Below are 57,104 nucleotides of genomic sequence, written 5' to 3' on the forward strand. Positions count from 1 at the left end.
CAGTGGATATAACCTCTATGACGTATCCGCGGTATTTTTAGGTACATGCCCTCGTTGTCTTCGACACAATATAATCAGTAATGAAAAGGTAGAACAATCTTGATAGTGCCATTGATTCGGAATCTATCTTACATCATATTTACCCCGAATAAAAAGTAAGGGGCAAAACTATTGTTATAAATTTATTTTGTACTCAATGTATAGCATTTTTACATTGTAACAGGCAAAATCTCAATCCTAAACACAGCGAATATAATCTACATATACTATTTCTATTGATTATATCCATTTAATTGTTAATATCTAATTGTAGTTATGAATATAAATTGACACTTATTATTTTATTATTTGATATTTCTATCCAACTCTTGATGAAGATCTGATGATTTATCATTAATAACTTTAGGTTTATAATCTTCAAAAAGATTTTGAACTGAATCTATACTTTTTTGCATATCTTTTTCAGTTTCTTTTATATCCCTAATATCTTCACTAATCTTATTCATGTCGTTTTCAAGTCTTTCTTTATATTCCAATGCTTCTTTTTTAATTTCAGCAAGGTTAACTTCTCTGTCCAGTGTTTCCTTTGCATCACTCATTGTTTTTTTAATGGTGCGGACAAATTTAAGAACTTCTATAATTGCATTTGGTAATTTATCTGGTCCTAAAACAATAATGCCAACTATAAGAATTAAAATAACCTCTCCAATTCCAAAACCTAGCACTTCCCATCCTCGCCAAAACCATTATTCACTTATTGCATATTCTCTAAAATGCCTTGCACTTCATTAACAGCACTCTTTGTAGTAAAGAAAAACACTTCTACCCTATTATTAGACCTTCTGTTAACTTCAGTGTCATTTGGAACGATTGGACGATACTGTCCATAAGAAGTATATGAAAGCTTATTTGGATCAACACCCCTACCAATAAGATACTCCATCACATTGAATGAACGAGCTGCCGCCAATTCATAATTATTCCTATATCCTGCTGGGGTAGAATTATCAGTATACCCGCGAATATCTACATATACTTCTGGAGGCAGCTTGTTAATCGTTGTAGCAAGTAAATCTAACTCTGTGCGTCTATCTTCATTCAAAAGTTCGGCAGTACCTGGCTCAAAAAGAATGTCAGAGGGGAGTCTTAACGCAGTTCCTTGCTCAACTTGTTCTAATAATCCGCCATCTTGAATCAAATTCGAAAGTTGAGTGATAGTAACGGTAGTAGTAGGAGCATTAAGATTAGTGGAAGTGTTTTTATTTTCACTTTCAGTATCTTGTTTAACATCACCGGGATCTGGGGGAATTATTAAAACTGGCATTGTACGTTCTGGCATCGGAGTTGCATCAAAAATAGTAATAAAGGCTTGGGTAACAGCTTTAACCTTCGATGTGTTAGCGGCAGAAATCGCGTAAAGAGCAATAAATAATGCTAAAAGTAAGGATAGAAAATCAGCATAAGGAACAGCCCATTTCTCTCCTGCAGGACATTCACATTTGCACTTTTTTGCCATAACACTCTCCTAATCATTATGTAATATTGTACAACACACTAATAAATACAATAAAAAAGACTTAACAAAAACAAACTATTTATTCAAATTGTGAAATCTTAGGCTCACCAGGTGGAATAAACCCTAGCAATTTTGCCTCTAAATTTCTAGGGTTATCACCATTAGCAATACCGCATACTGCTTCAATAATTAGCATTTTCTCTAAAATAATATCATGTGATTTATTTTTTATTTTATTGCCAAATGGACCAAAAAGAGCGTATGCCCCCATAATTCCTGTAACGGTCGCAGTAAAAGCCCCGGCAATACCTGCTGCCATCGCCGCGGGATTATCAAGAAGCTGAAGGGCAAGCATAAGTCCCATAACCGCACCAACAAGACCAAAAGTAGGACAAGATTCCCCAAAAAGTAACCAATAATGCGCTGCGCCATGATAATAATGCTCTAACTGCTCAACCTGTATTTCCATATCTTCACGAACATCTTTTGCTTCGCGACCATCTATAATCATAGACATAGCTTCTCGAGTAAAATCATCCTCAAGTTGAGAGACTCTTGCCTCAAGTGTTAAAAGACCATTCTTCCGAGCTTCAGAACTAAATTCCACCATTTGCCTAATAGTATTATTCAAATTTACCTTCGGATTCACAAACACAATCTTTATTTCTTTAAAGGCAGCTTTAATAGCATGTGGATGGGATGCTGTCATGGCTGAAAATGCTGCAGTTGGCATAACAATTAAAATGGAACTTAAGTGAATAATATGTAAAGGGTTCCCACCTTCAAGTATATCACCAACTGAAATACTTACAATAGACAAAACAATGCCTAGAATACTTGATAAATCCATACTGATCCTCTCAATTCAAAATCTCATTCAATTTATTGAATCTGTAATTTATATTATGTAGATATTTGAGAACAAACCGAACATTCTGCATCTTTTTTAACATTCACTTTCCTGAAATTCATAGTCTTTATATCTATTGTTAAAAGCGTATCGGTAAGTAACTCCCCAAGCCCTAAGATGTATTTTATAACTTCGCTTGCTTGCAGACAACCAATGATACCTGGCACAACGCCAAATAACCCAGCTGTAAAAATAGAATCTAACTCTTTTGCAGGTGGATTTTCAAACACACATCTAAAACAAGCAGTTTTATGTGGAAGAACAGTCATAGTCTGACCTCTATATTTTAACACACCCGCATGGCTAAAGGGCTTATTGGCAGTCACACAAATATCATTAATAAGAAACTTGCTTGTGAAATTATCAGTAGCATCAACAACAAAATCATATTTTTGAACAATAGTAGAAGCATTATTCTTAGTAAATTTTTCAAAATAAGTATCTACGGTGATATTGGGATTAATACTTCTCATTTTTATGGAAGCAGAAGAAATTTTTGACTTGCCAATATCAGAAGTAAAATGAATAACTTGACGTTGTAAATTACTAATATCAACCACATCGCAATCTACTATACCAATATTTCCTATCCCAGCAGCACTAAGATAAAGACATACAGGTGAGCCAAGCCCACCTGCACCAATAACTAAAACTTTAGATTGCGCAAGCTTACTTTGCCCTTCTTGTCCAACATCTTCTAGCATAAGATGCCGTAAATAACGTTCTTGCAATAACTCCTGTGATTCCATAACTATATAATCCTCCATAATATTACAAAAAAATTAGCTTCGTAGTTCAGAATCAAGATAACGTATCCACGCAGGAATTCTTTGCTGCTCTGCCTTTACCATTGTATTTTTTCCATGACCAGGATATATTTCTAAGTCTCTATCTATCTTTAAGAATCGTCGTAAAGAATGCTTCATAGAATCAACGTCAGAATAAGGAAAATCACAGCGCCCAATGCTATTATGAAAAATAAAATCACCACTAAAAAAACAATTCTCGATTTCTATCATACTGCAACCTGGTGTATGTCCAGGAAAATGCCAATAATGCACATCTACACCCTTAATAGAAAGGGATATAGTAGACTCATTGTTTTCTATATATGTATCCGCTTTACAAGGAGTCAGACCAAGATGGAAACAATCAGATTCTAGCATAAACGCATCTTGCTTTGGGCAATATATCCTCGCATGAGTTTTTTGGTGTAACAAAGCAGTATCCCATATATGATCAAAATGACCGTGAGTAATAAGAATAGCTTGGAGATTAGATGAGTGAGAAAGAATCCATTCTGTAGAACCATAACCAGGATCAACAACAAATTCAAAATCACCGAATTTTAACAAATAAGCATTTGTAGCATATTCACCAAAAGGATGTTTGACAATCTCCATAAATTTCCTTAGTCTGAAACTTTTGAAAATGATGTTTATTTTACTATAATTTGACTTAAAACAATATAAAAATTTGTATAACAAACTATGTATTAATTTAATTGATTTTACTTTGCTTATTGGCTAATTTAGATAAATATGTGCAAGCGTTTGCATTCTTAAGATAACAAGCCTTTGTGTAATATTGAAGTGCATTTGCTATATCTTCATTTGAATCTTGAGTAACACCACGTTCATAGATAATTCCTAAATTCAAGCATGCTGCGGGATAATCACCGCCACATGCTTGATTAAAAAGGTGTATCGCTTCAGCATAATCACTAGCAACTGTTGCATAATTATAACGTAAAACACCCAAATTAAAACAGGCGACACTATCACCCATAGTGCAACTTTTACCATAATAATTTTGTGCACGTGTCAAGTCCATAGTATCTTCCCCATTCTTATCGTTTGTAACACCACTATATATTACACCAAGATTCTGACAAGCCTCCTTATTTCCAGCTTGACAAGCTTTTGTATATAGCTCTACACTTTTTGTCTCTGATTTTTGTTCTGTATCATTTTTTGTTTTAGACGTTGTAGCATACTCATAAAAAGCTAAATTATTGCATGCATCATAATTTCCACCATTGCAAGATTTTTGATAAAAAGCCATCATAGAAAGATAATATTGCTCTTTGAGTTTTTTACGTTGCGAGCGAGAATATCGCTTATTTTTATCTAAATCATCAAGCATTTTCCCCTGTATGATACCTGCAGATAAACAAGCAATAAAATTATTTTGTTCGCATAACTTTCCAAATAATGGTAGTGCGCCTTCTAAATCACCTTTTTTATAGAGGTTATATGCCATATCATAGTCAGCCTGTGGATTATTATTGTGATATGATTTGTTGTAATTACCATAATAATTATAAGTGTTATAGCTATTGGCAAACAATACCATTGGAGATAAAAAAACCACATTCAATAAAATATATCTTCTATGCAAAAATAATCCCATAAAATAGTATGCAGTAAGAATATGCTTAAGCAATATTCTCATACTAAACTCCTTAATTTCAAACTTCAAAATTGTTGATTTTTCTATTAAAATTATATTATTATAATGCTTTATATTAGGAAACATATTAACATAATCGAGAAATCTTTGAAAAATTTTATATTTTTTGGTTTTTTTGCTATATATTCCCTATGTTTAACCGCTTGTGCAACTTTAGAAAAACAAATACAAGCAGAATACGATTCTGATCAATATATTAGAACATACGAAAGCATACACAAAGCGATGAACACCACAACCAATAATATTTTATTGTGGAAAATGCAAGCTGGATTTCTTACTTTTAGTTATTTTGGACCAGTTTTTAGCCTCATAGAATTAGATAATGCAGAGACTATCTATAAAAAATACGAACAAGAAGGAATATTATCTAGTGCCTTTAACTCCGTAGCAGCAACTTTTAGCAATGATATGTCTATGTCATATAAAGGCAATATTTATGAGGGTAGTTTGCTTAATTTCTACAAAGCACTGGCTTATTCTAGCTTGGAAGATTCTATAAATGCGCGAATAGAGTTTAATCGAGCTAATGACAGGCAAAGACGAGCAAAAGAATACTATCAAAAAGAAATTGCAAAGGCACATGACAAAGCAATACAAAATGCCAATAAAAAACAGCAGAGTCCCGATTACGCAACCAATACATCTGACTCTAAGATTAATGCAATTCTTACTCAAAGATATTCGAATCTCAATAATTTTGCCGTTTATAAAGACTTACTAAATCCTATGATTCCTTATATATCCGGCATATTTTTTATGCTCGAAAAAGATTACACAAAAGCCATTGATTTACTTAAAGAATCCTATGGAATTACCCACTCAAACATCATTGCAAATGACATGATGCTACTAGAATCAAGACAACTCCAAGAAGATTCCAACAACTACACGTGGTTTATTATCGAAGATGGAAACATTAGTCGCAAACAAGACAACAGCTTCTCGACATCTCTCTTATTAGGAGGAAACGTAGCTTCCATTAATTTGGCTCTCCCCTCACTCTCTGAGGGCAAATCCAGATTCAAAACCTATAAAGTAAACACTTATAGGGCAGATTCTATTGCAAAAATCAGTGCCTTATTTGGTAGCGAATTTGAAAAACAACTTCCTATTATTCTTACTCGTGCCATTATTTCTGCCATTGTAAAACTTGTAACCGTAGAAATAGCAAACCATATCGGTGGAGATTATGGCGCACTAACAGGACTATTAACAAGCGTTATTTTCAATGCAGCAACATCTGCAGATACAAGAGGCAGTTTTATATTACCAGATTCTGTATGGGTGGCTAGAATCCCAAACGACAATAACAAAATAGCAATATACGGGGATGATACATTAATCATAAACCTTAATTTTACACCGAATTGCAATTCTCTTGCAAAAAGAATAGAATCTCATCAAGCATTTCTTAATCTAATTAAACAAAAACCAAAAGATTTTCATGCTAAAATAAATCTGTTTAAAAAATATAAGCCGCAGATGAATATTTGTGCAAAAACAGATAATATTATCTATATAAGAGTACATAATAATGTTGCCACTTATTTTACTATCAAAGGAAATTAATCATGCAAAGTTTATTAAAAGCACCATATATTTTAAGAAATATACACATAATGATAGTAGCAATTTTAAGCGTTTATTTTGCTGGATGCGCAAACGAAAAAGTCCAGTATGTAGATATTCGAGATTCCAACAAATACACAAGTGCCGGACTCGATTATCATGATATTGAAGCTGCTGCACATAAAAGTGTGCAAAGCCTCTTAAGAAGTCAATATATCCTTTCCCTCGACCCAACAAGAAAAAAAGTGCTAGCAATTTCAGATGTTATTAATGACACAATGCAGCAAGTCAATGTTCAATCTCTTACCATGAATATTACGCGAACTATGCGCAACAGCGGGAAATTTCAATTAACAGGTGCTATTGCAGGGAGTGGCGGCATGTCGGATAATATGATTAAACACGCAAGGAATCTCCGTGAAAATGAAGAATTTAACCAATACACAACAGCCGAGAAAGGGGCACTTATTGCCCCAGAACTTTCATTATCAGGCAAAATCGTCCAAAAAAACACTCGTGTAGGCAAACAACAGAGGATAGATTATTCATTTATTTTGCAACTTGTAGATATTAAAACTGGCATTGTACAATGGGATGAAGAAACAAACATCATTAAAGTGGCATCTAACAAAAAAGTAACATGGTAATTGCCAATATTGGCAATTCAGGCTCTTTTTAAGCTTATTGGCATTTTCTAAAAATACTCACTGCTTTTGTATTAGTACTTAATTTAGAATGCAGTGAATAATGTATCGATCCATTCTAAAAATTTATTAGAAATTAAGAGAAGAGAATGCTATATTGAATCATCTGATAGTTATTTCGTTGAAACATGCAATATCCTATTAAGCGACGTTCCTAAGCAAAATTTGTATAGATTTATTATCTGCCAAATTTAAAATTGTTTCACTTTATTATCCTTAATAAACACTCTAAGGCAACGATACGAAACATTGACTCAAGAAACAGAAACATCTATTCAATAGTCCAAATATTTTTAGATAGGAATGTCTTTTGCTTATCTATCATCAAATTTAATCATGGAGTCTCTTAATGACTGTTGACAATAATACTCCTGTTGTTGAAAAACTACCTGTTGTCAAAGATTCCTTAAAATTCGCTGGCACTCAAAAAACCTTTAGCATTATTGATACCGTACCAGATTCAATGCATAATAGCGAATCCCAAGGAGAACAACACTCTAATCAAGTTTCTGAGATGCTCTCTACAATAAAAGCATTGCAAATCGCCAAAAAGAGTTTAAGCGATGCGCAAAGTATTGTAAAAGACATAAAAAGTAATTATAAAGTAGAATCAAATGATGAATGGTCCATTCTTGATAACAAAATGTTGCAGCAAAGATATAATGCAATGCAAGAAATCAAGAAGATTTTTGATAACGCTCAATATAATCATAAAAACGTGTTTAAAATAAACTATACGGATAAGAATATTCATCTTGATTTAGATAAAAATAATTTAAAGAATCTAAATTTACGCGATGGACATTCCATTGATATTTTCTCTTATAATATCGATTCACTAAGCAAGCAAATCGACAAAGAAATTAAGAACTTACAAGACAAAATAGATTCTATTAATCAAGCACGTTGGATTTCAACGCAACAACTCAAGAACATTCCATTAGAACAAAAAGACATTAAAGCTAATACATCCAACAATACACCGAATCTTGCAAGCTTACTAACATTAGAAAATAACCCAGAATCCCCCACGACCAACACAGCCGATTTGCAAACACCGAAAACAGCAGAACTATTAATTACCAATAATGAAGCAAATACTCCGCTAGCAGATTCGGAAGAAAAAAATACAATTTCCAATAACGAAAATGAAACAAAAAACAATGAAGAGTCACCTGATTTACAGACAAATATACAACAAACTGCAGCCGATAATCCCAATGAAACAGAGCCGCCCAATTCACAAGCAACAAACACACAGCCTACTGATAATCCCGAAAATGATGCCTCTATAAACAATCAGAATATTAGTTAAAACAACCAATGTGCGGGTTTTACTCCATCGCAAAAGAATCTAAAAAAGTTTTTTCAACTCAATACTCTAATAGCAATGAAACACAAGCAATTAGAACAAATATAACTTTTTATCTTATTTACATATTTACAAATTACTTAATTATTTTGTATAATGAGGCTTGTTAACTTTGCCTCCAGGTTTTCTGTGAAATGGAGGGATAATTTTAGAATAAATCTAAGGTGCAGTAATGAAACGTAAAAAAATAAATATCTATCTTTTATCTGGGATTCTATCATCAGCATTGCTCGTTGGTGGTTTCGGTATCTCACAAAGCTATGATATTTCACAATCTTTAAACAATGCAATCGCTACACAAGATAAGCATGACAATAGCTCAAAACCTAAAAGAAAACTTAGTAGAGCGGAAAGGGATAAAGCGTTTCAAAGATTTCTGCATGCAGTAAATATTGTAGAGAACAGTTATGTCAATGACATTGATGCAAATGAAATTATTAACAAAGCCATTTCGGGATTGCTAAGTAACCTTGATGCTCATTCGGCTTACCTACAAAAAAAAGACTACGAAGATTTGCGAACAAAAACAAGTGGCAGCTTCAGCGGAATAGGTATTACGGTAGGAATGAAAGATGGCGCATTAACAGTCATTGCACCGCTTGATGACACTCCAGCAAAAAAAGCAGGCTTAAAAAGTGGAGATATTATTCTTAAAATCGACGACAAACCAACACTCGACATGAAGATAGACCAAGCAGTCTCACTTATGAAAGGCAAAAGAGGCACTAAAGTAACACTTACAATTATTCGCTCAGATGAAAGTAAACCACTGGTTTTTGAAATAAAACGCGATGAAGTAAAAATCCGTTCGACACTAGTTTCGCATATTGAAGAAACTAATTATGCCTATTTACGTGTTGCAAGCTTTGACCAAAACGTAACACAAGAGGCAAGAAAGGGCTTAAAGCAATTGGGTAAGATTGATGGTATTGTGCTTGATTTACGTAGTAACCCTGGAGGCTTACTTGATCAAGCCATAAACTTGGCAGGGCTATTTCTTGAAAATAAAATGATTGTCAGAGAAAAAGGTAAAACTGAAAATACTGAACTTAGATCAAATATAAACGCAGATTTTAAAGATATTCCCCTAGTCGTATTAGTCAATGGTGGTAGTGCTTCTGCAAGTGAAATTGTAGCTGGAGCATTGCAGGACTACAAACGAGCAATAGTTGTAGGGGAAACAACATTTGGCAAAGGAAGTGTACAAAAAATATTCCAATTTGACAATAAAGGAGAAGAGGCTTTAAAGCTTACTGTTGCAAAGTATTATCTCCCTACTGGTAGAAGCATACAAGCAGTAGGAATTACACCAGATATTGTTGTAGCAGAAGGTGAAGTTCCATTGGGTTCACAAAATCAACTAGAATTTAAAGAAGCAGATTTAAAAAGACATCTCAAAAATGAATTTCTTAATGAAACAAAAGAAATCAACAAAGAAGTCAAAAAAGATTCTGAAAAAAATATTACTCAATCTATGATTGTGAAAGATATTCAACTTAAAAGTGCCATTGACATCTTAAAAGCTTGGGCTATCATACACAAATAGGCACAACATCAACTATCTATTGTTTCACTTACATAATTTCCCAAAAGGACGAATATGATTGAATCTTCATTTGAATGCAATATTCCCACTTTAATAAATAACATAATACACAATGAAAACCTGTTATATGAAGGTAAAGGGAAAAAACTCTACAAAATTCAGCCCGATTTGCTCAAACAGATTCAACAAAATATATTAACAGAACATAACACAAAAGAAGAAATATTATTATGTGTCTTTAAAGACGACTTAACTGCATTCAACGCTCAAAAAACAAGCAGTGAAAAGGGTAAGGGGGAACTAAATTGTAAAATTTCAACTAAAATTTTCCACCTTTTAGAAGAAGAGCATATTTGCACGCACTACCTCTTTGTACGCCCCAATATTCTTGCCTATCTACCCAATAATATTATGTTCTGTAAAAAAATCAACATTATTCCACTTGAAGTTGTGACTCGCAACATCACAACAGGCAGTCTCGTTAAACGTTTGGGTATCCAAGAAAAAATAACAATTAAAGATACACCGCTAAAAGAACCGTTAGTAGAATTCTACTATAAAAACGATTCACTTAATGACCCAATAGTTACAGAATCCCACTGCCTATTAATGAACTTAGCTACCATACAAGAAATTGATAGCCTTAAAAACATGGCATTAAAAATAAATAGTCTTCTTTCAAAATATTTTGAAAGAGCGAATTTAATATTGGTAGATTTTAAGCTTGAATTTGGAAAGGACACAAACAACAAGATTCTTTTGGCAGATGAAATCAGTCCTGACAATTGTAGGTTATGGGATAAAGCAACAGGTAAAAAAATGGATAAAGATATATTTCGTGAAGATATAGGAAATTTACACTCTGCTTACCATGAAGTCCTACAACGTCTTCTTGACAATAACTAAAAGCGCATGCTAAGCATCAAGCTTAAGCACAAGCTACGCTTAATACAATAAGTTTATACACTGCGAAATAAATCCTACCCTACTCCGCATCAATTTCAATCAAAGAAAATAGATGTACTTCTTTCTCAATTTCCTTTCTATCCTTAGTTTCTGCAAATTCCATAAGATTAATAAGACAACATAACTCAAGACATCTTGCCTCTAATCTTTTAATTAGCTTAATAGCAGCTTTTGCCGTACCGGCAGTTGCAATTAAATCATCAACCAAAATAACATTAACTCCTTTTAATCCCGAAAAAGCATCCTCTTTGATTTCTAAGTGATCATTGCCATATTCCAAACTATATGATTCAGTAAAAACTTTCCCTGGTAATTTCGAACGTTTTCTAATAGGTACAAATCCCGCTCCTAATGCAAAAGCCAAAGCAGCACCAATAATAAATCCCCTTGCTTCGATACCTGCAATATATTCAACCTTATAAGCATGATAGCGATGCGCTAGCATGTCAATATACTCTTTAAAGAGTTTGCCATTATGAATAAATGTCGTAATATCCTGAAATATAATACCCTTTTTAGGAAAATCTTGAACCTGCGCAATAGAACATTGAATTTCTTCACGCAAAGTCGGCTTATGCTTAGCCATTTTCACCTCTCTATGATTGGAATCATCTATAATCAAATCCTCGTCATTAAAGGCATTAATAGGCTTGGGTATATCTTTTTTTTGTGTGGCTCTCATAAATTTCCTTTAAAAATAAACTTAATTAATGATGTGATTATAATCATAAGAAATAATTACAATAAAGCTTCAATCTTTTGTTCCAAGTCCTTGATTCGAGTCTTATAGTTATCCGTTTCAATTCTATATTGGGAATTACGTTGCTTAAGGGTTTTCACTTCACTTTTCAAAGAGTTAAGCTCTTTAGTAAGAATATCAATATTACCAAGTGCTCTTTGCAAAGAAAGCTGATGTTTCTGAATGAGAACCTCTGTTTCTACCAATGTGTAGCGCATGTGTGCCGATTGTTTTTTTTCCTTTTGCGCGATACTTTTATAATAGAAAGCAGCAACCACCATAAATAGAATGAATAGAATGAAGATAACTAAAGCAAACCATTGAACCAGTGCATTCATTATGTCTCTCCCCTTATATCCGTTGTATATTTCTATAAATATATCTATATATAATCGCTCAATTTAGCTACTCTTTGAGTATGTCTGCCACCCTCAAAATCAAAGCCTAAGAAACTTTCAACAATAGCGATCGCTATCTCATTGCCAAGCAATCTTTCTCCCAAACATAACACATTGGCATCATTGTGCATACGTGCTAACATAGCCATATAAGGATTGAGACATAAAGCTGCTCGGATATTCCTGTACCTATTAGCAGCAATACTCATACCAATTCCACTACCACAAATAAGAACACCTTTAGAATCCTGCGCTAAATCAATCTCTCTACAAAGCAAACCTGCTATATCTGGATAATCAACTTTTTGTGTTGTAGAAACACCCAAATCAGTATAAACTATATTATGTGTCTGACAATATTCCAACAAAATCCCTTTTAATTTAACACCTGCGTGATCATTCGCAATAAAAAGCATAAAAACCCTTATCGTTAGATTGTTAGAAACATCATCACTGTAATGCGTATTACATTGAATATTGCCTCTCTTGTTAAAGGAAAAAGCAATAATAAAATGAGGATAATCATACCATAATTTTCAAATTTATTATACAAAGACGCAAAAACACTGCTGTTAAACATCAGCCCTAAATAAGCAAGAGCTTTTGAACCATCTAAAGGTGGAATAGGCAATAAATTAAATACTCCCAAAACAATATTCACATAAAGCAAAATGAAAAAGAATTGCAAACTTAAAGATTGTGTATCTAAGAGATGAAAACTTAAACCTAACTTCAGAATCACAACACAACAAAATGCCATAAAAAAGTTATAAAACACGCCAGCAAGTGCTACAAGCATACATGCTTTATAGCCTCCATTATCACGTACCGTATCTATATCCACAGGAACAGGCTTAGCATAACCAAACATAATGGGCGAACCCATAACAATAAGAGTAAGTGGAATAATAATTGAACCGAACAAATCAATATGGGAACGAGGATTAATGCTTAATCTGCCCTCTCGTCTTGCAGTATTGTCGCCATATTTTAATGCAACTAATCCGTGCATAATCTCATGTCCAATAGCAGCTATCAGTAATGCTACAATTTGGAATATAACAAGGATAACATCTAGTTTGCTAATATCCATAATTTTTCCTTATTAAAGAATCGGAACAAAGAATCTGATATAAATAGATTCTTAATACTTCAAATCTATATGACAAAAATCAATACATTAATACATTACACGGTGTTGCAACGTAATAACGGCATTCTCCATCAAAAATTTTTGCGTCATGTTCTAAAGTACTTATATGTTTAAACATTCTATCCCAGCGAACTTTATAGCGATTCTTTGGCTCTCTAGCATTGGATTCTATACTTTCTGCAAGTGTCAAGCTAAACCATGTAATCCAAGGCTTGCCAATAACACGGCTGTAATCAATAACACCCCAAAATCTTGAATCTTCGCTATTATCTCGATTATCTCCTACCATAAAAAAACTATCAGATGGAACTTGTGTATAAAAAACCTCTTCACCATCTGCCAATTTGATTTGCATGGCGATACCTTTACCACTTGTTGAAGAATTGTGCATTCCAAATTGTGCGCGAAACTTCATATGAAAATAACTGACATAAGGCACTATTGTGCCACCCTTTTCGCCATAATGAATACCTAAAAATTCCTTAGAATAAGGCTCTTTCACATAAGCCTCACCGAAAAAAGTTTTTGTGTCATAATCTTTAAAATGTGTTGTGATATAAGAATCTCCCTCTACTGGTCGAAGATACATTCCATCCTTAGCAAAAATCACTTTATCGCCACCAATAGCAAAATTACGTTTGATGTAATAGGTTTTATCATCTCCTGGAGGATTAAAAACAACTATATCTCCGCGCATTGGTCTATCGCCAACAATCAAATGCCTATCACCTCGTATATCCGGAAAAATCGGAATCTCAAGCCAAGGAATCTTTGGAAGAGGTATGCCATAAGCAAATTTTTTAACAAGCATCATATCGCCTTCGTAAAGTGTCCCCACCATCGAACGACTAGGAATAATAAAACCTTGTGCCACAAAAAATATAAGTGCTAATACAGAGATAATAGCACCTACCCAACTAGTAAAAAACCCATAAACGGCAGATAAAAATTTCATTTATTTTCCTTATGACCTTTTAATAAGGCGACTCTAGAAATTGAGATAAACAGATTCTACTACAATACTCTAAATTTTAGCGGCACATTGGCACATTGATATGCAATGTAATCTAACCAAAAATTGTTAAGACGATTCTATGATTTACTTCCTGGTACTTATATGTGCAACAAAATTCAACGCTGCAATAATGAATGATTGATTCTGAAAACCTTAAATGAATTGTTGCTGTACTGCAATTCCAATAATCTTCTATTAATTACTTTGTCGCTCATAGAATCGTTTTTGATAGAAGGAGTCCAACCAAAATCTTTAGCCATTACTACATAGTCTGCTTTTTGCATATTTTCCTCATTCAAGTCAAATGCCGCAAAAGATAGCCGCTGCGTAAATAAATGCAAGACGCGAGGTTTAATAAAAATAATCACACTTTCCTTAGGGGTATGCTCTTTAATATAATGATACATTTGTATAGAATCATCGCTAGTTGATCCGTAATTAGAAATCCTAGGCATATTGTTTATAATGCGTTTTGCATCTACAAAGATATGATAACCAATAAGCATTACAGCAAGAATAAAAGTAATAAACACCATCTTGATTCTCTTGGCAAAAAACACACCTACTACAAAGAAATAAACATAAAACGGAACAAGAGGCAATATTGCACGTTCTCCAATATTAATCCATAAAGAATAAAGACACAAATAGCCTAAACAAAAAATCAAACAAAATGCTTCCTTTGCCCACAAGTGGTAAATAGCAATACAAACAAAAGGGATGCTAACAATCCCCACAATAATCTTAACAGCACCAAAAATAAACGCGCATTGACACAAAAAAGTAAAAAACATAGCTATATTATGAAAAATAGCAAATTGTAGAAAATGTGTATTCCCACTATTACCAAAACCAAGCCACAATGATAATGCTAACTCGAGTAACCCACACACAATGAGCGGTAGTAAAAAAATCAGTACAATCACTGACCGATGCTTGTTCAAATAAGGAAATCCCATTAACGACACATAAGGATTGGACAAAGACTGCAAAATAGCAAACTTCATTTGTATCAATAACAAAATATAGTAACACACTAATGTTAAAGGTAGTACTAAACCATTTGTCCGCATCGCAATGGCAATAAACATTGCAAAACCTGCAAGCAACACTTTAACAACAAGTAAAAACAGCGATTGAGAAGCAGAACGTAAAAAAGAATCCAACAAAGCAATAGCGACTATACACCAAGCCATAAATGGAAAATCGCTTACCAATGAATTACTAAACCATAATAGATTCGGATTGCATGCAAAAAATAACACTATCACACAAGCGGTAAGATAATACAATCTTTTGCATAAAAAATAATATAACGCTATTAGGAACATTCCAAAATGACAAACCATAATAAGTTTTAAACCAAAAAAGTTTAAACCGAATAGATATAAAAAAGGCACAAATAAAAGTGGTAATCCCCAAGGATATGTAGGGGGACCATATAACGTAGAAGTAAAATGATGAGTATTATCAATAATAAAAGCATTCTCGAGCTTATATTCTGCAACCTTTCCCTGCATAATACTTAAAGCCTGATGAATGTATGCGCTAAAATCTCCTCCCCAATCATGTCCATTATCAATAAACATATAACACATCAACATTCCAAACAAAGACAATGAACAGGCAATGAGATGAAATAATGTCGGCTTGGGAATATCGGATATATATATATATATATATGGAGTAGTACGTTTATCTACGCACGATAATAAATAAGAACAGGAAAGAATCAAGAAAACCCCTAGCAAATAATACACACTAAAACTAAGAAATGTTCGCAACGGAAACGATACTTTATATTTCACATTTCCAACGATTGCATCCTGATTCAGAACCTCTTGTGTAGTCCACTCAATTGTTCTTTGATTAGAAGAAAAGACAAGATTCCGACAAATATCTAGTGAAGATATTGCATGATTATTGTATTCACAAATAGTATTGTTGAATTGAATAGAAGTAACTTCTATATTAGAAATATTTTTTTGAGGGCGGAAAATCTTACTAGGAAAAAGAAGCTTCAACGTATAGCGATAAGATAGAACGTTGCTCTCAATATCAGAGGAATGAGATTCTAAAGAACTGCCATCAACAGCTATATTAATCACTTTGATATTGGCTTCATAAATCCTTTGTTTGCTAAGCAAACCGCAAATCAACCATGCACTAGATGCAATAAGAAATACAATACTCCAGACAATCAATACAGGCTTCACCCATTTATGCAATAACATCCTATATCCTTATATTATTGAGTTACACGCGATTGCTATCTTTCAGCCAACATTAAGAAAAATTATCTTATTTTACAAGACAAAGAGATAAAGGTACGACGGTGCAATTTCAAGAACTCTTAGACTTTGATTTTATTTATTCTATTTTACCAATCTTTTGGAAAGCATTCTTATTGACACTTCAAGTTTCAGCAATAGGTATATTAGGTGCAACTTTTATTGGGTTTTTTCTTGCCATAATTTTGTATTACCGTATTCCTTATTTATATCGAATCTCACGTGTTTATATTGAAATATCACGTAACACACCTTTGCTTATTCAACTCTTTTTCTTATATTTTGGATTAGGCGTTTGGGTAAATATCTCAAACTTCTGGTGTGCGATATTTGGTGTTATTTTCCTTGGAGCAAGCTATATGGCTGAATCATTTCGATTGGGACTACAACAAGTGCATAAGATTCAAATAGAGCAAGCACTCTCATTGGGTTTTAGCCGATTGCAGATTCTAAGATTTATTATTCTGCCACAAAGCATAGGGGTCTCTATGCCAGCAATTTGTGCAAATATACTTTTTTTAATCAAAGAAACGTCAATTGTCGGTGCTATCGCCCTACCAGATATAATGGCAATAGCCAAAGAAATCATAGGCATTTATAGCCAAACTAATGAGGCATTATTTTTGCTGATTGTAGCTTATCTCATTATGCTTCTACCCTTAAGTTTTATTTTCATGGCATTAGAGAAATACTGCAAAAGAATATATAATTAGTTGCAACAAAGAAATTTTACAAAGGACTACTATGGAACTTACTATCATAGGCTATGGCAATATGGCAAAAGCAATTCTACAAGGGCTTTTACAAAAAAGCAAAACGCACGTAAATATTCAAAAAATACGTATTGTGGGTCGCAACCCTCACAAAATAGAATCGTGGCTTGAATCCCTTCTAGCCAAACAGCAATGCGAATTTATTAGAGATAAAGATATTATTTTACAGAAAACTCTACAAGTCCAATGCGATAAACGAGCTATTCTCCTTGCATGTAAACCCTACAACTTAAGAGATTTTTCGTTTAATGGGCATGCGCAGATTCTCTATAGTGTCCTAGCTGGTATAGGCTTAGAAGAGCTCAAATCACATATTTCCTCAGACCATTATGTAATGATTATGCCAAATATATGCGCTGCCATAGGACTTAGTTCAAATGCGGTTCTATGGCAAAATAACACCAAAACACAAAGTATTCAAAAAGCCGGGGAAGTGCTTGATTCTCTGATTGGGCAAAACGCAAATATACATTATATTGATAAAATGCAAGAACCTAAAATGAAAACTATAATTGAGAATTTCATAACAAGCTTTGGCAACTGTATTTTTGTACAAAATGAACAAGAATTACATGCAAGCATCGCAACAAACGGAAGTAGTCCAGCCATTCTTGCGCTTGTGGCTCAAGCAATCATCAATGCAGGGGTATGTAGTGGGCTACATTTAGAGACAAGCAAGCAATTAGTACAAAAAAGTTTTGAGGGAATAGCACAACTCCTCAATACAAAAACACCGCAAGAAATTAAAGATTCTATTACAAGCCCTAATGGCACAACCGCTAAAGCATTATTGCATTGTGATGAACATGCGATACAGGGCAATATTACAAGGGCATTGCTCAAAGCAGTAGAAAAGGCACATAGCAAGCAAGATTCAGATAAACCATAAACCTTAACAAGCAAAACCTATGAAGAAATACGCGTGGTAAAACCAAAAAACTATTGTTGATTTTCTTCTTGATAGGCATCATAAAAATTACAACCTTCATTGTTGCCTAATGTGCATGCTTTCTCAAAAAAAACACGTGCTTTCTCAATATTTTTGATGACACCATGTCCCTTTGCATAAGAGATAGCCAAATGCAAACAACCTATCCCCTCATTAGAATCGCAAACTTGTTTATATAATATATTGGCATATTCATAATTATGTCGCACGCCCAGCCCCTCATAATATAATGTTGCAAGATTATAACATGCGCTTACATAGTTTTTATCACAACCAAGCTTATAGAATTTTTTAGCTTTTTTGTAGTTATTTAACCTTTGATAACTAATACCCAACTTATCACAAGCTTCAAGATGATTCGCCCTACATGCCTTATATAAATAAGGTAAAGACAATTCATACTCTTGCACTTGTGCATAAAGCCAACCAACAAATTCACATTCAGTACGCACATCACAAGATGCTAAATTTGGGACACCTTGACTAAGTAATCGTTCACAGGAATGCAAATGATAATTAGCGCATTTCACAACTAATTCTCTTTCTGTATGTTGCAGGAATTTTGGAATCTGAGCACAACAAACAATCATATAAAATAACATTATAGAGGTAATTCCCACTTTTCCCATCTACAAAAGCTCTCATTGCAATTTCTCTAAAGAGATCGACATAATACATAATATAATTATGTGTTGCTTTGACACTAACGTTTAAGTCAATGCTATAAGACTTTGACATTTTCCACTAGGTTCTCTTATCCTTAAGTTTATTCCGCCGTAGCCTGAATTAATAGCAATATCATATTTGAAATCAATATAGCTAAAGAATATTGACATTCATTTGACTATCAAATTAGGCTGCAACTTTGTTATTAAGAATCTCTAAAACCAATTCACCCTTCTTCAATGTAATGTGCACTACTCCACCTTTACGCAATCCACCAAAAAGAATCTCTTTGCTTAAAGGCAACTTAATTGCACTATCAATAATTTTCTTAATCTCCCTTGCACCAAGAGATGTATCCATAGAACTTTGGGCAATAAATTTTGCCGCCTTAGGAAGTAACTTAAGTGTAATATTTTTATCTATCAGAGCAACATTCATATCGGAGATGTATTTTTCTGCAATTCTTTGCAAATCCGCGATACTAAGTGGCGCAAATGGAATCACTGCATCGAGTCTGCTACGAAATTCAGGGCTAAAAGTATCTTTAATGGCTCTATCAGCACGATTTGCTGTTGTATCAAGGAATCCCATAGAGTTGCCCTCTTTGCTCCCAGCATTTGTTGTAATAATAAGAATAACGTTTTTAAAATCTGCCTTGTTATTTTGATTGTCAGTAAGTACAGCAGAATCCATAATCTGCAACAAAATATTATAGACATCACTATGTGCTTTTTCCATTTCGTCTAATAATAAAACGCAATGCGGATTCATGCGTATCTTATTAACCAATAATCCACCCTCATCATAACCAACATATCCTGCAGGTGAACCAATAAGCTTGCTAACGCTGTGTGATTCCATATATTCACTCATATCAATACGTTCAAATTTTATACCAAGAGTCTTTGCCAACTCTTTGCTCAATTCTGTTTTACCTACGCCCGAAGGACCAGTAAAAAGAAAACTTGCAATAGGACGATGAAGCTCACTCAATCCGGCCTTATTGATTGTGATTTTTTCTACAATTTTTTCAATAGCCGAATCTTGAGAAAAAATACGTTTCTTTAACGACTTCTCCAAATTTTTAAGTAATGTGCTCTCATTAGCATTAATTGTAGATTTTGGAATATTAGTAATATCTGCCATAAGTGATTCAATATGCTGTTGCGTAATAACTTTATGGGTATGCTTCATAAAATCTGTCTGGAAATCTTGAGTATACGTATTGTGCAATAAAGTATTATCAGCCGATCGCAAAGAATCATGACCATAAATCTTTGAGCCTCGCATTGTTGTTGTATCAAGCTCTTTTACCTCCAATGGTGTTAATGTTACATTTTTATCAACATTATGGGTTTTAGAACTGCTCTGCAAAGATGGTGCTTGTTCGTTTAAAACGGTTTCTGTATGATTGTGTGAATCTTGTTGCGATACTTTAGAATTACCATGTTCATTTATTTCGTTTGTAGCAAACATAGAATAGATATTTTCTTGCTGTTTAAATCTATATTCATTTAATTGTGCTTTTGCTCCAGCTTCGTCAAGCAAATCTATAGCTTTATCTGGCAAATGCTTTTCACTGATATATTTCGCGGAAAGCGTTACGCATGCCTTTAAAGCATCTTCTTCGTAAGAAACATTATGGAACTTTTCATAAATAGGCGCAATTTTTTGAATAATCTGCAAACATTCTTCTTCACTTGGCTCTTCAACTTTAATTTGTGTGAATCTACGCGCCAATGCCTTATCTTTGTCAAAAGATGTTTTATATTCATTTATTGTGGTTGCCCCAATACAACGTAGTTTTCCTGAACTCAACATGGGTTTCAATAGATTTGAAAAATCCATGCTGCCACTATGAGACTGTCCAGCACCCACAATCATATGAATCTCATCAAAGAAAATAATAGTATGTTCATCGCCTTCGATTTCTGCTAGTATTTTCTTAATTCTAGTTTCAAATTCTCCGCGATATTTTGTACCCGCTATAACCGAACTTACGTCTACGGCATAAATCACACTATCAAGCAATTTTTTAGGAACATTTCCTTGCACAATTCTTAAAGCCAACCCTTCAACTATGGCACTTTTACCTACACCTGCTTCACCTAAAAGAATTGGATTATTTTTTTTGCGCCTACACAATACTTGTGCAATTTGATTAATTTCATAATCCCTTCCTATAAGCGGATCGATTTTGCCTTCTTTGGCAATCTTATTGAGGTTCTTTGCATATTTTTCAAGATTACTAAAAGTGCCCTTTAAGATTTTATCTTTATCCTTTTCCTCTTCATCAAACTCTACGGCAATACGCATAATATCATCAACATTTACACCTTGTGCTCGTAAAAGTTGAGTGGCATAACAATCTGTTTCCCGCATAAGAGCCACAAGAAAATCACCAATACCTATAATAGATTTATTGGCAGATTGAGCATGAATAATCATTTGATCAAATACGCGCGAGAATGCAAGAGTTTGATGAGGTCCTCCTAATTGTTTCAGTTGCTTGGCTTTGGGAATGTATTTATCTAAATACATGGCAGTAGATTCCATAAGATTTCCAATATTCCCACCAGCAGCAGCAACCATTTCTCCTCCCAATGAATGTTCAAGCAAACAATAAAAAACATGCTCAACGGTCATTATATCTTGATGCAATTCTTCAACTAAATTTAATGCCTTTTGTAAAATAAATCCCAAGTTTTCGTTAATTTTATTTGTGTTACTCATAAAAACCCTCAAACATCACGTAAAATCAATCGTAAGGGCATGCCATTATCTCGAATAAAATTAGTTGCCATAGCATATTTAAGTTCCGCTATATCATAAGGATAAATGCCGCAACTCCCCTCGCCTGTGTTATGAACATATTGTGCAATATTTTGGGCATCTATCATACTTTTATCGAAAATATACATAAGCAATCTAATCACAAAATTCATACTTGTATAATCATCATTCAAAATAGTAATTTCTTGCATTTTGGGAGTCGCCAACTCTACTTCATTAAATGTATCAGAAATCACTTCATTAGAATCGGAATATTTGCCCTGCATGTTCGCCCCTATTGAAAATTTGTATTCTATTCTATCTACATTTTAGAAATATAGATATTTTTACTAATAACTTTATAAAAAATTTGTTGTCTATACAATAATCTTGTATTTCTCTCTACTTAATCCTGTTGTAATTTTACAATAGAATATGCGCATCTTGCAAAGGTGTTCCGCATGCTATATCTTGATTAAAAACTTTGCCCAACAAAGAATCTAGCAACAACGGTGACAAACCGTTTGAGGGTCTTACGCAAGCGATATTCTCTAAAGAAAGTTTTTCTCCTCTTTTTACATCACGTGAAACAAATAAGCTACGAGCAAACTCTCTACCTTTTTTGTTTTCCCCAGACAATGACTTTTCGTGCGTTTTCGCTGTCTTCTTATCAAGTAATGCAAACCTAGAATCTTGACTCAAAATACCCATACCCTTAGAATAAAAAGGCAAATTCATTCCTAAAGTGTGTGCATCATGTACCCCCCTTACAAGCTCTCTAAATTCCTCTTGATTCAAACTAAAACAACTATCTACACCACCTAGATTTCTATCTAAAATAAAATGTTTTTCTATCATTTTTGCTCCACAAATTGTCGCTACGATTGGCACAACTACACCCAATGTATGATCAGATATTCCAATCTCTACATGATAATCTTTCCATTTTTCTTGAAGAACTTGCATCTGAAATAGCTCAATATCTCGCATGTCCGCAGGATAAGCAGAAATACAATACAAAATCGTCCTACTTGCATTCTCACTAAGAATCTCTAAAGCAGATTCTATCTCTTTATCATTAGCAATGCCGAGTGAAAGAACAACGGGTTTTTTTGTTTGTGCGACTGCTCTCAATAAGGGAATGTGCATTATTTCAAAACTAGCGATTTTATAAATTGGACAATCAAGTTTCTCTAAAAATTCTACACCCTCAACACTAAAAGGTGAACTAAAGGCAACTAACCCCAATGATTTTGCAAGATCAAAAATTTCTGCATGCCATTCCCAAGGCATTTGTGCCTCTTGATATAACTCCCATAAATATTTATCGCGCCATAATCCTTCTTTAATACGAAAAAAATCATTATAGCATTGCAAAGTTAGACAACTCGGCTTATAAGTTTGCACTTTAATCGCATGTGCGCCACTTTTCGCAACCGCTTCTACGCTCTGTAATGCTAACTCTATCTTCTGATTATGGTTGGCGCTTAATTCAGCAACAATGAAAGGGGAATGTGTTTTATGTAGCATTTTTACTCACCTACAATAAATGAACTCTGGAAGTTTTGTTATAATCATAACAAACTATTACCCTAAATTCTAAGGAATAAAACAATATGATAACAAATTGCCATATTGCAAAAAATTTGCATAACGTCCTCGAATCTATTCATGATGTAAAAATGCGCTATGGCATACAAGAGAAAATTACACTTATAGCAGTAAGCAAATATAGCACACAACAAGATATACAAGAAGCCTATCAAGCTGGAGTAAAAGATTTTGGAGAAAATAAAGTACAAGACTTAGTAAAAAAGAAAACAGCTTTGGATTCCATACTCAATATTGCGCAAAAACCTATTATACAGAATCATCAAGAAAGTAAGATTGCATGGCATTTCATAGGTAGATTACAAATCAACAAAATCAATATGCTTATTAATACACAACCAACAATGCTACACTCTCTGCATTCAATTGAACTAGCAAACATATTGCAAAAAAAACTAGAAAAACATAAAGCGATATTGCAGGCACTCTTACAAATTAATAGCGCAAATGAAACAAGCAAACAGGGTTTTAGCCCAGAACAAACTATAGAATCATACCTACAAATACAGCAACAATGTCCAAACATCAAGCTTTGCGGACTTATGTGCATAGGAGCACACACCCAAGATAGATTAGAAATAAATCTTATAGCAAAAAGCTTCCATATTACTCGCAACCTATTTGATCGTCTCCAACAACACGGTGCCAAAGTACTATCTATGGGAATGAGTAATGACTACAAAATCGCGATTGCTGAAGGTAGTAATTGTTTACGTATAGGTTCACAAATATTCAAAGCCTCTGATTAAATACAAAACACGTCTTAAGATAGTTGCATGTTGTTTTATAATAAACGCAAGATTCTACAATAATGCTTAAAACATAAAATAGCTGACAATACAACCATATATTAATATTATATATAATAGAACAAAGCAACAATTCAATCATTCTTGATTCTAACAAATGACAAAATAAAAATAAATGTATAGTGTACCATTGCTATGACTTATCAATTACGCACAAGCTTTCATAAAGTCATATTGCATTTATTTAATAATCTATTTTTTACGATTTTTCTTTAAAGTTCTAAGAGTGGAAGCGGCAACCTTAATTCTACAACTCTCACCATTTTCATTCTTGATTCTGATAGAACGCAAATTGGGCTGTAGTCTCCTCTTGGTTTTATTATTAGCATGACTTACATGATTCCCTACCATAACACCCTTACCTGTAATATCACATCTTCTTGCCATGGATAACTCCTCAATAAATAAGTTAATTATATTTTATTTATACTTACAAGACACTTAAGGTTATATGTCTACGTGCTCACGTTCTATTTTTTTACGTTCCTTTTCGAACTTTTTACGTTTAAGCAAAGAAAGTTTATCTACAAACAAAATACCATTTAAGTGGTCTATTTCATGTTGTAAAGCGACTGCCATAAAATCCCGAAAAATCCTTTCTTGTATTTCGCCCGCACGATTCTGATAACGTAGGACAATTTTTTGATATCTCTGGATTTCCTCATAGAATCCTGGAACAGACAAACACCCTTCATTCCACATAATTACACCCTCTGCTTGAATAATTTCTGGATTAATCACCTCTAACAAATCTTCCCTATATTGAATATCATCGTCTCGAGGAATATTCACGAGCAAAGCACGTAGAGGTTGCGCAACTTGAATAGCAGCAATTCCCACTCCCCTACGTTCTATCATGGTATCATACATATCATCTAAAAAAGAATGCAATGCAGAATCGAAATCTACTACTTCACTAGAAACCTGCCGTAATATTTTATTTGGATAACGTATAACCTCTAAAACCATACTATCTCCTCACTTCAACTTAGAATCTCGCAAATATACAGAACAAATTCTATCTTAAAATAAATAATTTATTTGCAAGATGAGAGATTCATAAAAAATTGTTAAAATTATCATGACTTCCCACTCTTTAAGGATCTCCAATGTGCAGAAATAACACAAGAATCAATCTCATTGATAAACCAAATCTAATATGTATTTGGAGTATTTTATTAAGCTTTGTCGTATTGAATCATATTGCTTGGGCAAACACGACTCGCGTAACACCAATACACATTGCTACAAGTATCGCAACACTAAATTTCTTTGTACAAGAAATCGCAAAAGAAAAAGCCATAGCGACAAATATCATTCCTACCAATAAAGATTCAGAAAGTTATGAACCAAATTTTAATCTTATGAATCTCATTGCACAATCGGAACTATTTATCGGCATTGGCATGCCATTTGAAAAAATATGGATTCCGAGAATGCAAAGTGCAAATAAAAATATACAATTATTGTTGTTACAAGAAAGACTGCAACAACAATCCATGCATCACCTATGGGCGAGCCTTGCCAATGCAAAACATATTGCTAAAATTATTACGGAAACTTTATGTGAATTAGATACAAATAATAAAAGATTCTATCAAAACAATCTTGTAGAACTATTGCAAAAATTAGAATCCACGCAACAAACAATTTCAGAGATAATCAAGCAAATGCCAAATAAACATTTTATCATTTATCACCCTTTCCTAGATAAATTTGCGCATGAATATGGGCTAGAAGAGCTATCATTAGAGCAACACGGAAAAAAATATGGAATCGCTGACATGCTAGCATTGATTAAAAAAGGGAAAGAATTACAAATCAAACGTATATTTGCCGAACACAAAAATAAAGACGTACAAACACTAGCTAGAGAAATAGGTGCAGAAATAATTATTATCAAACCTATTGATGCCAACTATTTAGAAAATTTAGAATCTATTTTTAAAGAAATTAGCAAAAGCTATATACCATAAAGAAACAGACGAGATTCTCTTCAACTTTGTATCAAGATGTCAATTCCTGATAAATCATTACTCCAAAAGACACAACTAAGGCAACAACAACGCCAATACCAATTAACCATACTAATATTGGGAGTAAAAATGCCAAAATCCAAAACACAACTATAACAAGTGCTACTAAAACAACAAAAATTGCGGCTAGCTGCAAGTATACCATTACCACTCCTCACAATAAAAACATGAAAGGATATATTCTAATTGCAAAAAGTTAATAGGTAGATATTTCAATAATCTTTAAACTTTCTTAGTCAATTACACTATTCAAAACAATACTGTTCAAAACCTACTTTAAGCGTTGTCTCTTTGTTGTTTTGCTCAAAATCTAAAGTCTCTTTGCCACAAAGCTTTTCTCCTTGTAACCTCACATTTGTAATATTTAAAGAGTTTTGATTCTTCCAGATATACATGAGCACATACCCTAAAGTATCTTTTGTAGAATCCTTTCTGAAAGCCTTATTAGTTTTAGGTAATTCTTTATGAAGAACACTTTGACCGAAATTATCTGATGTATGTACATTATTGTATGCCCGATACACTTCCTCTATACTTCTATCGGGAAAAACATAAGTATCTATCCCGTTATTTGAGCTTATTAAAGATTGGATGAACGTCTGTTTTTGCTCTTGGTCTAGCATATCATATGTCCCTTGAGGATAAAGCTCTTGATAAAGCTTCAATTTCAATTCCTGATAAATTGGTAAAGAATCTTTTTCTTTTGCGAAAGCTGACACAAACATCATAAGCAATATGGCAATACCTACACAACTTCTTCTCATAATCGCACCCTCTCCAAGTATCGTTTCATTATACTGTATATTCATTTGGTTTGTCAATGATTCTTAATTCTAAAAATAAACACACAAATCCAACATCTCCCATCTCCAAAATCCTTAATTAAATATGTTACAATTTATAATGAAGTGCTTTCAAGGCAGTTAGGGGATATTCACATGCTCATAACCAAACGTTTTATTCGACTTTTATCTTTTCTATTATTTTTTATTATTATCATACGTTTAATCTCGCTTGGACTCTATGCCCTCATGGATACAACAGAAGCCCGCTATGCAGAAATGTCACGCAAAATTCTTGAAACAAATAACTGGGTAACAATTTACTACGATTATAATGTCCCATTTTGGGGGAAACCCCCTCTATCTTTTTGGGCTAGTGCCGTTACAATGAAGATATTTGGCATTAATGAGTTCGGAGCGAGACTAGCCCCTTTTCTTGCTTCATTATGTATCGGAATCTTATTTTTTACATGGCTATATCCACGTTGCAATTACAAAGATTCTCAAACCAATAATTTTAAAAATATTTATCCGCTTGCTAGCTGTATTGTTTTCTTTTCCTCTGGACTAGGATTCATTGCGTCTGGTGCAGTAATGACAGATATGTTTTTATTGCTCTGTGTGATGATGTGTATGGTGGGATTTTGGCGATGTGTCATTCAAGACTCTTCTCCTCAAGATTCTCGTTTTTCAAAGCAACGTCAAAGCAACGTCAAAGCAACGTTTTGGGGATATGTCTTTTTCATAGGATTGGGATTAGGTTTGCTTGCAAAAGGACCACTTATAATGATTCTAGTCGGTTTCCCTTTATTTATGTGGATAATAATATATTATTTTTTACAAAAATGGGAAAAAGCTCATAACACTAGATTCTATGCTCAAGATTCTCAAAATCCCGAATTATTATCTCATACATTTACTCTAACATTTAAAAATTTCCATATCTTACGCGGATTATTATTAAGTTGTCTCATAGCCGTCCCGTGGTATATATTGAGCGAAATGGCAACGCCAGGTTTCTTGGAATATTTCATTGTAGGTGAGCATATTAATCGTTTTTTAGTAAGTGGTTGGGAAGGCGATAAGTATGGCAATGCCCATGCAACACCGCTTGGTATGATTTGGCTTTTTTGGATATGGGCTTGCTTACCTTGGAGTCTCGTCTTTCTCTATATGATGGCTCGCCTGTTTATTCAACGTAAAAGCCAACAAAAACCATTAAAACAATGGAACACCGTACAACAAAAAATATCATTTATTGTAAATCTCTTTTTACACAAGAAATACGAATGTATTTATCTGCTTAGTTGGATTCTCTCTCCGCTGATATTTTTTTCTTTTTCTCGGAATATCTTAGAAGCTTATGTATTGCCAAGTTTGCCAGCCTTTAGCATCTTTTTAAGTATTCTCATTTTTGGTCTGAATAACAAATTCAGTGTAAAAATTTGGATTCTACCAGCCACTATAATTGTTTTATTTACACTATTCCTCATCTATCCAAGATTAGATTCTGTCGCAACAAGACATCAAAAGGATCTCATAGAGCTTTGGGATAAAGAATCCGCATTGCTTTTCGTACAAGACTATCCTTCATACTCGGCACAATTCTACTCACAAGGAAAATTCAGATTCTACAAAAACAGAAAAGAATTAGCAACAGCGTTACAAAAAAACCACGAGCAAAATACTCATAAGACAATCATCATGCCAAATTCTTTTTACAAAGACAATAGTGATTTATTTCTGCATTACAGAATCACACAATATAGAAACTTAACCATAGCCAAAAATTTCATTAAAGGAACAAAATGAAAGCAATTATTTTAGCAGCCGGATTCGGCTCTCGCCTTATGCCACTCACAAAAGACAAGCCTAAATGTATGGTGGAATATCAAGGTAAAAAACTCATTGACTATCAAATTGAAGCATTATATCAAGCCAATATCAAAGATATTGCTATCGTTGGCGGCTATAAATTTGCTATTTTGCAACATTATTTACAACAAAAGTATGATTTGCTGCAGACATTCTACCAAAACCCTCAATTTGATTCTACAAATATGGTCGCAACATTATTTTGCGCAAAACAATGGCTCTTTGAATGCGCACAACAGCAACATGACGTTATAGTGTCATATAGCGATATTGTTTATTTCAGCGATACAGTTAATAAACTAGTAGCCGCAGATAAAGAACTCTGTGTTGTCATTGATAAAGATTGGCATAAACTCTGGTCTAAACGTTTTGATAATCCCCTAAGTGACGCGGAAACATTAAAATTGCAAGATGATAAAATCATTGAAATAGGAAAAAAGCCGCAACACTCCACTGAAATAGAGGGGCAATATATTGGGCTATTCAAAATCTCTTGGAACTTCTTAAAGAATATGGTAGATTACTATGAAAATCTGGATAAACAAAGAATCTATGATGGAAAAGATTATGCAAATATGTATATGACAAGTTTTTTACAACTTTTAATTGACACTTTTCATAATGTCTATGGAGTCAATATTTATGGCAACTGGTGCGAAATAGATAGCTGTAATGATTTAAATATCAACATAAAATCTGATTAAATCAAAAGAATCTCTCTTCAATATCATGAAGTACTTATCAATGATAAAAGATATTATGGACATTTTATGACACAAAGTTTTCTTGCAGCAATTATCGAAAATACCTTTTTACAATACAGCGTTATTGCTATTGTGCTTATTAGCGTTATTGCTGGAATTATTGGGTCCCTATTGGTATCAAATAATATTGTTTTTATTGGTGGTGGCGTAGCGCATTGTGCATATGGTGGTATAGGCATAGCTATTTTTTGCGGTTTTTCCGTATTGTTAGGCGCAAGCCTTAGCGCGCTTTTTGTTGCTTTTTGTTTAGCAATTGTTAAAAAACATTATCATCACTATATCGACGTATTTAACTCGGTATTATGGGCTTTTGGAATGTCTCTTGGTGTGCTTTTCCTCAATTTATCCCCACAAGTAAATGCTGATGTAGAATCTTATTTATTTGGTTCAATTATTAGCATAGATAAAGAATTGTTGTGGCTTATTTTTTATTATGATTGTTTGTTATTTGGTTTTGTTTGTCTGTATTACAAAGAAATATTGAGTATTAGTTATGACTATGAATTTTGTTTCCTTAAAAATATTAAAGTCCAATTGCTTACTAATATCATCTTTATATTTATTGCTATTGGCATTGTATTAAGCATGCAAATTTCTGGGCTTATTCTCGTACTAGCCATACTCTCAATTCCAGCCTATATCGCCAATCTTTTCATACGTACTTTAAGGGCGCAAATGCTAGTAGCAGGTGTGCTTGCTTTCTTTTTTATGTTGCTAGGATTATGGGCTGCATATCACTACAATATTTCACCCGGGGCTAGTATTACGCTTATAGCAGTATTTAGTATGATTCTATCTTTAACTCTCTATAAAATCACTTCACATTAAAGGAATAATATGCTTACAAATGATTACAAAACAGAAGATATACTCTACTGCAAAAGTGAATTAGAATCACAAAAAAAAATTGTAAGAAATGCTTTCAAAGTTTCAATTATTTTGGGCTTTATTTGCGTATTTTTTGTTGTGCTAAATCTTAGCATTCTCTTTACCGTAGCAGGTGGCGTTGCAGGCACTAATAGAAAAGTTAATGAATTAGAGCAACAAATAAAAATTCTTAAAGAAACAATAATCCACAAAGAATCATGATATTTACCGCTAATTCTTCCTAATACAAGGCTAAGTTATGGGCAATAGGCAGGCAAACATTGACAAAAATATGATTATCCAAGGGAAAAATATTTCATTTAGTTACAATAAAGAAAAAATTTTTGAAAATATTAACTTTAGCATTTTTGATAAAGAGTTTCTGGGAATCATAGGACCAAACGGCGGTGGAAAAACAACTTTTATCAAACTGCTATTAGGGTTAATCAAAGATTACACAGGCTCTCTTTCTTATCCTAACCCTGATTTGTTCTGCTTTCCTAAAGATATAGGTTATGTGCCACAAAATACGCAAATCAATCTGCAATTTCCTATTACAGCAATAGAAGTTGTAGAAATGGGTATTTTAGAAAATCGATTATTTGGATTCCGATTAAAAAAACAACAGAGAATAGCAGCACTAGAAATCTTAGATAAATTAGGAATATATGAACTTGCATACAAAAAAATTGGCGAACTAAGTGGAGGGCAGATTCAAAGGGTTCTTATAGCAAGAGCAATAAATGGCAATCCAAAATTACTAATTTTAGATGAACCAACTTCAAACATCGATACTCAAACACAAACTGAAATCTATAAACTATTAAAGGCAATTAACAAAATTCATACTATAATTACAATTAGTCATGATATTCCTATCACCTTAGAGTATGCGACAAGAATCTTGCACATCAACCGTGCTGTGTATAGTCACGATATTCCACCTATTACTCTAAATAAAGATGGGCATATTTGTGAGATAGATATTTTTCAAGATTTTATAAGCAATTCCTATAAATTTAAGAATGATACAAAATTACACACATAATGATATGTTTATGTTGAGGAGATACTGTAATGAATGAATTTGATGTAGTTATTATAGGCGGTGGTGTTAGCGGTTGCTCTACTTTCTATACATTAAGCGAATATAGTAATATTAAAAAAATAGCGATTGTAGAAAAAGAGTCTCAACTCGCCCAAATCAGCTCAAGTCATAAAGCAAATTCTCAAACCATACACGATGGTTCAATTGAAACAAATTACAGCGCAGAGAAAGCAAGCAAAGTGCGGATTGCAGCAAACAAAGTGCGAAATTTTATGCTAAAAGAAAACTTACAAAATAAAATGATTTTCAACATGCAAAAAATTGCCATAGGTGTAGGTGATATCGAATGCGACTTCATGACCAAAAGACACGAAGTTTTTAAAGATATTTTCCCCGGACTGCAGTTCTATACTAAAGAGCAAATTAAAGTCATGGAACCGAAAGTTATTGAAGGGAAAAATGGACTAGATAGACCAGAAAATGTTGTTGCTTCAGGATTTGATTCTGACTGGTGTGCCGTTAATTACGAATCATTAAGTGAATATTTCGTGCAAAAAGCAAAGCAAAAAAAACCACAAAATGAGATATTTTTAAATTTTCACGTTGAAAGAATTAATGTAAAAAATACCGGTTATTCCATTCTCGGCAAAGACGGAAAGGAAATCTATGCGAAGTTTGTGTTAGTAGATGCAGGATCGTATTCTCTCCCTCTCGCACAAAAGGCTGGATATGGGCTTGACTTAGGTTGTCTCCCTGTGGGTGGTGAATTTTACTTCACTCCTAAGCTACTCAATGGTAAAGTCTATGGGGTACAGAATCCAAAACTTCCTTTTGCGGCATTACATGGCGACCCCGATGTCTTTGTAGAAGGTAAAACTCGTCTTGGACCAACAGCATTGGCTACTCTACGACTAGAGAATAGTAAACATTTCTTTGATGTATTGAGTCCAGACTTACTCAAGCTAGATCTACATTTAGATGTTTTTAAAGCAACATATAACTTAATTAGTGACGCTGAAATTCGCAATTATATTCTACGCAATATTGCTTTTCACTTGCCTTTCTTCGGGAAAAGATTGTTTATACAAGATGCCCAAAAAATCATTCCTTCATTGAAACTAGAAGACATTACCTTTGCTCAAGGTTATGGGGAAGTACGTCCGCAAGTACTTGATAGAACAACCAAAAGGCTTGAATTGGGTGAAAAGAAAATACGTACAGGCAAAGGACTAACATTCAATATGACACCATCTCCTGGTGCTACGTCATGCCTACATAATGCACTCATTGATTCTGAAGAAATCGTAGAATATTTGAATGCCACTTTAGAGAAAGAAAGATTCTTACAAGAACTTTCACCGGATGAATTACGATAGTGCTACCACAATTTTGCATGGCATCTACAGCAAAAATATTTCTGTTGTAGATAATTTAAGTTTATTTAATAACTTGTTATTATCACAATAACTATAATGGATTCTATTAAGAATCACAAAAGCCCATTGCCCGCATACCAAAGCGATTTGTAACTAGCTACTTCAGTCATTCATTGTTTAATATCATAACTTGCAGAAATACCCAATCGATTTCAATGAATTTTCAATCGCATTGTATCATTGAAACTACACAAAAACATTGATTCTTACAAACAGTGAAAATTACAATATAATTTGTAGAACGATACATTTGAATTTCACGAAGGAAAATTATGCAATTTTTTATCATCAATCTTGAGAAATCCTTAGATAGACGTGAAAAAATGCAAACAAATATTGCAATGTGGCAAGAACAAAATCCCGATTACAAAGATAAAATCACCTTTCATTTCTTTAAGGCAAAAACACCCCAAGATGTAAGAGAATCTGGATTCATGCAACGTTACAACCGTTTTCTTGCATGGGTATGGAAAGCACGCGATGTAAGAGAAAATGAGCTCGCATGCTTTTTTTCGCATTTTACGCTATGGGAAAAATGCGTAGAACTTAATACTGCCCTGTTTATTATAGAAGACGATGTGGATTTCACTGCATATCTAGGAAGTGGAGCAGAAGATATAGCACAATGCCCTTATGAATATGTACGTTTTTGTTGGAGTACGTTTCGCAGAATGCTTTTAGTAAACGATAAATTTGCTTTTGGTCACCCGCTTATACTTGGCATGATGGGATATTATATTACTCCAAATGCTGCAAAAAAGCTTATCAAAAATGCGGAGAAAATTTATCTAGCAGTTGATTATTATTTATCGCATTCTTTTATACACGGCGTTATAGAAATGGTCTATATACGTCCACTTGTTACTCTTAATGAATTAGATAAAATATCAACTATCGGGAAACCAGAACACCAAATACAAAACAAGGCAGATAAAACCCGTTATAAAAAATTTGTGATAGTACGTGAATTACATAGAATCTATCGACAAGTGCGAACGATCTGTTTTGCTGTAAAACATATTTTTACAATCAAAACCCATTGGTAACTTAATCATAAATCATATTTGCGAGTCAGAAGATTAGAATCTCTTATAGTATGCTAATCGTTTGGTGCTCTAATAGCTCACGCATAAAGCCATTATCCTTTAGAATTGCAGCATGATTCAAGACTTTCATACATAATTCAATAACCTTTATACCGACAATCAAAAGTTGCTAGTTCATAGGTTTTTATGGGTTTATACAAATTAAAACCAAATTCTTTTCTGTATTTTTCTTCAGACAATCGGTTAATGCCCCTCTAACATCTTTGAATCATCTCGCAAGGTAATCTTGGAGCAAGACCATGAAGAAATTTGTATGCCCCTAAGAATCTTTGAGAAACTCAAATGAAATCACACAACTTCCGCATCAATTACATCATCATCTTTTTTCTTGGCACTGCTAGTATTTGATTGTGTATTTCCTGTGGCACTCTGTGCGCTAGCAAGCTTAGCGAAAGATTCATTAACTTGCTTAATCTTAGAAACTATTTCTTCTTTTGACGCATCAACATTCTTAAGAGTTTCTTTTAAGGATTCTTTAGTTTGCTCTACTTCAGAAAGGATACTTTCATCAACTTTACCCTTATTTTCGTCTTTGCGCATTTCCTCTAAACTTTTCTCTACTTGATAGATAAGATTGTCGGCTTGATTACGCGATTCAATAGCTTGTTTGCGTTTGGAATCTTCTTCTTTATGGAGCTCTGCATCCTTGACCATTTTCTGTATTTCTTCTTCAGACAATCCGCTTGAACCTGTAATTTTAATTTCTTGGCTTTTACCTGTGTTTTTATCCTTAGCTGACACTGTAAGAATACCGTTAGCATCTATATCAAGCGTTACTTCAATTTGAGGCACGCCTCTAGGAGCAGGCGGAATCCCTTGCAAGTCAAAATTACCGAGCTTTTTATTATCCCTCGCTAATTCTCTTTCACCTTGAAAAATCTGAATAGAAACTGCAGGTTGATTATCTTCAGCGGTAGAAAATGTTTGTGATTTTTTTACGGGAATTGTCGTACCCTTTTCAATAATTTTTGACATCACACCGCCCAATGTCTCAATTCCAAGACTTAACGGCGTTACATCAAGCAACAATACATCTTTCACATCGCCTTTTAAAACACCACCTTGTATCGCTGCACCAACAGCCACAACCTCATCTGGATTCACAGACTTATTCAAATCTTTACCGATAAATTCTCTAACTCTTTGTTGCACTTTAGGGATTCGAGTAGAGCCGCCAACCATAACAACTTCACTAATATCACTTTTGTTTAAGCCTGCATCTTTAATCACTCCATCAATCTTTTTAATTGTATCTTCGATAAGATGATTAATGAGTGTTTCAAACTTTGCCCGTGTAAGTTTTTTAACTAAATGCTTTGGTCCACTTGCATCAGCCGTAATAAAAGGAAGGTTGATTTCTGTTTCAGTAGCAGAACTTAACTCTTTTTTAGCATTCTCTGCTGCATCTTTTAATCTTTGCAATGCCATAACATCATTTTTTAAGTCAATCCCTTCATCATTTTTAAATTCTTCGGCAACCCAATCAATAATTTTATTATCAAAATCATCACCACCTAAAAAAGCATCACCACCAGTAGCCAACACTTCTACAACACCATCTCCAGTTTCAAGTACTGTCACATCAAATGTTCCGCCACCTAAGTCATACACCATAATTTTCTCTGCATCTTTCTTATCGAGTCCATAAGCAAGTGCTGCCGAAGTAGGTTCATTAATAATTCTTAAAACATTCAATCCAGCAATTGCGCCAGCCTCTTTAGTAGCCTTTCTTTGTGCATCATTGAAATAAGCCGGCACAGTGATAACAGCCTCTGTTACTGCCTCACCAAGATAACCCTCTGCGTCTTCTTTGAGCTTCATAAGAATCTTGGCTGAAATCTCCTGCGGAGTATAAATTTTGTCGGCAATCTCAACCGCACACGCTCCGTTTCTATCAATGATTTTGTAGGGCAATCTCCTCTCGGCTTCCTTCGCCTTATCTTCCTCAAACATCAATCCCATAATTCGTTTAATAGAATAAATAGTCTTTTGTGGATTTGTAATCGCTTGTCTTTTTGCAGGTTCGCCAACGAGAATCTCGCCTTTATCTGTGAAAGCAACAATCGAAGGGGTAGTATTCTTTCCTTCTTTGTTTGCAATGATTCTGCCTTCATTACCTTCATAAACCGCCATCGCCGAATTTGTTGTTCCTAAATCAATTCCTACAACTTTACTCATACTTCAATATCCTTTTAATAAAATTAGTTTTTTACAATACTCACCATCGCTGCTCGCAATGTTCGTTCTTTATAAATGTAACCTTTTTGTAATACTTGTGCAATTTGTCCGTTGTCTTTCTCTGGATCCTGTACTTGCATAATTGCATCATGCAACTCAGGATTAAATTCACTATCTGCCTCTATCACCTCCACACCATATTTACTAAAAACCTTATGAAGATTATCAATTGTGAGTTTTAATCCTTCTGCAATTTTTTCTCCATTTTCTATGCTTTGTGCAGATTCTAAAGCCTTTTCAAGCGTATCTGCAACAGGTAACATATCCTTGAGTATATTTTGATTCGCATACTCTAGGGCTTGAGATTTATCCTTTTCAAGCCGCTTTTTTACGTTTTCAAAATCTGCGTATGCACGTAAATATTGATCTTCTAATTCTTGTATCTTTTGTCGCAACAAAACATCCTCATTTTGAAGTTCGTCTGTCGAAGACTCTTCTTGTGGTTTTTGTTGAGAATCCTCTTGTTGTATATCTTCTTGTTGCATGTTGCTCCTTAAATATTAAGCATTAGATTCTTTACATCCAAAGAATCTTTATAAAAAATCCATAAATCTACCATAAAGCTAGTTTCCTGTATGTAATTCTTTATAAAAACTCCTATAATCAGCCAACAAACTTCCCGCGCATAACATTCTTGCTTTATTTTTTTGTCCATTATGTTGATCTAAATAACAAATATCATGAATGATTGTCAAATAACCACTGGGCAAAATATTAAAATAAATACCATTTTGATATTTCAACAAGGCATACGCATTATAAAAATCCATAAAAACCTCCCCATTTCCAAAAGCTATATCCCTCAAAAATTCGCTACCATAACGATAACTCGTCAAATTAAAATCAAATTGCTTTAAACACAAGAGCTTTTCCTTGAGTTCTCTTGCTCCTACTGCACTAGCGATTTTTATGATGTCTTGTACGTCCAATCCAACAAGAGTCTTAATAAAACGTGAAAGCCTCTCTGAAAAGCCTATAACTGTTTCATTGCGGCTAAACTCAAGGATTAAGTAAGTTTGCTCAACATTAACGACATTCTCCAACACATTACTTTCTTTAGGAATCGTGATACAAAAAACCTCATAACGTCTACTAAGATCTGCTATTTGCAAGATAGTTGTTTCTAACTCTCTCTCAATAAAAGAACGTAATGTTTCTTTCCAATAAGAAGAAAGGCTGGTATGCGTAGGAATTCTCCCACTACTTGTATGCGGTTGAAATAAAGCACCTTCTTTTTCCAATACCTTGCAATAATTTCTAATAGTTGCAGAAGAAACATTGAAATTTTGTTGTGATTTAAGAAATTCAGAACCAATCGGCTCTTTGCTTTTAATATATTCTTGAATAATACCTATAAGCAACTTATTCTTAATACTCATAGAAATAGCCCTTAACTTCAATAAAACTATGACTAGCATTATATCATAAAAAGTAAATAAATTTTAGCACTTATAAATAAAAATTGCTAATTTCTTTTAAAGTTTAGTCTTACTATATAAAATTTACTAATACTTATTACTAAATTTTATTTATATTATTTAATCAAATAATACTTACTAACTTCATTGATTGCTACCTAATCAAACTTCAAATATCGATGCAAATAACGCCTATATAAAGCCATAATGTCTTCTATAATTTATTAAAGAAAAATGAAATATTATGTGTATTTTCTACACCGTAAAATTGCCACTTCACTTATAAGAGTGTAGAAAAATAGCAACACATTAACTATTTAGGATACAATACAAACAGATTTAAGTTCTTAATAAAGCATAAAGATAGTTTAGCTGCTTGCCTACCTTGCGAAGCCTATTATTTGTTGTTTTATTTTGTTACGTAAATCTCTACAATATTGCATTGCTTTATCGATAAGTAACTTTAATTGAATAAACTCCAATGCAATAGCAGACAATGTTTTAGCTATTTTGAATAAAGAATCTCAAACGTCACTCAATAGAAAGTTCGTCATACATAACTATCAGGCAAATATTACTTGATACTTATCAATGTATATTGAATCGATATTTGAAGTATAGTAAAACACACATTTAACCCATTACTTAATTTAGGAGAAGATTTAATGTTAGAAATCAGATGGCATAGTAGGGCTGGACAAGGTGCCGTAACGGGTGCAAAAGGACTAGCCGATGTGATTGCTGGTACAGGCAAAGAAGTACAAGCCTTTGCAACTTATGGTTCTGCAAAAAGAGGTGCAACTATGGCAGCATTTGACAGATTTGATGATTCACCTATTCTCAATCATGAAAAATACATGGAACCAGATTATGTTTTAGTCATAGACCCAGGACTTACTTTTATCGCAGATATTTTTGAAAATGAAAAGCCGACAACAAAATACATTATCACAACACATTTAAGCAAAGAAGAGCTCATAGAAAAAAAACCAGAACTCAAAGATAGAGAATTCTATATTGTAGATTGCATTAAAATTTCCTTAGAGACTCTAGGCAAACCCATTCCTAATGCGCCTATGCTTGGTGCGTTTATCAAGCAATCAGGGATACTTGGTATTGAAGAATTTAAAGAGGCTTTTAAGAAAGTTTTGGGGAAAAAACTTCCTCAAAAAATTATCGATGCAAATATGCTCGCCATTCAAAGAGCTTATGACGAAGTACAATAAGAAAGGAATATCATGCAAAATAGCACTAAAGGTTGGAATGATTTACTTCCGGGCGCAGTTGTCCTCCCTCTTGAAACAGAAGGAGAAAAAAGCCTTAACTTACATCAAGAAGAGAGAAAATATACAGAATATAGTTCTTATACTCTTAGTGTGGCTCATTGGAGAACAGAAAAACCTATTTACAACACACAACATTGCATTAATTGCTATCAATGTTGGGTTTACTGTCCAGATAGTTCAATTTTAGTACGCGATGAAAAAATGACGGGTGTAGACTATCAGCATTGCAAAGGTTGCGGAATATGCGCAAATGTATGCCCGACAAATCCAAAATCTCTTATTATGTATCAGGACTTTGTCAATGTCAATGACGCAATTAATCAATGGCCAACTAAACAAAAAAAGTCTAAGGAGTAATCATGGCAAAAGTTTATGACTTACAAGATGTTGAGGTATGGGACGGAAACATGGCTGCAAGCCACGCACTAAGACAAGCACAAATTGATGTAATGGCAGCATATCCAATTACGCCATCTACTCCTATTGTGCAAGATTATGGTAGTTTTGTGGGAAACGGTTATGTTGATGGAGAATTCGTGCTAGTGGAATCAGAGCACGCCGCTATGAGTGGCTGCGTTGGTGCGGCAGCAGCTGGGGGTAGAGTTGCTACTGCTACGAGCTCACAAGGGTTAGCTTTAATGGTTGAAGTACTTTACCAAGCAAGCGGGATGAGATTACCTATTGTTTTAAATCTTGTCAATCGTGCCTTAGCTTCCCCGCTCAATATCCATGGCGATCACTCTGATATGTATCTATGTCGCGATGCGGGTTGGATTCAGTTGTGTACATGCAATCCACAAGAAGCGTATGATTTTAACTTAATGGCTTTTAGAATCGCTGAAGATTATGATGTGCGAGTACCGACAATTGTTAATCAAGATGGCTTCCTAAGCTCGCACACTGCACAAAATGTTCGTCCATTAAGTGATGAAGAAGCCTATAAATTCATTGGTGAATACAAAGTCAAGAATGCAATGCTAGATTTTAGTAAACCAATTACTTATGGCGTACAAGCAGAAGAAGATTGGCACTACGAACATAAAGCACAACTTCACGCCGCAATAATGGAATCTATGCCAATTATTGAACGAGTCTTTAAAGAGTTTAAAGAAAAAACAGGACGTGAATACAAGCCTGTTATGAGCTATGATATGGAAGACGCTGAAGTAGCAATATTTGCTATCGGCACAACCGCAGAATCCGCGCGAATCGCAGCAAGAGCCATGCGTTCAAAAGGCGTAAAGGCTGGTGTTGTTACTCTTCACGTCTTACGTCCTTTTCCCTACGAGCAAATAGGAAAAGCTTTCAGCAATATAAAGGCAGTAGCTATTATGGATAAATCTTCTCCGGGTGGTGCTATGGGTGCTATGTTTAATGAAGTCGCTCCGGCTATCTATCACACAAACAATAAGAATCCAATTCTTTCCAATTACATTTATGGTTTGGGCGAAAGAGATTTAACACAGAAAGATATTATTGCTATCTATGAGGAATTAGCAGCAGACGTACAAGCTGGGAAACTCACACATAAAACACAACAATGGATTTGTCTACGTGGTCAAACAATGGGTTTCCATGAATAGTGAATATATAAATTTAAGATTCTAAAGGAAGTATAATGACAAAAGAATTTAAAAATCTCAAACAATTTAGCAAAACCGCTGAAAGATTCGAAGGCGCGCATTTATTGTGTCCTGGTTGCGCACATGGTATGATTGTACGTGAAGTATTAAATGCTGTGGATGGACCGCTTGCTATTGGAAATTCCACTGGTTGTTTGGAAGTTTCTACTGCAGTGTATCCACATACCTCATGGAATGTTCCTTGGATCCATATAGGCTTTGAAAACGGTTCAACCGCTATTTGTGGTGTTGAAGCAATGTATAAGGCACTTGAAAAAAAAGGTAGATACACAGGGCAAAAACCAAAATTCGTAGCATTTGGTGGTGACGGCGCAACGTATGATATTGGATTCCAATTTATTAGTGGATGTTTTGAGAGAGGGCATGACTTCACATATATTTGCCTTGACAATGAAGTGTATGCCAATACAGGTGGACAACGAAGCGGTTCTACGCCGCTCGGGGCAAGCACTTCTACAACTCCAGCAGGAAGAGTAAGTTACGGTAAAAAGCAAAAAAAGAAAGACTTACTTAATATAATGGCAGCCCATGGCAGCCCGTATGTTGCACAAGTAGCCCCCAATAAATGGAAAGATATGAATGCAAAAATCAAAAAAGCTATCGATACAGAAGGTCCGACATTTATCAACGCGATGAGTGCTTGCACAACTGAATGGAAATTCGACTCAAATCACACAATTGAAATGAGTGATTTAGCAGTAGAAAGTCTCGTTTTTCCTCTCTATGAAATTGTCAATGGACATGAGTTACGTATCACTTACCGACCTAAAAAAATTATTCCAGTAAGAGAATATCTTGCAGCACAAGGTCGCTTTAAACACCTCTTCAAGCCAGAAAATGAACATATTATCGAACAATTCCAAAAAGATGTAGACGATAGATGGGAAATGCTTCAAAGGCGAGAAGAAGCAAAACTATAACTTTAAGAACAAACGGGATTCCAAAAAGATTCTGCGTTTGCAATAATCCTATCCATTCCACATGAGAATAGGATTAGACACAAACGTAATACTGCAATATTTACTGAATCCACACAGCAATTAACCAACCAAACCACACAACATAATTATAAAATCTAACACGTATTAGATTACGACACTTATCAAACTACGATGAACTAGAAACGCTAGATTTAACAGAATTTGAGTTTGTATAATAAAATATTTTATAATTTCGCTCTTATTGAGGCTATTATAAAAAGCAACCTCAAGTCATTCATTGATTGACAACACGTTAAATACTCATAAAGGAATAACATGCAAGTCTACATCGTTCATGGTTTTGAAGCCTATCCACAAAAACATTGGTTTATGTGGCTAAGAGATGAACTCTCCAAGCAACACGTTTCTACTTATATCCCCGCTATGCCAAATGCTGCAAATCCTATACCAGAGGAATGGGATTCTACTCTACAAAGCGAGGTAAAAAATATCGACAAAAATACATACTTCATCGGGCATAGTCTTGGCTGCATTGCAACCTTACGATTTCTTTCTATATTGCAAGAAAGAACACAAATCGGTGGAATCATCCTTGTTTCTGGTTTTGACAAAAGCCTAGACAGTCTCCCGCAGCTTAATCACTTTATGAATATAAATCTTGAGTACAACAAGCTCTGTTCGCTCACAGCCCAGCGACTTGTAATTTCAGCACGAAATGATAACATTGTGCCAACACAGCTAAGTCAAATCCTTGCACAGAATCTACGGGCAACTTTTATCCAAACAGATACAGGAGGGCACTTTATGCAAGATGATAACTTTACAAGTTTCCCACTACTTTTTCATCAACTCACATTTTTCTTTGCAAACAACTCTTAAGGCACATAAACTAAACAAGCAACAAAAATCGCTAGACAATTATCTCTAAAACTATTAAGTCTAGTCTTAAGGGAAATATAATCAATGAATATTCATTACCAACAAAAATATAATGTTACAGAATTTAATGCACAAGAAAGAACGCAAGACTTTCTTCCTAAAGATTCTAAGATTCTAGAATCTAATCCCACTCAAAAGAGAATACATTCCGCTATGTCAAACCAACACACGCTATCTTCACAAGGCAAAACTTCGGAATCTTCTTTGAAAGATTCTAAAAAATACCATCACAAAGAATCGCATTTCAACAACAGCAAAGAACCAACAAAAATACCTTACCTCGCGCTACTTACTCTATCTTTCGCAGTCTTTGTTTTTAACACCTCTGAATTTGTACCTATTGGATTATTAAGCTTGATAGCTAATGATTTTACCATGAGTGAAGCGAAAGTCGGAATGCTCATCACAATGTATGCGTGGGTCGTTGCTCTCGTTTCATTGCCTTTAATGCTGCTACTTTCAAAAGTTGAGCTCAAAAGACTCATGTTGCTTGTGATTAGCATATTTGTATTAAGCCATATTATCTCTGCCCTCTCACAAAATTATTTCATGCTTATGCTCTCTCGCATTGGTGTGGCATGCGCCCACGCGATATTTTGGTCAATTGCTTCACCTATGGCTGTACGACTCGTACCTAAAAACAAACAAAGTCTCGCTTTAAGCTTTATTATTACAGGTAGTGCAATCGCTATCATTCTAGGACTACCGTTAGGACGTGTGATAGGGCTGCATTTAGGATGGAGAATAAGTTTTTTAGCAATCGGGGGTACGGCTTTGTTGGTTGGAATTTTACTCTGGCAAATTTTCCCTAAATTACCTAACACAGATTCTCTTTCTCTTAATGCTCTACCTAAGATTCTCAAAAATAAGAATCTTACTGCTATTTATCTTATCACAGCTGTTTTGGTTACTGCGCATTTTACAGCTTATAGCTATATCGAGCCATTTTTAGCCCATATAGCACATTTCAGCGAACAAGGTATTACGTTTACATTGGTGGCATTCGGAGCAATTGGCATTGTGGGAAGCTTTATTTTCACAAAATACTATGAAGGAAGGGTGAACTTCTTTGTTGCTATGGCTCTGTTTGGAATCTGTATAAGCCTCTTGTTATTGCATATTATGGCAACACATGTTTACTTAACTCTTATTATTTGTCTTTTTTGGGGGCTTGCTATGACGCTCTTTAACCTTACCTTTCAATCTCAAGTTATCTTCCTCGCGCCGCGGGCTACGGCTATTGCCATGTCAATCTACTCTGGCATCTATAATGTCGGCATAGGTAATGGAGCATTAATCGGAGGACTAATCAGTGAATCGTTTAATATCCGTTATATTGGTTATAGCGGTGGCGTCATCGCCATATTAGTGTGTGGATTCTATATCAAACAAATTATTTTTAGCAAACATATCAAAAATAAGAATACAACCTATAAATAAAAAGATTCCCGATACAACAATTCAGTAAATAGATGACATAAGCGCATGTAAGTATTCCTTTCTATTATCTTAAAATACAAAAATCATGCGATAAATCCCCGTATTGGAATCATCTCAATAACAAAATACAATTGGTATGTGGCTAAGAGATGAACTCTCCAAGCAACACGTTTCTACTTATATCCCGGCCTCGCTACTAAAACAATGTATTTGTTAGCCTCGAGTATACATAAGAAGTTGCAAGTTTTACGTATTCCTTGCTAACTTCATAGCCCATAAAATTTCTTTTGAGCTCCAAAGCAGCAAGTGCGCTTGTGCCACTCCCCATAAAAGGGTCTAGGATAATATCCTGTTCAAAACTATAAAATTCTATTAGCCTTTTGGGCAATTCCAGCGGAAAAGGGGCTGGATGCCCGATTTTTTTTGCGCTAACAGCTGGAAACCGCCAAATAGACTTGCTCCATTCCATAAAATTTTCTTTGGAAATGGAATCTTGTTTATCGTTTTTCTTTTTCTCGCGTTTAAAATCGCCTTTGGAAAAAACTAAAATATATTCGTGTGTATCTCTTAGCACAGGATTACTAGCGCTCTTAAAGCTCCCCCAAGCAAGGCTAACTCCACTGCTTGCGCTTTTATCCCAAATAATTTCACCTCGCATTAAAAAACCAAGCTCTAGCATTATTTGATTAATATACATTGTAAGGGGGATATAGGGTTTTCTACCAATATTCGCGATATTAATACAAGCCCTACCACCATTGACTAAAACTCTATAGGTTTCTGCAAGGACATTTTTTAAAAGCTGTAAATATTCCTCTAGGCTTAAGTCATCATCATAATCTTTTCTCACATTATAAGGAGGCGAGGTTACCATTAAATGCACACTATTATCGGGGAGCTCTGGCATATTTTCGCTACTGTGGTTAAAAATTGTATTTAAATTTTGTGGCAAAATTTCATTTTCGTTTTGTGCTTTTTCTTTTTTTGTTTGTAAATTACCATAAAGCTTTGAATGATAGAACTCTGAAGAATCATGTCCAATTCTAGCACTTACACCAAAAGAAGAGGTTTTGGTATGTTTGGTCATCTTATTTCCTTTAATATTGCCAAAAAATGTTCTGCAATTTGTATTTCACTATTATAAAATTATAAGAGTTCTTTCCCGATCCTACCACTTCTATTTTTATCAATAGACTGCAAATACGCATAAATACGTCGTTTATAATGAAAAGTGTCTAATTTATAATTCATAATATCCCGACATTCATCAATACTATCTTTTCCTTTAAATAAGAGATAGTTACCTTGCCCTGCTAGTAAATGCTTACTTTGTGCAATCAGTACATCACTCTTGCAAACCGCTCGAGAAGTGATTAAATCTGCAGTAATAGAAGAAACATTATAAGAGAAGTCGGCAATGATTCTCACATTTCGCAAATCAAGCGATAAAACGGCATATTCTAAAAACGCGACTCTTTTTCTACGCGGTTCAATTAAATAGAAATAAGAATCTGGATAATAACAAGCTAAAGGAATGGCGGGAAACCCTGCTCCGCTGCCTATATCAACACAGACGCTAAAAGCACGCAAAAACCGCACTGGATACAAGCTATCATCAATATGTGATTCAATAGCCTGTTGATTAGTTGCGCCTGTCAAATTATGAATTGCATTCCAATGTAACAAAAGCTGGCTAAAGTCAAGGAGGGTAGAGATGCAACTTGGCTTGATATTTGACATACTTAATCCTTATTGATGGCATAGTTCTTGTATTGTAGTAGCAACTATCAAATAAAAGTAATATTTGATAATAGAGCAATATTCTAGTATGATATTGCCATTCTTTCATTGTTGGAATAAAGAATCACAAATGATTATCTTGTTATCACAATGCAAAACAAAGTCAAACATCTTACTTTTTTGTCAAATGAGGTAAACTATGCAAAGAGCTATTGACTTCTAAATATCCATAAGGATATGCAAGACAAACTAGAGTTGCAAACCCCGATTGCTAGTAAGCTTTATATGAACAAAGCAGGAAATGAGATGTATGAAATTTTTACTTATACTACAGCTTTACGTATCATGCAAGCCATTATAACCTTGCTTTCTATCTCTATCGTTAGCATTCTTTTTTCTATTTTAGGTGGTATTATACTTGGGCGATTAATGATTGCTCAAAGCATTGTTGTCCGCGTATTGTGTAGATTCTTTGTTGAATCCGTACGTATTATTCCCTTAATTGCATGGCTCTTCCTCGTCTATTATGGTATAGCAAGTAACTTTGACATACACATTAGCGCAACTTTAAGTGGTATTATCGTCTTTAGCATGTGGGGTATAGCTGAAATGGGGGATTTGGTACGTGGTAGTATCCTCGCTATTCCAAAACATCAAAGGGAATCTGGACTAGCCTTAGGATTAACTCTTATGCAAATTGAATTATTCATCATTCTACCTCAAGCTATAAAGTCGCTTATCCCTTCAAGTATTAATCTCTTTGGAAGAATCATCAAGACTACATCACTATTGCCCCTAATCGGCGTAGTAGAGATTCTCAAGGTTTCCCAACAACTTATCGAAACAATGGGCAAACATGACACGCATATTTCTTTTTATATTTATACAATGACGTTTGTTCTTTATTTTTTATTGTGCTATCCGTTCTCTTACTTGGGAAATTATCTTGAAAAGAAATTACAATAAAGGCTACAAAGTACAAATGTTTTTCATAATAATCTTTATTTATGTTATGATCCGCCTTACGAATTATATGAATTATGGATGAGAAGTGCTGCGAAAAATAGTATGTTTTTGTTTTTTTCTTGCATGTTCTCTTTCAAGTAAAGCACAAAATTATGGTGGAAACTATGATTGGCGTATGTTAGGTGGAGGTCCTCTACAAATCGTCTCATTGCATTTAGGAACTTCCATTAATACATCGACAAACAAAACTGGTTATAGCATAGGTGCTAGCATAGGTTGGAATTATCTCTCAAGTTTTTATAATCTCTTTGATAAAATTGAGCATATCTTTGATATGGGTATTCGCATAAAATACGACTTTACACAGGATTATCTACAAAGGCATAGTGTAGGTGCGGAACTCCAGTTTCACTTTCCCTATAGTACAAGTAACATTTTTAAAAATATTCCACAACCAGTCTCTGCAATAATAGGTTCAGGGAGTATTTTTATTTGTCAAGATTCTTTATTGCATATTATTCGTGGGTATTATGTCGAAGTTGGTATAGGATTTGCGAAGTTTTTCCCTGTAAATATAAGTTTCATGTATCGTTGGAGTTTTTTTACTAACCCAATGCAGCCTGTTTCAACCCAACACGTCCCAACACAACCTGCACCGATTGAAAAAAGCATTCATATTGTCTTTACATTATTTTAATTTGCTTATTTACTACAATATTTGCTATCAATAATTGTCTCTATAATCTAACCTAATAGCTTTCCTGTATGTTAGGAAAACGTACCTCTTTTACATCTTTTGCGTATTCTTTAATTGCCTGTTTTAGAATCTCTTTCCCATTACAATAACGTCGCACAAATTTAGGTTGAAATTTATCAAAAAATCCAAACACATCACTCCATACTAGAATCTGCCCATCGCAACACGATCCGGCACCTATACCAATAGTAGGAATATCAAGCTCTCTTGTGATATTTTCTGCTACACTTGCTTGAATACCCTCACACAAGATTCCAAACGCACCTGCTTCCTGCATAGCGCAAGCAGTATCTACAAGCAGCTTTGCTTGTGATTCATTTTTGCCTTTTACTTTAAAGCCCCCCTCGAAACGAGCATATTGCGGCATAAGCCCGATATGCGCCATTACCGCTATTCCCTCATCGCATAATGCCCTGACAATATCCACTTTATCTAACCCGACTTCAACCTTAATAGAATCTACCGCACTCTCTTTATAGAATCTTAGGGCATTTTGCAACGCCATTTCTTTAGTTGCATAACTTCCAAAGGGCATATCAGCAATAATAAACGCTCTACTTGCACCTTTGCACACTGCTTTAGCATGGTAAAGCATCTCTTCCATAGTTGCTCCAAGTGTTTCACTTTCACCGCCAAAGCTCATTTTTAAGCTATCGCCCACTAAAATAATATCAACCTCTTCATCAAAAATCGCCGACATAAGAGCATCATAAGCGGTAATTGCAACAATTTTTTCTTTCCCTTTTTTAGCCTTTATATCATTAATCGTAATTTTTTTTCTTGCCTGCATTCAATCTCCTTAAACAATAGACGATGATAGAGGATTCTATCACAAAATATTATGAGCACTTTGACAAAACTCATCAATGTTATTGGTACAACTGAAAGAGAAAAACGATACAATAAAAATATTTCATTTAGGAGATACAAGTGGAATTTCTTATTAATTTCTTTGCAAATGAAAATATCGAGAATACAAATTTATTCTCTCTCCTAAACTGCTCCAAGCATGAGGCAACTTTACTACGCGAAATGGTTTATTGTTTTTTCAAAGGAGAAAGTGTAATAGAAATTGCAACATTTTTAGAGAATCTTTATTCAGTAAGAGGATTAGAAATACTGCCCTATCTAAAGGAAATCAGACATCTTATTGAACTTGGCTGGATTCGAAATATCGATTCTATTGAAAGCACATTGGAATTACGTAACGCAAACATATCACTTAGCCCAGCACTTTTATGTTTGTTGGAAGATGGGCAGATTTTACGTAGTCATATTAAGGCAAAACACTACCAAAATGCTTTGGAATATTTACAAGATGAGTGGAACAGACTAGAATGTATTTTACAATGCAACAAAACGCCGTCTCTTAACTTCAATCATTACCTTTCAAAAGCTTGCAACAATTATCTTGGCAAACTTGAAAGCATCATCGATAAAAATTTGGCAAAAAATAGGAAAAAATTAAAAATATTACAATGCTTTGAAAAGCATCATTTCAATAAATATGAGAAACTTATTTTTCTATTGCTCGCGCAAGCACAATATAACGGCTCTTACGGGCTCACAATCAAAGAAATTATCTTGTTAGGAAATTCTGAAGAAGAAAAAATAACCATCCAACAGCTTCTTTCAAGCAAAGCAAAATTAGTCAAACAAGGGCTTATTGCTTTTTCAGAATCTTTTAGCGATTTTTCTTTTATGGAACAAGAAGTATTCATTCCGCATAATATTTTTAACGCGCTAGTTTTCGAGAAAAGTAACCATAAAGTAACATTGGCAGAAGAAGTAGAGAAAAGTGAAATTTTTGATTATATCGAACCAAAAAAGGGGCTAGAATTTATGGTGCTAGATAAGAATCTTACAGAGAGATTCAAAATTTTATTGCAACATCTTAACCCCACGATTCACAAAAAGCTAAAATTATGGGGTATCAAAGAACATGACAATATAGATTCTAAAATTCTTTTATATGGGGATAGTGGAACAGGTAAAACAAGTAGTGCTTATGCCTTAGCCAAGGACTTAAAACAGCAAATTCTTAGTCTTGATTGTTCTAAGATTCTTTCTATGTATGTCGGAGAAAGTGAAAAAAACGTCCGCAAAATCTTTGACGAATACAAACAAATTACAGAAAGGATAAAAGATAAACCGATTTTACTTCTCGATGAAGCAGATCAGCTACTTACCTCGAGAAGTGATTTCGGCAGCAGTACTAGTCGCATGTATCACCAAATGCAAAATATTTTTTTGGAACAAATTGAGAAATTCAAAGGTATTCTTATTGCGACTACCAATCTAGTAGACAGTTTGGATTCTGCCTTTTCAAGAAGATTCCATTATAAGATTTGTTTTCAAAGACCAAACAAAGAGCAAAGAGCAAAAATATGGGAGCTTCATTTTCCTAAAAATGCAGAGTTTACCGAAAATATCCATACACTGTCTAAGCAACTCTCCGATTTTGATTTAAGCGGCGGACAAATTAAAATTATTGTAGAGAATACTTGCTATAAAGTCGCTATACAAAAAGAATCTATCTTTTCTTATAATGATTTTTATGAAGAAATACAGAAAGAACAAAGCGGAGAATTTGGAACAAACAAAAAACTAGGATTTCTATTATCATAATGAAATATGAAAGGCAATAATGCAAAATCAAACCTCTATATCTTTTATTATAACTTCTATTGTGGTAAACATTATGATCGCAGGCTGTTTTTTCTTTGCAACCAAAAGCGTTTTTGATAAAAGCAATTATGAAATTGTCAAATTGGAAGTCGATAATCACGTCTTACTTAGTCCTCAAGAACTAGCAAATCAAGCCAAAAATCAACTCTTCCATGGCAATAAACAAAATACTCTTTTGGATAATAACTTCCTCCTCAATCCTCACGGGAAAGCCATGCAAAACAACCAAAATGATATTAACACGGCTTTTGAACAACTCAAGCTTCGCAACAATCAAGACGAAAGCCTTGAAGATATTGCAGCCACGCCCTTGAATGAATTAGCAAAAATTACTCTTAAATCAACTTTCAATCTTGATAAAACACAAGATATTTTATACGGTAAAATAGGCTGCAACAATTATACTGCAAAGTTCTTTTGGCAAGATTCTACAAAGATAGTAGTATCTGGTGGTGCTAGTACAAGAAAGCTTTGTTATCCCAAAGAAGTCTCCGATTTCCAAAATGCCTTTGTGCGCAACCTTGATGGAATCTATACAATTACAAAGTTACGTAACCGTAAGGGGTATGTGCTAAATAATGGACACATAAGAATCTACTTAAGATAGTCTTTATTAATCGCACTATCATACTGCTTATTTATCTACTTTATCTACTATTTGCCATCTAGCCACTTACAGCAACATCTGCCGTAAGATTTTGAAGAGCGTTTTTATAACGTTGCACAAAATCAGAATTCGCATTAAAAATCTTCATACCATTCAGCTTATTGGCATTAATAACAAAAGGTTGCGTCTCCTTATTTTCTCTCTTAATGCTCTCTTGTTGTACAAGCTTATCTTCTCCGAGTGCTAATTTCTTGGAACGTAATTTTTCAATATCAGCTAACGGATAAAGTTTTTGTACAGCTAGCATTTTTTCAGATTCGCTCATGCCTGCCGTTGCACGAAGCCATGCCTGATATTCTTGTTCACTCATGAGCTCCAAAATAACAAGTCCATAAGTTTGTCTTTCAGAATGAGAATCTGACTGCAACTCCTCGCTTGCTTTTGCGGCATTATTATTTTGTACTGCGACACCTTTTTTAATATAGTGTGTTTGGGTATTATAAAGTCCTAAGTTACCCCCTAACAACGAAGACTGCATATCAACCATATAAAAATCCTAACCTTATTTATAAAATATATTTCAGAATCAAGCAAAAATAATTCCTAACTTTTTGCAGCAAAAATGAAAGTTGATTCGTGTATTGTCAGTATTAACAAGTTATAATTAAACTCTGAACGTATAACGTAAAAGGAGATAATATGCCAAAAGACATAGAAGACTACGAAATATTTAACGACGATTTTTCTTATGATGACAAAGATTCTAATGAAGAGGATTATGTAACTGATGAATACGAAATAGATTCTGACACGGGATATTCAAGTCAATATGATGATGATGACTATGAAAGTCCAGACAAAGACTATGATGGAGAGTAAAATGCCCTCAAGGAGTAAATATTTGAATCTTGCGTTGATTCAAGAGCAATTTATCTTTCATAAACAAGATTCTCGGCATGAATCACATAACGATTCGGCGGAAATCTTAGAATCTTATCACAGATACAACATGGAAGAAATGCGTAAAAAAACAAAAAAACATATTCAAGAAGCAAGTAAGCAAGCAGATTTAGTTTTGTTGCAAGAATTGCATACTACACAATATTTCTGTCAAAGCGAAGAAACAAAATACTTTGCTTTCGCTGCGAGTTTTGAGGAGAATGTTTGCTTCTTTTCTGAAGTCGCCAATGAGTGCAGTGTTGTTATAGTTACCTCGCTATTTGAACAACGAACGCAAGGGATTTATCACAATACTGTCGTAGTTTTTGAAAAAGACGGTAGCATCGCCGGTAAATATCGCAAAATGCACATTCCAGACGACCCACAATTCTATGAGAAATTTTATTTTACTCCAGGTGATTCTGGGTTTAAGCCAATTGCTACGAGTGTCGGCAAATTAGGGGTGCTTATTTGTTGGGATCAATGGTTCCCTGAAGCGGCGAGAATCATGGCGATGCACGGGGCTGATATACTAATTTACCCCACTGCAATTGGTTGGATTGACGCGGATAGCAAAGAAGAGCAGCAAAGGCAACTAGAAGCTTGGCAAATCATTCAAAGAGGGCATGCTATAGCAAATGGTATTCCTGTGGCAAGCATCAATCGTGTAGGATTTGAACCTAATTTATCATACAATAAAGCACATTGCAACAAACAACAAGGAATATATTTCTTTGGTAATAGCTTCGTATGTGGTGCGCAAGGCGAAATATTAGCTCAAGCTAACCAAAAAGAAGAGATTCTCTACGCTAACATTGATTTGGAGAGGACGAAAGCAGTTCGTGATATTTGGCCTTTTTTCCGAGATAGACGAATAGAGCATTATCACGATATACTCAAGATTTATGGATATTAGCATACGTTTTCATAGGCTGCTAGCAGGGGCTTTTAACAGGCAAATTATCATCCTGTATTGCGAATGCCTTGTGCAATACCAATAATTGTACCATGTATTTGCTCCATAAGCCGATTGCGCAAGTCATTATATTGAGCACTTTTATATTTTTTAATCAATTCAATTTGCAATAAACTCAAAGCCTTAATATTAGTCATACGTGCTAAAATTCTTTCACGTAGGTTAGGATTTGTTTCTAATAAATAATTTTCATTTCTAACAATTAGCAACCATTCAAGCGTTTTTTGATGTTCATCACAAACCTTATTCCACACACTTTTTCTTAACCCCAATTCACTCACAAAACCGTTATAACATTCTGCAATTTCCATATCTACTTTGATAAACCCCTGCGCAATAGTATCAATCGTGGTTTTAAAGAAAATCGATCTGCTATAACATTCCTGCAACAATTCCTTGTTAGCTAAACCACTGAGTGCGCTACCCAAACCATACCATGCAGGAATAATGGAACGATTTTGCGTCCAAGCAAAAACCCAAGGAATAGCACGTAAATCTTCCACACGCTGTGTATCTTTGCGCTTGCTTGGGCGCGAACCTAAATTAAGATTCTGTATAAACTCTATCGGCGTAGCATGTTTAAAGTATTCCACAAAATTAGGAGTTTCATAGACAAGATTACGATAAGCTCGATAAGAAATTCGTGAAAGCTCCTCTAATCTCGGTAAATAAGGATCTGTTTGACAATAAAATTGCTTTGACTTCTCAATATCTAACTCTTTTGAATCTTTTGAATCTTTTACGCAGAAATTATCATGAGTAGCTTTTTTTAGTAAGCTAGCTAAAGTAAGGGCGAAACTTCTAATGGCAATTCGCGGATTTAGGTAACGAGAAGAGATAATCTCTCCTTGCTCCGTTGTTTTAAGCGTTGTGCCTATGCTCCCTGTTGGAAACGCTAAAAGAGCGTTTTCAAGCTGCCCTCCTCCTCGACTAATGCTACCTCCTTTGCCATGGAAGAGCATAAAATGTATTCCCAATCTAGATTCTAATTTGACAAGATTAGAAATAGCTTTATAAAGTGAGTAATTAGAAGTGAAAATCCCGCCGTCTTTGCTCGAATCTGAATAACCAATCATAATCTGTTGTGCATTGCCCGAATCTCGTAAATATTGTCTATAATGTTCATTTTTGGTGAGTGTTTCTAAAATTTCTTCTGCATTTTCCAAGTCATCAATAGTCTCAAAAAGCGGCGTAATAAAAATACCCGATTTCCCCTCTTTCATTATAGTTTCGCCACTATCAAGCATCTTTATCTTGCCTCTCTGCCATAATCCACTGCAATAAGCAAGATATAAAACAGCTAGCAAATCACTAGCCGTTGTTGTCATAGAAACAATAAAACTCTTCAGCACATCTTTACTAATCGCTTCTTTCGCCCATAAAACTCGCAAAAACGCATTAAGAGTGTGTCGAGTTTGCGGACTAACATCCCATAAGATTCCATTAAGATTAATCGGGGATTCACTTAGCACCTTATTGAGAATCTCGATTTTCTTGGATTCATGTCTGTGCAAAAAGTCACTATCCGTATATCCTAATAGACATAGCACTTCAGAAACCGCGCTTAAATACATATCTCTATGTTCGCGAAAATCAAGCTGCATTAAATGGAATCCTCCAAGCAAAACTAGATTACGTAAACTTTTTAATCTTGTCGACGAAAGATTATCGAGCGAGGCAATCAGCATATCAATATCTTCTAAAAGCTCCTTAGGACTGCGATAAGTGAAATCAATATCATTGACTGAATTAACCTTTAATAAATGGTTTTGTAACTTTAATTTAATGAGATTAAGCTTCGCGCGAAACGGCTCTCTCTCATGTAATTTCAATGAAGTTTGATTAAGATATGCTTTTTCTTTTTGCAATGATTTTTGCAATTCTTTACTTGGCATACAGAAATCTACTGAAAGAGAAAGTTCACGTATGAGTTTATTGATTTCCTTAATATAAGTAGTAATAATGAGTTCATGCTGCATCTTCATAACACGCGTCATCATTTCATTAGTTACAAAAGGATTCCCATCTCTATCACCACCTATCCAACTTCCCAATTTAATCGGAGAAATTTTCAAAGGTTTATTTAATCGATTAGACACTTGATTAAGCACGCGTAAGGCACTAGGCAAAATACTATTTTCTACAATAAAAAGCAAATTATCAAGCTCAAAAATTACCTCTAGTTTTTCACTGCGAACCAAATGACTATTCCAGAGCAAATGTAAGCGGTATTTAATATTATGACGACTTTGTTGCATCTCCCTATCTTTATTTGGTACTACATTAGATTGCGTATAGAAAAAATGTTCAATCTTCTCTAATTCTCTTGTGATTTCTTGATGAGCCTCAAGAAATGTTCTACGTCGAGATTCGGTAGGATGTGCAGTAAAAACAGGATAGAATCGAATAGATTCCAAAACCTTATCGCAATCTACTCTATCGAATCCTTCGGATTCCAAGCTTTGATACGCTTCTGCAATACTCCTAGAAACACTTGCAATCTGCGCTTGTTCCTGCTCGTCATAAATATTTAAAATGATATTATGCAAAGAACATGCCTTAATAATACCCATAAGATGCTCGCTCTCACTAATTTCATCAAATAATGATTTAAGCTTTGCTAAATCTACGTCTTTCTCATGCAATGATTGGAAAAGCAACAAAAAAACTTCTTTAACTTTTGGTTCATTTTCCTCAATAACTTCCAACAAAATATCTCTTAAAATTGTATATTTTGATAATTCCTCTTGCATTGTCCACCTTTTCTTAATTATGCTATCATTAAGTATATTTTAGCATTTTAAATAAGGAATATAAATGGCATTACAAGTATATTACGATAAAGATTGTGATTTGGGGTTGATTCAGAAGAAAAAAGTAGCCATTATTGGCTTTGGCAGCCAAGGACATGCACATGCAGAAAACTTGCGCGATAGCGGCGTTGATGTGGTGATTGGGCTTTATAAAAATGGCAAAAGTTGGGCAAAAGCTGAAGCAAAACAATTCAAGGTTCTTGAGGTAAGCGAAGCGACAAAAGTTGCCGATGTGGTGATGATACTTATCCCCGATGAATTGCAGGCTGATATTTTTGAACGCGATATCGCGCCCTATCTCAAAGAGGATAAAATCATCGCCTTTGGGCATGGCTTTAATATCCACTTTGGGCAAATCAAAGCCCCTAAAGGTGTGGGCGTGATTATGGTTGCCCCTAAAGCACCGGGACATACAGTAAGAAGCGAATTTGTCAAAGGAGGCGGAATCCCCGATTTGATTGCTGTGGGGCAAGACACAAGCAAAGGCGATGCAAAGGCGATTGCCTTAAGCTATGCAAGTGCCATTGGCGGCGGGCGTAGCGGCATTATCGAAACTACCTTTAAAGACGAAACCGAGACAGATTTATTCGGCGAGCAAGCCGTGCTTTGTGGTGGCGTAACGAGCCTTGTCAAAGCGGGCTTTGAAACGCTAACCGAAGCGGGCTATCCTGAGGAAATGGCATATTTTGAATGCCTGCATGAGCTCAAATTGATTGTGGATTTGATTTATGAAGGCGGGCTTGCAAATATGCGCTATTCTATTTCTAATACAGCGGAATATGGCGATATGGTAAGCGGTCCGCGCGTTATCAATGCTGAATCAAAAAAGGCGATGAAACAGATTCTAAACGATATTCAAGAAGGGCGATTTGCCAAGGACTTTATCCTAGAGCGCAAGGCGGGTTATGCAAGAATGAATGCGGAGAGAAAGAATCTGGCAAATCATAAAATTGAGAGAGTCGGCGAAAGATTGCGCGCGATGATGCCTTGGATTGGGGCAAATAAACTGGTGGATAAGGATAAAAACTAGATTCTGCTAAAGCTAGGATAAGGGGGTGCCTTGTCTTAGCAGCAAAGCCTGCAAAATCGGAATCTTCTGCTTTTTGGTATAGAAATTCCCAATAGGCAAGACAGCAACTCTTAAAGAGATTCGAATATTAATTATCTGAAAATCAAGAGGTTTGGCAAAGAAAGAAGGGCTAAGAATGCGCATGAAGCCAGCTAAAAGCAGATATTGTAATCCAATGCTAGTTTGTATGCTATGTAATTGTTTATAAAGCAAATCTTCAAATTCTTCTCTTGTTTTACCATCTGATTCAATAAGAAAGGTGGGAATCTGTAATTGTTTTGCACGAGTGAGCACATAGGCATTTTTCTTATCGCTAATCACTCCTATGATTTGGAGCTTTTTAGAGCTATATGAGAGAGATTCAAACGGAGCGTTTGTTGTAATATGTGTGTTTTTTGGAGTTATAGAATCTTTAGTGTTTGAATCTTTTGAATCTTTTTTGGACGTTTTTGTAAGAAAAAAGCCATTGTCTTGCAAAGCTTGCGCTAGGGGTTTA

The 57,104-nt window shown here is 34.5% G+C and carries 58 protein-coding genes; 29 read left to right on the plus strand and 29 right to left on the minus strand.

Translation table 11 applies throughout. From position 1 onward, the window contains the following. Positions 1–344 precede the first annotated feature (344 nt). The 6 genes from tatB to CQA66_RS06725 all read right to left on the minus strand — a co-directional run bounded on the left by tatB (position 345) and on the right by CQA66_RS06725 (position 4,880). Positions 345–725 (minus strand): Sec-independent protein translocase protein TatB, encoded by a 381-nt coding sequence (tatB, locus tag CQA66_RS06700; protein WP_104762203.1) that lies wholly within the window; start codon positions 723–725, stop codon positions 345–347. 29 nt (positions 726–754) lie between these two features. After that, positions 755–1,516 (minus strand): flagellar motor protein MotB, encoded by a 762-nt coding sequence (gene motB, locus CQA66_RS06705; protein ID WP_104762204.1) that lies wholly within the window; start codon positions 1,514–1,516, stop codon positions 755–757. A 79-nt stretch (positions 1,517–1,595) separates the two neighbouring features. After that, complete coding sequence (motA, locus tag CQA66_RS06710; protein ID WP_104762205.1) at positions 1,596–2,366, minus strand: flagellar motor stator protein MotA; 771 nt, start codon at positions 2,364–2,366, stop codon at positions 1,596–1,598. Between the two features lie 53 nt (positions 2,367–2,419). Beyond that, on the minus strand, positions 2,420–3,175 hold the full coding sequence (locus tag CQA66_RS06715) for a HesA/MoeB/ThiF family protein (protein ID WP_104762206.1): 756 nt from the start codon (positions 3,173–3,175) through the stop codon (positions 2,420–2,422). Positions 3,176–3,208: 33 nt separating this feature from the next. Further along, a complete protein-coding gene (locus tag CQA66_RS06720; RefSeq protein ID WP_104762207.1) occupies positions 3,209–3,829 on the minus strand; it encodes an MBL fold metallo-hydrolase in 621 nt (206 codons plus the stop codon). A gap of 97 nt (positions 3,830–3,926) precedes the next feature. Then, the gene (locus tag CQA66_RS06725) at positions 3,927–4,880 is read right to left on the minus strand and encodes a tetratricopeptide repeat protein (protein WP_233707641.1); all 954 of its coding nucleotides are present in this window, start codon (positions 4,878–4,880) and stop codon (positions 3,927–3,929) included. Between the two features lie 105 nt (positions 4,881–4,985). On the opposite strand from CQA66_RS06725, the gene CQA66_RS06730 reads away from it, so the two are divergent. From CQA66_RS06730 to purC, 5 genes are all read left to right on the plus strand, one after another. After that, positions 4,986–6,470: a COG3014 family protein gene (locus CQA66_RS06730; RefSeq protein WP_104762208.1), complete on the plus strand. Its 1,485-nt coding sequence runs from the start codon at positions 4,986–4,988 to the stop codon at positions 6,468–6,470. Positions 6,471–6,472: 2 nt separating this feature from the next. Continuing rightward, positions 6,473–7,117, plus strand: a complete 645-nt coding sequence (gene lpoB, locus CQA66_RS06735; protein ID WP_104762209.1) for a penicillin-binding protein activator LpoB — start codon at positions 6,473–6,475, stop codon at positions 7,115–7,117. A gap of 406 nt (positions 7,118–7,523) precedes the next feature. Beyond that, positions 7,524–8,489, plus strand: a complete 966-nt coding sequence (locus tag CQA66_RS06740; protein WP_104762210.1) for a hypothetical protein — start codon at positions 7,524–7,526, stop codon at positions 8,487–8,489. 229 nt (positions 8,490–8,718) lie between these two features. Continuing rightward, entirely contained in the window at positions 8,719–10,092 is a 1,374-nt protein-coding gene (locus CQA66_RS06745) for a S41 family peptidase (protein ID WP_104762211.1), read from the plus strand. A 105-nt stretch (positions 10,093–10,197) separates the two neighbouring features. Continuing rightward, on the plus strand, positions 10,198–10,998 hold the full coding sequence (gene purC, locus CQA66_RS06750; protein ID WP_411698427.1) for a phosphoribosylaminoimidazolesuccinocarboxamide synthase: 801 nt from the start codon (positions 10,198–10,200) through the stop codon (positions 10,996–10,998). A gap of 79 nt (positions 10,999–11,077) precedes the next feature. Here the strand turns inward: purC and apt are convergent, their stop codons facing one another. The 6 genes from apt to CQA66_RS06780 all read right to left on the minus strand — a co-directional run bounded on the left by apt (position 11,078) and on the right by CQA66_RS06780 (position 16,597). Then, positions 11,078–11,644 (minus strand): adenine phosphoribosyltransferase, encoded by a 567-nt coding sequence (apt, locus tag CQA66_RS06755; protein ID WP_104762249.1) that lies wholly within the window; start codon positions 11,642–11,644, stop codon positions 11,078–11,080. A gap of 152 nt (positions 11,645–11,796) precedes the next feature. After that, positions 11,797–12,135 (minus strand): hypothetical protein, encoded by a 339-nt coding sequence (locus CQA66_RS06760; protein WP_104762213.1) that lies wholly within the window; start codon positions 12,133–12,135, stop codon positions 11,797–11,799. 44 nt (positions 12,136–12,179) lie between these two features. Beyond that, positions 12,180–12,611, minus strand: a complete 432-nt coding sequence (rpiB, locus tag CQA66_RS06765; RefSeq protein WP_104762214.1) for a ribose 5-phosphate isomerase B — start codon at positions 12,609–12,611, stop codon at positions 12,180–12,182. A 14-nt stretch (positions 12,612–12,625) separates the two neighbouring features. After that, entirely contained in the window at positions 12,626–13,288 is a 663-nt protein-coding gene (locus CQA66_RS06770) for a site-2 protease family protein (RefSeq protein ID WP_104762215.1), read from the minus strand. Positions 13,289–13,367: 79 nt separating this feature from the next. Then, positions 13,368–14,303, minus strand: a complete 936-nt coding sequence (gene lepB / locus CQA66_RS06775; protein WP_104762216.1) for a signal peptidase I — start codon at positions 14,301–14,303, stop codon at positions 13,368–13,370. 176 nt (positions 14,304–14,479) lie between these two features. After that, on the minus strand, positions 14,480–16,597 hold the full coding sequence (locus CQA66_RS06780) for a hypothetical protein (RefSeq protein WP_104762217.1): 2,118 nt from the start codon (positions 16,595–16,597) through the stop codon (positions 14,480–14,482). Positions 16,598–16,698: 101 nt separating this feature from the next. Here CQA66_RS06780 and CQA66_RS06785 point away from each other — a divergent pair, with 101 nt between their 5' ends. Both CQA66_RS06785 and CQA66_RS06790 read left to right on the plus strand, forming a co-directional pair. Further along, a complete protein-coding gene (locus tag CQA66_RS06785) occupies positions 16,699–17,367 on the plus strand; it encodes an amino acid ABC transporter permease (RefSeq protein WP_233707642.1) in 669 nt (222 codons plus the stop codon). Positions 17,368–17,398: 31 nt separating this feature from the next. After that, entirely contained in the window at positions 17,399–18,316 is a 918-nt protein-coding gene (locus CQA66_RS06790; RefSeq protein WP_104762218.1) for a pyrroline-5-carboxylate reductase dimerization domain-containing protein, read from the plus strand. A 50-nt stretch (positions 18,317–18,366) separates the two neighbouring features. Here the strand turns inward: CQA66_RS06790 and CQA66_RS06795 are convergent, their stop codons facing one another. The 4 genes from CQA66_RS06795 to pseI all read right to left on the minus strand — a co-directional run bounded on the left by CQA66_RS06795 (position 18,367) and on the right by pseI (position 23,344). Next, positions 18,367–19,005, minus strand: a complete 639-nt coding sequence (locus CQA66_RS06795) for a tetratricopeptide repeat protein (RefSeq protein WP_233707643.1) — start codon at positions 19,003–19,005, stop codon at positions 18,367–18,369. A gap of 223 nt (positions 19,006–19,228) precedes the next feature. Then, complete coding sequence (locus tag CQA66_RS06800; RefSeq protein WP_104762219.1) at positions 19,229–21,775, minus strand: AAA family ATPase; 2,547 nt, start codon at positions 21,773–21,775, stop codon at positions 19,229–19,231. An 8-nt stretch (positions 21,776–21,783) separates the two neighbouring features. Then, positions 21,784–22,101, minus strand: coding sequence for an ATP-dependent Clp protease adaptor ClpS (locus CQA66_RS06805; protein WP_104762220.1), 318 nt, complete (start codon positions 22,099–22,101; stop codon positions 21,784–21,786). A gap of 136 nt (positions 22,102–22,237) precedes the next feature. Further along, positions 22,238–23,344, minus strand: coding sequence for a pseudaminic acid synthase (gene pseI, locus CQA66_RS06810; protein WP_104762221.1), 1,107 nt, complete (start codon positions 23,342–23,344; stop codon positions 22,238–22,240). A 152-nt stretch (positions 23,345–23,496) separates the two neighbouring features. Between pseI and CQA66_RS06815 the strand changes: the two genes are divergently transcribed. Next, positions 23,497–24,174 carry a YggS family pyridoxal phosphate-dependent enzyme gene (locus CQA66_RS06815; protein WP_104762252.1) on the plus strand — a complete coding sequence of 226 codons (678 nt, stop codon included), beginning with the start codon at positions 23,497–23,499 and terminating at the stop codon, positions 24,172–24,174. A gap of 252 nt (positions 24,175–24,426) precedes the next feature. On the opposite strand, the gene rpmB is transcribed toward CQA66_RS06815, so the two are convergent. Together rpmB and def are read right to left on the minus strand one after the other, a co-directional pair. Then, positions 24,427–24,621, minus strand: coding sequence for a 50S ribosomal protein L28 (gene rpmB, locus CQA66_RS06820; protein WP_104762222.1), 195 nt, complete (start codon positions 24,619–24,621; stop codon positions 24,427–24,429). 60 nt (positions 24,622–24,681) lie between these two features. Beyond that, positions 24,682–25,203, minus strand: a complete 522-nt coding sequence (gene def, locus CQA66_RS06825; RefSeq protein ID WP_104762223.1) for a peptide deformylase — start codon at positions 25,201–25,203, stop codon at positions 24,682–24,684. Between the two features lie 140 nt (positions 25,204–25,343). Between def and CQA66_RS06830 the strand changes: the two genes are divergently transcribed. Beyond that, a complete protein-coding gene (locus tag CQA66_RS06830) occupies positions 25,344–26,210 on the plus strand; it encodes a metal ABC transporter solute-binding protein, Zn/Mn family (protein ID WP_104762224.1) in 867 nt (288 codons plus the stop codon). A 31-nt stretch (positions 26,211–26,241) separates the two neighbouring features. On the opposite strand, the gene CQA66_RS09310 is transcribed toward CQA66_RS06830, so the two are convergent. Both CQA66_RS09310 and CQA66_RS06835 read right to left on the minus strand, forming a co-directional pair. After that, entirely contained in the window at positions 26,242–26,415 is a 174-nt protein-coding gene (locus CQA66_RS09310; RefSeq protein WP_181882252.1) for a hypothetical protein, read from the minus strand. A 100-nt stretch (positions 26,416–26,515) separates the two neighbouring features. Further along, the gene (locus tag CQA66_RS06835) at positions 26,516–27,034 is read right to left on the minus strand and encodes a hypothetical protein (protein WP_104762225.1); all 519 of its coding nucleotides are present in this window, start codon (positions 27,032–27,034) and stop codon (positions 26,516–26,518) included. Positions 27,035–27,208: 174 nt separating this feature from the next. On the opposite strand from CQA66_RS06835, the gene CQA66_RS06840 reads away from it, so the two are divergent. The 7 genes from CQA66_RS06840 (at position 27,209) to CQA66_RS06870 (ending at position 34,088) form a co-directional block, all read left to right on the plus strand. Continuing rightward, on the plus strand, positions 27,209–28,864 hold the full coding sequence (locus CQA66_RS06840) for an ArnT family glycosyltransferase (protein ID WP_104762226.1): 1,656 nt from the start codon (positions 27,209–27,211) through the stop codon (positions 28,862–28,864). Then, positions 28,861–29,631: a phosphocholine cytidylyltransferase family protein gene (locus tag CQA66_RS06845; protein ID WP_104762227.1), complete on the plus strand. Its 771-nt coding sequence runs from the start codon at positions 28,861–28,863 to the stop codon at positions 29,629–29,631. The genes CQA66_RS06840 and CQA66_RS06845 overlap by 4 nt, the downstream gene beginning before the upstream one ends. A 66-nt stretch (positions 29,632–29,697) precedes the next feature. Next, positions 29,698–30,519 carry a metal ABC transporter permease gene (locus CQA66_RS06850; RefSeq protein WP_233707645.1) on the plus strand — a complete coding sequence of 274 codons (822 nt, stop codon included), beginning with the start codon at positions 29,698–29,700 and terminating at the stop codon, positions 30,517–30,519. Positions 30,520–30,528: 9 nt separating this feature from the next. Continuing rightward, positions 30,529–30,780 (plus strand): hypothetical protein, encoded by a 252-nt coding sequence (locus CQA66_RS06855; protein ID WP_104762228.1) that lies wholly within the window; start codon positions 30,529–30,531, stop codon positions 30,778–30,780. 37 nt (positions 30,781–30,817) lie between these two features. After that, the gene (locus CQA66_RS06860; protein ID WP_104762229.1) at positions 30,818–31,606 is read left to right on the plus strand and encodes a metal ABC transporter ATP-binding protein; all 789 of its coding nucleotides are present in this window, start codon (positions 30,818–30,820) and stop codon (positions 31,604–31,606) included. A gap of 29 nt (positions 31,607–31,635) precedes the next feature. Beyond that, a complete protein-coding gene (locus CQA66_RS06865) occupies positions 31,636–32,982 on the plus strand; it encodes an FAD-dependent oxidoreductase (protein WP_104762230.1) in 1,347 nt (448 codons plus the stop codon). A 332-nt stretch (positions 32,983–33,314) separates the two neighbouring features. Continuing rightward, entirely contained in the window at positions 33,315–34,088 is a 774-nt protein-coding gene (locus CQA66_RS06870; RefSeq protein WP_104762231.1) for a glycosyltransferase family 25 protein, read from the plus strand. A gap of 348 nt (positions 34,089–34,436) precedes the next feature. On the opposite strand, the gene dnaK is transcribed toward CQA66_RS06870, so the two are convergent. From dnaK to CQA66_RS06885, 3 genes are all read right to left on the minus strand, one after another. Then, entirely contained in the window at positions 34,437–36,326 is a 1,890-nt protein-coding gene (gene dnaK / locus CQA66_RS06875; RefSeq protein WP_104762232.1) for a molecular chaperone DnaK, read from the minus strand. A gap of 23 nt (positions 36,327–36,349) precedes the next feature. Then, positions 36,350–36,871 carry a nucleotide exchange factor GrpE gene (grpE, locus tag CQA66_RS06880; RefSeq protein ID WP_104762233.1) on the minus strand — a complete coding sequence of 174 codons (522 nt, stop codon included), beginning with the start codon at positions 36,869–36,871 and terminating at the stop codon, positions 36,350–36,352. Between the two features lie 78 nt (positions 36,872–36,949). Continuing rightward, positions 36,950–37,765, minus strand: a complete 816-nt coding sequence (locus tag CQA66_RS06885) for a heat-inducible transcription repressor (RefSeq protein WP_104762234.1) — start codon at positions 37,763–37,765, stop codon at positions 36,950–36,952. 704 nt (positions 37,766–38,469) lie between these two features. On the opposite strand from CQA66_RS06885, the gene CQA66_RS06890 reads away from it, so the two are divergent. The 6 genes from CQA66_RS06890 (at position 38,470) to CQA66_RS06915 (ending at position 44,053) form a co-directional block, all read left to right on the plus strand. After that, complete coding sequence (locus tag CQA66_RS06890; protein WP_104762235.1) at positions 38,470–39,030, plus strand: pyruvate flavodoxin oxidoreductase subunit gamma; 561 nt, start codon at positions 38,470–38,472, stop codon at positions 39,028–39,030. Between the two features lie 12 nt (positions 39,031–39,042). Continuing rightward, positions 39,043–39,447: a 4Fe-4S dicluster-binding protein gene (locus CQA66_RS06895; protein WP_104762236.1), complete on the plus strand. Its 405-nt coding sequence runs from the start codon at positions 39,043–39,045 to the stop codon at positions 39,445–39,447. Between the two features lie 2 nt (positions 39,448–39,449). After that, positions 39,450–40,673, plus strand: a complete 1,224-nt coding sequence (locus CQA66_RS06900; protein ID WP_104762237.1) for a 2-oxoacid:ferredoxin oxidoreductase subunit alpha — start codon at positions 39,450–39,452, stop codon at positions 40,671–40,673. A 35-nt stretch (positions 40,674–40,708) separates the two neighbouring features. Further along, a complete protein-coding gene (locus CQA66_RS06905; RefSeq protein WP_104762238.1) occupies positions 40,709–41,653 on the plus strand; it encodes a thiamine pyrophosphate-dependent enzyme in 945 nt (314 codons plus the stop codon). 336 nt (positions 41,654–41,989) lie between these two features. Then, positions 41,990–42,553, plus strand: coding sequence for an RBBP9/YdeN family alpha/beta hydrolase (locus CQA66_RS06910; protein ID WP_104762239.1), 564 nt, complete (start codon positions 41,990–41,992; stop codon positions 42,551–42,553). Positions 42,554–42,637: 84 nt separating this feature from the next. Further along, positions 42,638–44,053, plus strand: a complete 1,416-nt coding sequence (locus tag CQA66_RS06915) for a sugar transporter (RefSeq protein WP_233707646.1) — start codon at positions 42,638–42,640, stop codon at positions 44,051–44,053. A 196-nt stretch (positions 44,054–44,249) separates the two neighbouring features. Here the strand turns inward: CQA66_RS06915 and CQA66_RS06920 are convergent, their stop codons facing one another. Both CQA66_RS06920 and rsmG read right to left on the minus strand, forming a co-directional pair. Beyond that, complete coding sequence (locus CQA66_RS06920; RefSeq protein WP_104762240.1) at positions 44,250–45,140, minus strand: DNA-methyltransferase; 891 nt, start codon at positions 45,138–45,140, stop codon at positions 44,250–44,252. Between the two features lie 59 nt (positions 45,141–45,199). Then, positions 45,200–45,793 (minus strand): 16S rRNA (guanine(527)-N(7))-methyltransferase RsmG, encoded by a 594-nt coding sequence (gene rsmG / locus CQA66_RS06925; protein ID WP_104762241.1) that lies wholly within the window; start codon positions 45,791–45,793, stop codon positions 45,200–45,202. Positions 45,794–46,030: 237 nt separating this feature from the next. Between rsmG and CQA66_RS06930 the strand changes: the two genes are divergently transcribed. Both CQA66_RS06930 and CQA66_RS06935 read left to right on the plus strand, forming a co-directional pair. Beyond that, positions 46,031–46,759 carry an amino acid ABC transporter permease gene (locus tag CQA66_RS06930; RefSeq protein WP_411698423.1) on the plus strand — a complete coding sequence of 243 codons (729 nt, stop codon included), beginning with the start codon at positions 46,031–46,033 and terminating at the stop codon, positions 46,757–46,759. Between the two features lie 85 nt (positions 46,760–46,844). Beyond that, the gene (locus CQA66_RS06935) at positions 46,845–47,456 is read left to right on the plus strand and encodes a hypothetical protein (protein ID WP_104762242.1); all 612 of its coding nucleotides are present in this window, start codon (positions 46,845–46,847) and stop codon (positions 47,454–47,456) included. 52 nt (positions 47,457–47,508) lie between these two features. Here CQA66_RS06935 and panB read toward each other — a convergent pair whose 3' ends face one another. Continuing rightward, positions 47,509–48,306: a 3-methyl-2-oxobutanoate hydroxymethyltransferase gene (gene panB / locus CQA66_RS06940; protein WP_104762243.1), complete on the minus strand. Its 798-nt coding sequence runs from the start codon at positions 48,304–48,306 to the stop codon at positions 47,509–47,511. Between the two features lie 140 nt (positions 48,307–48,446). Between panB and CQA66_RS06945 the strand changes: the two genes are divergently transcribed. Together CQA66_RS06945 and CQA66_RS06950 are read left to right on the plus strand one after the other, a co-directional pair. Further along, on the plus strand, positions 48,447–50,144 hold the full coding sequence (locus CQA66_RS06945) for an ATP-binding protein (RefSeq protein WP_233707647.1): 1,698 nt from the start codon (positions 48,447–48,449) through the stop codon (positions 50,142–50,144). Positions 50,145–50,163: 19 nt separating this feature from the next. After that, the gene (locus tag CQA66_RS06950; RefSeq protein ID WP_104762245.1) at positions 50,164–50,811 is read left to right on the plus strand and encodes an META domain-containing protein; all 648 of its coding nucleotides are present in this window, start codon (positions 50,164–50,166) and stop codon (positions 50,809–50,811) included. A gap of 58 nt (positions 50,812–50,869) precedes the next feature. Here CQA66_RS06950 and CQA66_RS06955 read toward each other — a convergent pair whose 3' ends face one another. Next, a complete protein-coding gene (locus CQA66_RS06955) occupies positions 50,870–51,349 on the minus strand; it encodes an HP1233 family protein (protein WP_104762256.1) in 480 nt (159 codons plus the stop codon). Between the two features lie 161 nt (positions 51,350–51,510). Here CQA66_RS06955 and CQA66_RS06960 point away from each other — a divergent pair, with 161 nt between their 5' ends. Then, complete coding sequence (locus CQA66_RS06960; protein ID WP_104762246.1) at positions 51,511–51,690, plus strand: hypothetical protein; 180 nt, start codon at positions 51,511–51,513, stop codon at positions 51,688–51,690. 139 nt (positions 51,691–51,829) lie between these two features. Continuing rightward, positions 51,830–52,666, plus strand: coding sequence for a carbon-nitrogen hydrolase (locus CQA66_RS06965; protein ID WP_104762257.1), 837 nt, complete (start codon positions 51,830–51,832; stop codon positions 52,664–52,666). Positions 52,667–52,713: 47 nt separating this feature from the next. Here CQA66_RS06965 and CQA66_RS06970 read toward each other — a convergent pair whose 3' ends face one another. After that, positions 52,714–55,479 carry a phosphoenolpyruvate carboxylase gene (locus tag CQA66_RS06970; protein ID WP_104762247.1) on the minus strand — a complete coding sequence of 922 codons (2,766 nt, stop codon included), beginning with the start codon at positions 55,477–55,479 and terminating at the stop codon, positions 52,714–52,716. A 64-nt stretch (positions 55,480–55,543) separates the two neighbouring features. On the opposite strand from CQA66_RS06970, the gene ilvC reads away from it, so the two are divergent. Continuing rightward, complete coding sequence (gene ilvC, locus CQA66_RS06975; RefSeq protein ID WP_104762248.1) at positions 55,544–56,569, plus strand: ketol-acid reductoisomerase; 1,026 nt, start codon at positions 55,544–55,546, stop codon at positions 56,567–56,569. Positions 56,570–56,581: 12 nt separating this feature from the next. Here ilvC and CQA66_RS06980 read toward each other — a convergent pair. After that, the coding region (locus tag CQA66_RS06980; protein WP_267892931.1) for a formyltransferase family protein at positions 56,582–57,104 on the minus strand (523 nt) is incomplete at its 5' end.

Source organism: Helicobacter aurati (assembly GCF_003364265.1).
In the GTDB taxonomy this organism is placed as follows: domain Bacteria; phylum Campylobacterota; class Campylobacteria; order Campylobacterales; family Helicobacteraceae; genus Helicobacter_A; species Helicobacter_A aurati.

Excerpts from the sequence above, each read along its gene's own strand:
- CQA66_RS06780 (WP_104762217.1), bottom strand. The coding sequence starts at position 16,597 with ATGTTATTGCATAAATGGGTGAAGCCTGTATTGATTGTCTGGAGTATT.
- lpoB (WP_104762209.1), top strand. The coding sequence starts at position 6,473 with ATGCAAAGTTTATTAAAAGCACCATATATTTTAAGAAATATACACATA.
- CQA66_RS09310 (WP_181882252.1), bottom strand. The coding sequence starts at position 26,415 with ATGGTATACTTGCAGCTAGCCGCAATTTTTGTTGTTTTAGTAGCACTT.
- grpE (WP_104762233.1), bottom strand. The coding sequence starts at position 36,871 with ATGCAACAAGAAGATATACAACAAGAGGATTCTCAACAAAAACCACAA.
- CQA66_RS06830 (WP_104762224.1), top strand. The coding sequence starts at position 25,344 with ATGTGCAGAAATAACACAAGAATCAATCTCATTGATAAACCAAATCTA.
- CQA66_RS06720 (WP_104762207.1), bottom strand. The coding sequence starts at position 3,829 with ATGGAGATTGTCAAACATCCTTTTGGTGAATATGCTACAAATGCTTAT.
- CQA66_RS06770 (WP_104762215.1), bottom strand. The coding sequence starts at position 13,288 with ATGGATATTAGCAAACTAGATGTTATCCTTGTTATATTCCAAATTGTA.
- CQA66_RS06840 (WP_104762226.1), top strand. The coding sequence starts at position 27,209 with ATGCTCATAACCAAACGTTTTATTCGACTTTTATCTTTTCTATTATTT.
- rsmG (WP_104762241.1), bottom strand. The coding sequence starts at position 45,793 with ATGTCAAATATCAAGCCAAGTTGCATCTCTACCCTCCTTGACTTTAGC.
- CQA66_RS06960 (WP_104762246.1), top strand. The coding sequence starts at position 51,511 with ATGCCAAAAGACATAGAAGACTACGAAATATTTAACGACGATTTTTCT.
- ilvC (WP_104762248.1), top strand. The coding sequence starts at position 55,544 with ATGGCATTACAAGTATATTACGATAAAGATTGTGATTTGGGGTTGATT.
- CQA66_RS06890 (WP_104762235.1), top strand. The coding sequence starts at position 38,470 with ATGTTAGAAATCAGATGGCATAGTAGGGCTGGACAAGGTGCCGTAACG.
- CQA66_RS06725 (WP_233707641.1), bottom strand. The coding sequence starts at position 4,880 with ATGAGAATATTGCTTAAGCATATTCTTACTGCATACTATTTTATGGGA.
- CQA66_RS06790 (WP_104762218.1), top strand. The coding sequence starts at position 17,399 with ATGGAACTTACTATCATAGGCTATGGCAATATGGCAAAAGCAATTCTA.
- motB (WP_104762204.1), bottom strand. The coding sequence starts at position 1,516 with ATGGCAAAAAAGTGCAAATGTGAATGTCCTGCAGGAGAGAAATGGGCT.
- CQA66_RS06970 (WP_104762247.1), bottom strand. The coding sequence starts at position 55,479 with ATGCAAGAGGAATTATCAAAATATACAATTTTAAGAGATATTTTGTTG.
- CQA66_RS06845 (WP_104762227.1), top strand. The coding sequence starts at position 28,861 with ATGAAAGCAATTATTTTAGCAGCCGGATTCGGCTCTCGCCTTATGCCA.
- dnaK (WP_104762232.1), bottom strand. The coding sequence starts at position 36,326 with ATGAGTAAAGTTGTAGGAATTGATTTAGGAACAACAAATTCGGCGATG.
- motA (WP_104762205.1), bottom strand. The coding sequence starts at position 2,366 with ATGGATTTATCAAGTATTCTAGGCATTGTTTTGTCTATTGTAAGTATT.
- CQA66_RS06910 (WP_104762239.1), top strand. The coding sequence starts at position 41,990 with ATGCAAGTCTACATCGTTCATGGTTTTGAAGCCTATCCACAAAAACAT.
- CQA66_RS06865 (WP_104762230.1), top strand. The coding sequence starts at position 31,636 with ATGAATGAATTTGATGTAGTTATTATAGGCGGTGGTGTTAGCGGTTGC.
- CQA66_RS06955 (WP_104762256.1), bottom strand. The coding sequence starts at position 51,349 with ATGCAGTCTTCGTTGTTAGGGGGTAACTTAGGACTTTATAATACCCAA.
- CQA66_RS06850 (WP_233707645.1), top strand. The coding sequence starts at position 29,698 with ATGACACAAAGTTTTCTTGCAGCAATTATCGAAAATACCTTTTTACAA.
- panB (WP_104762243.1), bottom strand. The coding sequence starts at position 48,306 with ATGCAGGCAAGAAAAAAAATTACGATTAATGATATAAAGGCTAAAAAA.
- CQA66_RS06920 (WP_104762240.1), bottom strand. The coding sequence starts at position 45,140 with ATGACCAAACATACCAAAACCTCTTCTTTTGGTGTAAGTGCTAGAATT.
- apt (WP_104762249.1), bottom strand. The coding sequence starts at position 11,644 with ATGGCTAAGCATAAGCCGACTTTGCGTGAAGAAATTCAATGTTCTATT.
- rpmB (WP_104762222.1), bottom strand. The coding sequence starts at position 24,621 with ATGGCAAGAAGATGTGATATTACAGGTAAGGGTGTTATGGTAGGGAAT.
- CQA66_RS06930 (WP_411698423.1), top strand. The coding sequence starts at position 46,031 with ATGCAAGACAAACTAGAGTTGCAAACCCCGATTGCTAGTAAGCTTTAT.
- pseI (WP_104762221.1), bottom strand. The coding sequence starts at position 23,344 with ATGCTACATAAAACACATTCCCCTTTCATTGTTGCTGAATTAAGCGCC.
- CQA66_RS06885 (WP_104762234.1), bottom strand. The coding sequence starts at position 37,765 with ATGAGTATTAAGAATAAGTTGCTTATAGGTATTATTCAAGAATATATT.
- CQA66_RS06835 (WP_104762225.1), bottom strand. The coding sequence starts at position 27,034 with ATGAGAAGAAGTTGTGTAGGTATTGCCATATTGCTTATGATGTTTGTG.
- CQA66_RS06740 (WP_104762210.1), top strand. The coding sequence starts at position 7,524 with ATGACTGTTGACAATAATACTCCTGTTGTTGAAAAACTACCTGTTGTC.
- CQA66_RS06760 (WP_104762213.1), bottom strand. The coding sequence starts at position 12,135 with ATGAATGCACTGGTTCAATGGTTTGCTTTAGTTATCTTCATTCTATTC.
- CQA66_RS06855 (WP_104762228.1), top strand. The coding sequence starts at position 30,529 with ATGCTTACAAATGATTACAAAACAGAAGATATACTCTACTGCAAAAGT.
- CQA66_RS06715 (WP_104762206.1), bottom strand. The coding sequence starts at position 3,175 with ATGGAATCACAGGAGTTATTGCAAGAACGTTATTTACGGCATCTTATG.
- CQA66_RS06915 (WP_233707646.1), top strand. The coding sequence starts at position 42,638 with ATGAATATTCATTACCAACAAAAATATAATGTTACAGAATTTAATGCA.
- CQA66_RS06950 (WP_104762245.1), top strand. The coding sequence starts at position 50,164 with ATGCAAAATCAAACCTCTATATCTTTTATTATAACTTCTATTGTGGTA.
- CQA66_RS06860 (WP_104762229.1), top strand. The coding sequence starts at position 30,818 with ATGGGCAATAGGCAGGCAAACATTGACAAAAATATGATTATCCAAGGG.
- CQA66_RS06870 (WP_104762231.1), top strand. The coding sequence starts at position 33,315 with ATGCAATTTTTTATCATCAATCTTGAGAAATCCTTAGATAGACGTGAA.
- lepB (WP_104762216.1), bottom strand. The coding sequence starts at position 14,303 with ATGAAATTTTTATCTGCCGTTTATGGGTTTTTTACTAGTTGGGTAGGT.
- CQA66_RS06795 (WP_233707643.1), bottom strand. The coding sequence starts at position 19,005 with ATGGGAAAAGTGGGAATTACCTCTATAATGTTATTTTATATGATTGTT.
- CQA66_RS06900 (WP_104762237.1), top strand. The coding sequence starts at position 39,450 with ATGGCAAAAGTTTATGACTTACAAGATGTTGAGGTATGGGACGGAAAC.
- CQA66_RS06805 (WP_104762220.1), bottom strand. The coding sequence starts at position 22,101 with ATGCAGGGCAAATATTCCGATTCTAATGAAGTGATTTCTGATACATTT.
- CQA66_RS06745 (WP_104762211.1), top strand. The coding sequence starts at position 8,719 with ATGAAACGTAAAAAAATAAATATCTATCTTTTATCTGGGATTCTATCA.
- def (WP_104762223.1), bottom strand. The coding sequence starts at position 25,203 with ATGGTTTTAGAGGTTATACGTTATCCAAATAAAATATTACGGCAGGTT.
- CQA66_RS06800 (WP_104762219.1), bottom strand. The coding sequence starts at position 21,775 with ATGAGTAACACAAATAAAATTAACGAAAACTTGGGATTTATTTTACAA.
- rpiB (WP_104762214.1), bottom strand. The coding sequence starts at position 12,611 with ATGCTTTTTATTGCGAATGATCACGCAGGTGTTAAATTAAAAGGGATT.
- CQA66_RS06895 (WP_104762236.1), top strand. The coding sequence starts at position 39,043 with ATGCAAAATAGCACTAAAGGTTGGAATGATTTACTTCCGGGCGCAGTT.
- CQA66_RS06815 (WP_104762252.1), top strand. The coding sequence starts at position 23,497 with ATGCGCTATGGCATACAAGAGAAAATTACACTTATAGCAGTAAGCAAA.
- CQA66_RS06965 (WP_104762257.1), top strand. The coding sequence starts at position 51,830 with ATGCGTAAAAAAACAAAAAAACATATTCAAGAAGCAAGTAAGCAAGCA.
- CQA66_RS06905 (WP_104762238.1), top strand. The coding sequence starts at position 40,709 with ATGACAAAAGAATTTAAAAATCTCAAACAATTTAGCAAAACCGCTGAA.